Origin of the sequence: Neptunitalea chrysea, from assembly GCF_027924145.1 — a bacterium.
Lineage (GTDB): Bacteria > Bacteroidota > Bacteroidia > Flavobacteriales > Flavobacteriaceae > Neptunitalea > Neptunitalea chrysea.
On record NZ_BRVP01000008.1, the window covers coordinates 1 to 57671 of the forward strand.

Consider the following 57671-nt stretch of genomic DNA (forward strand, 5'->3'; position numbering starts at 1 on the left):
CTATAGAATGGTTTGTTTTGATACAAAGGAAAGGGTTATTATACATATATTATCATATTAAACTCCAAGATTCTTGACAGCTTTTAAATTGTAACCTTAAGAATTGTACTTTTATATCAGGATTCACAGGTCTTTACGCCAATCTTCTAACTTGTACATGATTCGGTTATCTATGGTTTCTCTATGATTTTTGATGACTATAAAATGTGCTAACTAAAAAGAAATAGTTTTTCCGATAAACATATACAAATGAAAATGTAATTATAGCATTAGGCTACATTCTTTTATAATTCAAAAGTTTCCAATACGTCTTAATTATTTTTTATACTCTTTTTGCATTTCAACAGTATAAATTGGCTATTTAAACAATCTAGAAAACATTACATAACCTACTTCACAAAAGAAAGAAAATTAGAAATTAACTAGATTCAAAATAAAAAGTCTGCTTCAAGCTTAATTTTAAATCTATATATAAAAAAGTTCTTTTTTATTATTTAAACGTTAATAAACCTTTAATAATAAAAAAACAATAATTTCATACTTAAAAAAATTAATAAATAACGAGATAAAAATCTAACTTTCATTATTATAAACCGTAAAATATACTTATAAATAAGTATTTTAGCTTCCATATACTTAACATATTTTTAAGCCCCTTTATAATAAACTAAGTGTACGTTTATAAATAAAACTAAAAAAGTATGAGAAAACCCCATAACCTGATAGTCTTATCAGCTGCTATTCTATGTTGTATTGTTATTAGTTGGTGCTACAATTTTATTAAAATAACAGATACCCCCCCTATAACTGCAAATAATAACTATAATATTAAAGAAAAACTACTTTTAACTGAATACGAGCTTAAAACCATTTTATTTGATTCACTTGTTGTTGTTTCTGTAAACTCTCCAATTCAGGATCAATGTTCAGGTACAAGTATTAGTTTTAATGCAACAGTTACTGGGGGAACTGGAACCTACTCATATCTTTGGGATTTTGGAGACGGAGATACTTCTACCCAAACAAGTCCCGCACATTCTTTTTCTCCAACTAACGGATGTGGAAGTCAAACATATACGGTTCAACTTACGGTTACGGACGGTATTGGTACTGTTGGATCTGGTACTACTACTATATCAGTACTAAAAAGACCTCATGTAGATATTGAAGACGCCGATGTGCCTTGGGATCCTTTTAGAAATTGTGATAACAATCCAACACCTAGTAACCCTAACTATACCATAAATGTTAATAATATATCTAATAGTAGTAGTTGTACTAGCAGCTACACTTTAAATTGGGGAGATGGCACTTCTAGCGTAACCAATTTATCCTATACAGATTTTCCATTAACACATACCTATACGCAACTTGGAGCCTTTGATCTTACCATTACAGCTTATGGAAGTAATGGATGTAATAGTTCTAAAACCTATGTAGTTGCTAACCAAACAAACCCAGCAGGAAGTTTAGGAACTTTAGGAAATACCACAGGGCTGTGTGCTCCCGAAACAGTTCCGTTTACCATAAGTAATTGGGAATACAACTCACCTGGAACAGAATATACTATCGATTTTGGTGATGGTGAGTCTATAACGCTACAACATCCCTTAAATACTACAGGAGATGTAGAAACCATTAATCACCTTTACACTACCTCCTCTTGTCCTGATCCAACGTTTACAGCTACTTTAACAGTAACTAATGCCTGTGACGGAACGCCTTACACCGCGGGTAATATTCAAATTAGAATTCAGCCAGAAGCAGAGTTTACAGCTCCTGCCTCCGCATGTGTAGGTACAACAGTTACATTTACGAATACTACAGAACAGGGCTTTGTGGGAAGTACTTGTTCTACCCATATGAGTGCCGAATGGGATTTTGGTGATCCCTCATCAGGGAGTAATAATACCTTTAGTTCCTCTGGTACCTCTGCCACCAATGCAACTCACGTTTTTTCGTCTCCCGGCACCTATACAGTATCATTAAGTACTACTAATTCCTGTGGCACAAGTACTTTTACCAAAGACATTTGTATTGAAGACAGTGCCCCAACCACCTCTTTCACATTAAGTTCTACTGAAGGATGTAATTCTCTAGATACCCAAGTAAGTAATACCACCTCAAGTGCAAACTCGTGTAGCGTATCTTATAATTGGTCGGTTTCCTTTAATAACACAGCTTGTGGTAATTCACCAGGAAGTAGTTATAACTATTTTTCTAACGGAAGCACCCATACAGACGAAAATCCATCATTTCATTTTCCAAACCCAGGAGAATACGAGGTTACATTAACAGCTTCTAGCTCTTGCGGAAATGCATCATATACCGAAATCGTAACGGTAAGTACTACACCCGAAGTGGTTATAAATAATATTCCGGATGTTTGTGGGGGATCATCCGCTACATTAGACCCTGCCGCTACCGTTACCAATTGCGGATTACAAACACCTACCTATTTATGGAGTTTCCCCGGAGGCTCTCCAAGTACTTCAACAGATGAAACTCCGACCAATATACTTTATAGTACGCCCGGGAATTATACCGTAACACTTGAAGTTACTAATGAATGTGGTACCACAACAGCAACCAAAGATTTTACAGTAACTCCAGAAGTTCTAGCAGATGCAGGTAGTGATGTTACTTTATGTAACTCAGAAACTGTACAACTTACCGGATCAGGATCAGGGGGTACTGATTCCAATTTTTCTTATTCATGGTCTCCTACAACCGGACTATCAAATCCTAATACAGCTACACCTATTGCAAACCCAAGTACTACCACTACCTATAACCTCATGGTTTCTAACGGAAACTGCTCTGGCTCTAGTGATGTTACTATTTATCGTAATGGTCTGGACGCAGGAAATCTGAGTTCAGATCAGACAATTTGTAGTGGAGAAACTCCAAGTACCCTAGTAGAAACCCTATCAGCTACAGGAGAAGGTACATTAACATACCAATGGCTAAATTCTGCCGATAATAGTAATTTTACAAACATTTCTGGGGCTACATCAGCAACGTATGCTCCACCTTCCCTAACAGAAACAACCTATTATAAAAGAATTGTAACCAGCAGTTTAAATGGTGTAGATTGTACCGAAGAAAATAGTGTTATTACCATATATGTAAACAGTGTTCAACCCGGACAAATAGAAGCAGATCAAACCATTTGTAGCGGCGGTACACCAAATACACTACAAACAATTACTTCAGCTATAGCCACAGGTACTGTAAGTTATCAATGGCAAAGCTCTTATGATAATGTGAACTTTACAGATATTATAGGGGCTACCTCTGAAACGTACTCCCCCCCTGCTCTTACTCAAAACACATGGTATCAACGAATCGACACTAGTACACTAAATGGTGTTACCTGTAGTGATATAACAAATGTAGTATCTGTTTCATTAACTACGCCTCCATCTATTACTGCACAACCAGAACTTTCACAAACATTGTGTGAAGGGGGTACTCCAATAGATCTTAGTATTACCACTGATGGTAGTACCTATACATACCAATGGTACAGCAATTCTTCAAATAACACCACAAGTGGAACCGCTATTTCTGGAGCAACATTAGCTACTTACACTCCAGAAACTAATGCAGTGGGAACGTTATATTATTATTGTATTGTATCGGCAAATGGTGCAGGATGTTATGATGTAAGTGATATTGCTGTAATTGAAATAATTGCAGCACCAACAATTATTCAACAACCTACATCACAAGTTATTTGTGAAGGAGATACTCCAAATACTTTTTCGGTAAACTACCAAAACGGAACAGGTACCCCTACCTATCAATGGTATAGCAACACTTCTAATGCTACCAGCGGAGGTACAGCAGTTAATGGTGCAACAGCAAGTTCTTATACTCCTCCTGCCACACTTGGTACGTTATATTATTATGTAATTCTCACCTTCCCTTCAGGTGGATGTAATACTTTAGTTTCAGATGTAGCTGAAATTACTATTTATCAAACTCCAGTAATTATATCAAGTGAAGTACAAACCATTTGTAGTGAAGATACCTTTTCAATTTCTCCTCAAAATGGTAGTGGAAATACCATTCCTACCGACACACAATACACTTGGACCACTCCAAGTGGTACTGGATTTACAGGAGGTAGCCAACAAAATACTCCTGTTGATGTAATTAGTCAACAACTTGTTAACACAACAGATGCTCCAGTAGTTTCTACATACACCGTTACTCCTGTGAATAACGGATGTACAGGAGCTACATTTACGGTTTCAATAACTGTCAATCCCAAACCTCAACTTAATAATATTCAAATCACTGAATGCTCTGAAATTGCATTTGATTATAATCCGGTATCGGGTGGTGGAAATAGTATACCAACAGGAACTACCTATACTTGGGATGCGCCTACCGTTACCGGAGGCATTACGGGAGGTACCACAGGCACAAATGCTACCTCTATAAACGGTACCTTAGAAAACCCTACGAATACTGAACAAACGGCGACTTATTTAGTTACTCCTACATTGACAAATGGAACAGAAACCTGTACAGGAACTCCTTTTAATTTTGAAGTAACCATAACTCCGGTTCCAGAAATTTCTAACTTAAGTACAGGTATTTGTAGTGGAGATACATTTATAGTTCAACCAGTAGATGTAATAGATGGTAGTGTTCCCGTAAATACAACGTATAGTTGGACTGCCCCTACTCCTATTACAGGTATTTCAGGATTAAGTGATGGATCAGGAGACACTATTACAGGCACCTTATCAAATACTACCTCAAACTCTATTACTATTACATATACCGTTACTCCTATGTATAACAACTGTATAGGAAATGATTTTACATTAGATGTTGTAGTAAGTCCAATGCCAACTGTTGATCCTATTACGGATATAACGGTATGTAATGGAGATTTGATTTCCGCAACCACATTTACTGGTACTGTTCCCGGAACAACGTATAACTGGACTAATAATATGCCTTCTATTGGTTTATCAGATAGTGGCACAAACATGACACCCGATTTTACAGCAACTAATAATGGCACAACAGCAGCCACGGCAACTATTACCGTAACACCAGAATTAAATGGATGTATAGGCTCTCCAATATCCTTCACTATCACCATCAATCCGGCTCCTTTGGCAGAATTTTCAATTCCAGATCAAACCATATGTTCAGGTACTACCAGTAATTCCGTAACCTTATCAAGCACCACGCCAAATACAACGATTAGCTGGACAGCAACAATACCATTAGGTATTACCGGTGCAACCACAAGTGGAACTACTACAATCCCCACTCAAACTTTAGTAAATAGTACAAATGCTCCAATTACCGTTACTTATATAGCAACTGCCATCACCAATGATGCAACAGCTTGTCCCGGGGCTTCATCAACCTATTCAATTATTGTAACGCCGGTTCCTTATGTAAACGATCCGCAAACCATAACAACCTGTAGTGCTTCTCCTTTAGATTTTATACCTGCAAATGGAGGAAATAACAATATCCCTACAGGAACAACTTTTACATGGAGTGCTCCCACAGGAATTGGTTTTACAGGAGGAACTGCTACTACTAGCCCACAAACATCATTAAACGAAACGCTTATTAACACAACCAATAGTACAGTAACTGCAACGTATACAATTACTCCTGAATATGGCGGATGTACAGGAGTTCCTTTTGATGTTACAGTAACCATTTATCCTGAAGCCGAAATCCCAAATACAACAATAGACCTATGTAGTGGGGAGAGCTTTTCTTTCGATCCTGCTACAGTAGCTACCATCTTACCAACAGGTACTGTTTATAGTTGGGATGCTCCTACTGGATTTGTTTCAGGAGGAACCTCAGGAACGAATGCTACTATCATTACAGGAACTTTATCAAACTCTTTAAGTACGCAACAAACAGCAACATACATTATTACTCCTATTTCTCCTGATGGAAATTGTGAGGGTGATACCTTTGAACTCTCAGTAAATGTAAATCCCGTATTTGATGTTTCATCTGTAGTTTCAGATTACAATGGTTTTGCTATAAGTTCTTCCGGCGCAAATGACGGGACTATTACCCTTACACCTACAGGAGGTACAGGTAACTATACATTCTCCTGGACGGGACCCGGAGGATATACTGCTACAGCACAAAACATTAGTAATTTAGGTCCTGGGGATTATACAGTTACTATAAGTGATGGATTGTGTACAGATATTGTACTTACATTTACACTTACAGAACCATTACCTTTAGTTATTGAAGAAATTATAGCAAATCATATAAATGTTAATTGCTATGGTGCTAATACCGGAAGTATTGAAGTTACTATTACCCAAGTTTCAATTGGCCCATTTGATTATGCACTTTATGACTCAAATGGAAATATTGTAGAAAGCGTAACCGATACCATGGTAGAAAATTATGTTTTTGACAATTTATTTGCAAACACCTATTCAGTAAGCGTAACAGATGCTAACGGTACCATAAAATATATTACTGCAATTGATGTTACACAGCCGTCGGCTCCTTTGGCTATAACTGAAACCATTACAGACTTTAACGGATTTAGTACCAGTTGTAACGGAGCACAAGATGCTGCTATTGATATTACCGTTACAGGAGGATATTCAGGATACAATTATACATGGTCAGGACCAAATGGTTTTACTTCTACACAGGAAGATATTACCAACCTTTCCCCTGGTTCTTACACTATTGACGTGATTGATAGTACAGGGGATTGTACTATAAGCGCTACCTATACAATTACAGAACCTGATGTAGTAACTTTTACAGGCATTGTTTCAAATTATAATGGATATGAAGTTGCTTGTAATGATGGTACTAGTGGAACCATTGATATTACTCCAACCGGAGGTACCGGAGTTTACACGTACACTTGGACAGGATCTGGTGGTTTTACAGCTACTACTGAAGACTTAACTAATCTTCCTGTTGGAACTTACGAAGTATTTATTACAGATAGCAACGGATGTGCTACAGCATCACAAAATTTTGTACTCACTGAGCCTACTCCTCTAAGCATTACAGAAAGCCATATAGATGTTATTTGCTACGGAGATGCTACAGGCTCTATAGATGTAACGCTTATTGGGGGTACTCCTGATACAAATGGATTATATACTTACAACTGGACTGGCCCTAATGGATTTACTTCCTCTAATGAGGATTTAACAAATATTGTAGCAGGAACGTATGATTTAATTGGCTATGACGCCAATGGTTGTCAGATAAATTTAAGTGTTACTCTTACGCAACAACCGGAAATTATTATAACTCCTAGCACAACGCCTATTAGCTGCTACGGAGCAGATGATGCCACCATATCTTTAGATATTACAGGAGGTAACCCTCCTTATGTGGTTACTTGGGCCAACTTTGCTTCAGGTACCTACCAAGATAATCTGGGCGCAGACGATTACCTTATTACTGTTACAGACGCCAGCAATTGTGTGCAAACCATTACAGTTACCATACCGCAAGCACCTATTTTTGATATTACTCCGGTAGTAGAACAAATTTCTTGTTATGGGGCTAATGATGGAAGTATTGCCTTAAATCTAGTAGGCGGGCAAGCTCCTGTAACCTTGGTTTGGAGTGATGGTTCTACCTCTGGTACTACCAGAAATAACCTTCCTCCAGGAACCTATACCGTAACCATTACAGATGCTAAACCTTGTGTAATTAACCAAACTTTTACCATAACCGAACCTGATCCATTAGTAATTACCGCTAATGTTACAGATGCTTTAGATTGTACAAATTCATTTAGTGGTATGGTAGATTTAATTGTTAGTGGTGGTATGCCTCCTTATACTTATGACTGGTCAAACGGTACAACAAATGAAGATTTAATAAATATTACCAACGGAAACTATAGTGTAGTGGTTACCGATGCAAATGGTTGTTCTGCCAATGGAGCTTACACTGTTAGCAGGCCTTCTCCATTAGTAATAGATATAACCGATGATGAAATTGTAGATTGTGATACAAAGCACGTATATCATCAATATACGGCAAGTGCCGTAGGCGGCGTTCCTCCTTATACATTCTCATGGAGCAGCGGACAAGTGTCAGGCGCTAACAACGAATATATGAGTACTTCTTTAAACAATGGTACCGTATTGGTTACTGTTACCGACGGATACGGATGTAGTGTAACAAACACTTTTACCACTACTACTTATGATATTGGCGAGGCATATTTTTTTCCAACATCATATACATACCTAACAAATGAAGTTTTTAGTATTGAAGATCCAATAACTTTTGAAAATTATTCGACTGGAGATTTTGTAAGTGTTGCATGGAACTACGGAGATGGAACCTACGCTACTTCCATCACTGGGCAACACACATATAGTACTCCTGGCACCTATGTAGTTACACTTACTATTAATTATAACTATGGTTGTCAATCTATTTATACGTACACCATTGTTGTTACAGAAGGTTACCGAGTGATGATTCCAACCGGTTTTACCCCAAATGGAGATGGAGTGAATGATTACTTTGTTCCTGCTTATATGGGAGTAACTTATCTTGAATTAAAAATATTTGATACTTGGGGAAGCCTCATTTACTATGAAAAAGGAGAAACTATTAAAGGATGGGATGGCACTTTAACCAATACCAATGCTGAAAACGGTAACTACTACTATCATATTACCGGAGAAACCTTTACTGGTAAGTCTATTAACTATGAAGGAGCCTTTACCTTATTTAAATAAACAACCTCAACCTCGTATTTATGAAAAATTATAGTCTCATTATAACCCTTTTTACCTGTCTCATAACCTACGCACAAGACCCCATATTCACAGAATATTATATGGTACCTCAAACACTAAACCCTGGAGCTACCGCATTACAAGAGTCTTCTAGTGTAGGACTTTTACACAGGTATCAATGGCCAAACTCAAAAATACCTATTAATAGTGACTATGCCTTTTACAATACCTTTTCTGAAGCTATGAATAGCGGAATTGGAGTAAATGTTTTAAGCCAAATAGAATCATTCTCACATTATCGTTTATTACAAGTAAATCTTGCCTATTCGTATAGAGTACAATTATCAAGAAATTGGTACTTTCATCCTGGTTTAGAGGTAGGATATGGCACTAAAAACTATGGTTTTCAAAATCATGTTTTAGGAGATCAATTTAATATTGATACGGGTACAATAAATGATTTTTCTATTGATCCTTTGCTACTAAATGAAAATGTTGGGTATTTTGATATTAGCGCAGGAGCCATTATCAATAATGAACAATTTTGGTTTGGACTTTCTGTAAAGCACCTCAACCGACCTCAAATTTCTTTTACAAATTACGGAAATACCTATTTAGATATGTTCTTTTCGGTAATGGCAAGTTACACCTTTGAATTTCAGGACCAACCTCGATTTATTCCCTACGATACAAAACTATTACTCTCGGCTAATTTTATGCAACAAGGAGAATATAACCGATTAGATTTGGGAATGGGTTTGAGATTTGACCCCGTTTATGCCGGTTTGGTGCTGGCTACAAACCCTAATAGCAATACAGAAAATGCTCCTATTGTCACCTCTTTAAATCCTTATTTAGGGTTTGAATATGACCATTTTAAGGTAGGCTATAGCTACGATGTTATTGTAAACGGTATGGGACAAAGTGGTGGCATTCATGAATTATCGTTAATTTACATGTTTAACCTTACAAAAGATTGTGATGGTTGCCCTGATTATTACAAAGGCCCAAAAACAAAAACGTATTTATATTAATATTCATAGTAGTTGTTTGTATTATTATAAATTACGTATTTACAAGTAATAATCTGTATTTGAAGAGTCATTAAATTAGTTTACAGTAAATTAATTCTTATTAAGAATGAAATTTAAAAAAAGGATTCAACTTTATTGTACTTTTATATCAGGATTCACAGGCTTGATGATGATAAATGGCATAACATACCAGTTGTGAATTGCTTTCAAAATTGTACTTTTATATCAGGATTCACAGGAACTTGCAGTTACGCAAGTTTATAAGTGTAGTTGTGAATTGCTTTCAAAATTGTACTTTTATATCAGGATTCACAGGGTCTGACTCATTTAAATCCCATAAGAGATTGTTGTGAATTGCTTTCAAAATTGTACTTTTATATCAGGATTCACAGGTTACTTTTAAATGTAGGTAAATGCAGCACAGTTGTGAATTGCTTTCAAAATTGTACTTTTATATCAGGATTCACAGGAGGCTAATGATGAGCTTGATGAAATACAGAGTTGTGAATTGCTTTCAAAATTGTACTTTTATATCAGGATTCACAGGGCTCAATGAGAAGTTCTACTTTACGGTTTTGTTGTGAATTGCTTTCAAAATTGTACTTTTATATCAGGATTCACAGGCCCCACCGGAATATTCTGCCTCTACATTGGGTTGTGAATTGCTTTCAAAATTGTACTTTTATATCAGGATTCACAGGTCGTTAGACAGTCTGCTAGACGAGATTGAGGTTGTGAATTGCTTTCAAAATTGTACTTTTATATCAGGATTAACAGGTTTATAAAGAGTACTTATATAAGTACTCGGTTGTGAATTGCTTTCAAAATTGTACTTTTATATCAGGATTCACAGGTTTCACCGCATCGCCATTAGTGGGGTTGGTTGTGAATTGCTTTCAAAATTGTACTTTTATATCAGGATTCACAGGGACATAGCTTATGAAGAAGAGATAAAGGATGTTGTGAATTGCTTTCAAAATTGTACTTTTATATCAGGATTCACAGGAAAAAAATAAAAAAAGAGTACCAAATAAAGGTTGTGAATTGCTTTCAAAATTGTACTTTTATATCAGGATTCACAGGAACAATATTATTGTACAATTGCATGGGCGTGTTGTGAATTGCTTTCAAAATTGTACTTTTATATCAGGATTCACAGGCAACGCTAGCTTATTGCAACAAGCTAAATTGTTGTGAATTGCTTTCAAAATTGTACTTTTATATCAGGATTCACAGGATACCACCCATAACACACTGGTATTCTGATGAATACCCTGATAATTAGGATTGAAAAATGAAGTACTTTTTAGCAATCTCTACTTACAAATTAAAGATTTTTCAATTCCTATTGCCCTTAAAAAAGTTCTAATTGTTGATTAGGAGTTTCCTTTTCTACTTCTTTTTGACAATGAAATAACTCCATCATTCCAAATTGTTTATCGGTTATTTGCATTACTCCTACTTTACCATGTTTTGGCAATGCCCTTTTTACACGTTTTGTATGTACCTCTGCATTTGCTCTACTGGCACAAAAACGTATATAAATAGAAAACTGAAACATATTAAAACCATCGTCTAATAAGTCTTTTCTAAATCGGGTAGCACGCTTTCTATCTGTGCTTGTTTCCGTTGGTAAATCAAAAAATACAAGTACCCACATACACCGGTATTGGTTTAACCTTGATAAAAAACTTTCATTCATAATTAAATTAAACCATGCTTACTTTGTTAATCTAATTTAAAACAGCATGCCTTATGTTTAAGAATATTCTGAATAAGTAGGATATAAAATTTTCCTACTACTTCCTAAAAAGCATTCGTATAACGAATTGGTAGTTCTGCTCATAGCTACCATTAAGGGGCTTTTTTTACCGTCAATTACTACATCTATAGCTGGTATACTTAATAAATCTGTTTTTATTGTTTTAGATAATTCTTCAACCTCTTCTCCACTCTTTTCTATTTCATATACCAACGCATCTACATAAATTCTATAAGGTTCCATAATATCGTCTGCTAAAGCAAACGCATTGTATTTGTTTTTATGAAAAATACCCACCGAGGGTAATAAGCCGGTACTTACTAAAGCTCTTGCAGTAACAGCTCGCAAAATGGCATATCCGTAATTTAATAAATTATTAGGAGCTACTCCTTTTTGGTTTCTACTAAACTCCGGTAAATGTGAAAATAAGTGCTGAAAATAATAAGCAGCTGCTATTGCCTCATGGTTTTCAGCATCACCACTTCTTACTTCGTTTGCCCAACGCTGCAATTTTTTAGCGTTATAACCACGCTCAATTAAATGAGCCGCCTGATTACTTATTTTAGCCGCTATGGTTTGTTGCCATAAATTCTTTTTTAATGGTATACTTGCGTTTAATTGGTACCGAAACCGCTCGGTTTGCTCACTATGGCCTGTTAATGGTTGTAAGAAACTGCAAGGCAAATGTTGTCTATCGCAACCTATTACCGCTGTTTTATTTTGAACCAACTTAGCCATTAAACCATTAGTAATGGTAATTTGCGGGTGTTCTAATACAACAAATCCTAAATCTTCTATAGGAACAGTAGCGGGAAGCTTTTCTTCCTCTGGAAAATTGACTACCAGTTGTTCGTTTTTAGTACTTAGGTAGGCAGGATTACCAAAAAAGAGAGTTCGTTTTATCATAATCAGGTTTTTGAAGTGTTACCCAATCTATCGACACTAAGTTTGACTACAAACTCTTTTTCTTTTGTAAGCTCAATTTTATTTAACTGAGTAAATTCAATCTTATTTACAATTACATCTGAAACATAATAAGGAATACAATATAGCCTACTACCTGTAAAACTTACTACCTTAAAAATCTCTTTTATTTGTTTTTTTTTTAAGTCATTAAAATCAATCTCGATATTATTTATCTGTTCATCTTTTGTAGGTACATATACCAAATCATTAGGTGAAAGGTGAAATAATAATTTGCTACCTTTTTCATCTATTTCTGGTACTGAGCTTAGCCCTTGTTTCTGTCTTTCTATAACTATGTTTAAAGGTATTGTATTGTAAACTCGTTTTTGTTTTTTTTCATCCCAATACAATCCAAAAAATAAGTTAGTTCCTTTAGCAGCTTCAACATATTTATCTTTTTTATTACCCTTATAGCCAACCTTGAATTTGCTACCTGCCTCAAAAACTCTAACTTTTAGTATTGGTTCGTGTAATTTTCCATCATTATACTGAATAATATTTTTATTCATATCTTCAATACCCTCTGCTGAGAATGCCAATTCTGGATGTTCTGCCAGTACCTTCTTTTTAATCAGTTCTTTTCTTTTTGAAATTACTTCAGAAATACTATCTTCTTTTAGTTCAATACTAGGTTCATCATAATTTTTCAGATGATTAATTAATATTTTTTGTATCCCTGTATCAGTTATATTTCCTATACTATTAGTGGTAAAAGTAGCGTCTATATTTTTCCTGGTAGCAGTAAGAATTTTTCCTTTAGGTACTTTTATTCTCGGTAAATTAACCAACCCTGATACTGTTTCTTTGTGCATTGGTTTTCTTATAGCCCAGTTAGTACCTTTCTGCTTAACCATTATTTTTTTTCCGTTTTCAATTTTTTCATAATAATTGGTAGCCTTATTAATTACCCGAAGATTCTGCTTAAAACTTACTACAATTTCCTCTAGCTCATTTTTTGCATCAACAGTAAAATGACTCCAAGGCTTTTTAAAAGTTTTAAACCTATCTCTAAAGTTCCCTGTATTATCCTGCCATTTTTCTTTGTTCATTAGCTTGTGTTTTAAATCATACCTTTGATTGGTTGATTTTGCATATTCATTGTTTAATAAATTAACATGGTCTTTGGTAGCACAGGCAATAACCAAGGCATCTAAAGCATGGTGACGGTGGTCTATTCGTTTTTTATTAAAACCTTTTGATAGCTCTAAAGGCACAGTAGGTAAAAATTTCTGATGATTTTTATTCCAAGAAGTAAAATCATTACTATTTGTTAATTCATTCATTCTCTCAAACCGAGGTAAAATCAATTCATTCCATTTATCATTTAATCCCCAATCTTGTTTTAATCTAGTTGTTATTTTACCGTTAACCGGAACAACTTTTTTAGAGTTTATGCCTTCGTCATCTTTTTCAGTTCTAACAATATTAGACAATAAGCCAGATATAAATTTGCTAATGTAACGAGTGTCATTCAATTGCCGTTCAATCATCTTTTCAGGAATTTCTTCTAGCAACAGCTTATTTTTCTTAGCTCTATTTTTAGAATAATTTTCTTTAACAAATGTTATATATGCTTCTTCCAATAAAATTTCTCTTTCACCCAAACTCGTAGTAACTTTTTGCCCGTAATGGTTTTTAATAAACTCTAAACCAAGTTGTTTATCTTTCAAACTATTCACCTCTGCTTCACATATCACTTTGTTACTAAAACTATCATCAAAATACCTACTTTGAGGAATGATATGTTCTATTTGATAAGCAGCAGTAAATAATTTACCCAATGGAATAATCTCTCCTGTATAGGGTGATCTATATTTCTGCTCTAACCAAAGTTTATAGCGTTGAATTTCTGACTTTGTAGGTTGTGGACTTCTACTAATCTTTTCAATTTCAGCAGGAATTTCTATACCAGAATTAAGCACTCCGTCTTCATATATCTTTAATGCCTCTTGCTGCATGGGCGAATATGGCCTTACACTTTCTACTGATTTGTCATTTATCAATTCGGCAAGCATCGTTTTAATGCGCAAATTAGTATTCTCATTTTCTGTAATTTTACTAGATAAACTTTTACGTTTATCTGCCGGATTTTTCATATCTCTGCCTAGTTCAATATGAATTTCATCAAAATAATCCTTTACACCGTTACCGTATTGCTTCCATATATCTTTTACAACTCTAAGTGTTTCCGTTACAACTTGCTCTACAATAGGATTTCTTAAAGAGTGCTGTTTAAAATATGCTAAGTAGTTCTCCAAATCTGCAACAGAATTCCATTTTTCTGCTAGATTGGCTTCTGAATGGCGGTCATAAACAATGTATTGAGCTAGCCATAATTGTAATCCCTGAAAATGATTTTCTTTTGTTAAACCAATTGCCTTTTCTCTTACTCTATTTTTAATTTCTTCATCAAACTCTCCACTAATAATTTTATCAATCCGCTTTTTTGTTTCCTTGTCAATAATATCCCAATTCCAGTATTTCCCAATTCTCATTAACGGCAATAGTTTTTTTATTGCTTTCTCAGAATACCTACCATAATCACTATCAAAAGGTTTAAACTTTATAAAATTTTCTGTAAAGGAAACTTCGTCTAAATTATATTTATTAGCAAAAGATTTCAATGCTTTTTCAAATTCAATTTTATCGGTAACCGAATAAATGATATGCCATAAATGCTGTTCTACTTCACGTATAAGGAAATGTTCTGAAACATTTTCTACTTTACTTAATCTTCTCCTAATCTCATACCCAGTCTCATTCATCGGGTATTTTTTAGATTCATCTTTTTCAGCATCATATATGTAGTTCCAACGATATTTTCCTATTTCTTTTAGTATTTCTGTTTTTAAAGCTCTGGCTTTTGCATTAGGAAACTTTTCTCTTACTATTGGTTCAATAAAATAAGTAAGAACATCTATATGACCAACCTCTTTTTGGTTCATCAAAAACTCAAAAACATTTTCTAAATCTTCAGCCCCTTTAATAAATTGAATTGTTACATCTTTATCGTCTTCTTTGGCATAAATTTTCAAGTTATACAACCACTGCCAAACCCTAAATTCCTGATAATAAGGATTCGATTTTGGAATAGCTTTTAGGTATAATACTTGTTCGCTTCCATCTTTATCTGTATAAGTTCTAAATTCTAATGAACAGTTTCCAATAGATGATTTTTGACTTTTTAATGGGCGTTGATAGAAGATAATATCATTTAAAAACAAATGAATAAAATCGCGTTTACTTAATTGTAATTGATGTGCTTCATTGCTTCTATACAATTCACGTATACAATCACTGTATAAGTCATTAGTAAATAATTCGGGTTGTAGTTCTATTTGCTTTTGTAGAATTCGATTTAATTCATATTTATAAAACTTACGCTCAATAGTTCTTACTAACTGTCCCTTTATTTTTTGTTTAGGGTTGTTTAATAAATTCTTGTAAATATATACTCCAACAGTGGTATCAGATTGATGTATATCCTGTTCAGTTTTCTTTTTAATTAAAGTCCAATCATCTTCTTTTGGTGCTCTAAAACTTCTTTTTTCTTCACCTTCTTTATTAATTTTTACAGATCCATCATCATTTATATCAGTTGTTACAATAAAATCTTTAATCTTATCTTTCCAATCAGATAAATCGGTTTTACTAGATCTTCTATAGACCCAACCATTTTCTAAAGTTAATGAATACCATATTTCTCCTTTTCTATTTGGTTCTTCATCTGCTCTTACATCAATAACTTTTAGAGAATAAAATTCTACTAGTTTATTAGGATTCTCTTCTTCCTCTTCGCCACGTAATTGATAATACCCTCGCTTCTGATTAAAATTAAGGATAATCCAAGCTAATTCTTCTTTATCAATTTTATGCGACAATGCTTTTTTACGTAAATAGTAAATAGTCCAGTCGTAAGGAATTTTAACACCATGTCCGTTTGCCTTAAAATCGGCTACCATTTCGGCAAAAGAATTCCGAAACAAAAATACAAGCTTACCTTCATCATTTTCTTTCCATGCTAATTTAGGCTCAGTTCCTTTTAAAAATTGTCCGAAACGTTTTTCAAAATCAATTTGTGTAGCATAATGTTTAGGAAGAAAGTCTAGACTATTAAGAACTCGGTGCAATCGTTCTCTACGAAGAAGTTGCCTTTCTCGTAACCTCCTTACGCCTCTATAACCCGTTCTTTCAGCAGTTTGAGAAATGGAATTTCCTTTCCCAAAGTCTCCTAAAATATCTTGACTCATTGGGATAATTCTACTTCCCATACCCAAAATATTTCCTTGCTTATTTTCAAAATCTTGTTCAATCAAAGACCAACCTATAGAATTAGTACCAAGGTCTAAACCTAATATCTTTTTTACCTCCATTTTTTAATCAAATTTATCTAACGATTTTAAATATAATAATTAATATATATTCATATTTATGGGAAACCGTAATGATAGTTAACTAATTTTTTATATCTTTACTATACAATTTTGAAAGCAATTCACAATAAGGATTATTCCGTTGTGAAAACATTTAGCGCCTCGACTATCTTCGGGGCTTTTTATTTTCTGTTAAATTCTCCATTGTAGCCTCCGCCTCAACAAATTAAAGTAGACCAATCACTATAGTGTTCAATATTTTTAAGCTCAACTAACACAGTAGCTTTAAGAATTATGTTTTTTTATACCTATAAATATTAACTATAAAAATAACAATTTCATGTTAAAAAAGAACTACTCAATTATGAGTAATATAAATAAGATGGGGTGTTACAATGATTTCATACAGCATCATTAATCTTTCTCCTCACAACCTAATATTTCACAATACCCATAAAAATACTCTCGAAAACAATTCAACCTTTCTTACAAAGCATTCATTACACAATCATTAGCCTCTCCATCGGGTAAAAGCAGTTGTAGTGGTTTAAACAAACAATGAATTTGTATTACATCTGAAGAAATAAATAGCCATGATACCATTTTTATAAATAGTACTTATATCAATTTTAAACACTATCACATATTAGCTTTATGTTATAAAGTATCGTTACATAACCCCAAAAATGGCCACTCCGTACACTAAAAAACGTACAAAACGTAACAATCCAAAAGCCAAGTAACTTTTAAAAGGAAACTTAATTATACCCGCTGCCATACTAGACAAGGCAAAAGGCAATGGTAGCGTTGCTCCTACTATAATCAAGAGACCTCCCCATTTACGCATATTTTTAATGTGTTTTGACATAGAACCTTCCAGATAATTAAATACGCTTGGAATATTAGCAATACTACGTCCCATAGCATACGAGATAATACCTCCTGTATAGGATAAGGTAGCTAAAGCTGCTAAGTACAAATATGGGTGCGCTAACTTACTAGACCATGCAATAAATATTTCAGGAGGAATAAGTCCTAAGATACTCTCTGAAGCAAAAAACATACCCAACACCCCTAATGGTGGAAAATGCTCTGTGGCATAGGCCAGGGCATCGTTAATGTCTATCACAAAAAAATGCACACACACTAATGCAATAATAAAAATAACTATAGGTATAATTGCCTTGTAGATACTTTTACCAACAAAAGAGTAAAAGCCTGTATAGGAGTAATATTGATGTAAAAGCCTTAATCGGCTTTTTCTAGTGGTATTCGATTTGGTATTCATAGCAGCATTTTTTACAAAAATAGCAGCTATATGTACGTACCACAACTCTAAAATGGTAAGAATACGTTAATGTTTTTTCATTTTTAATAATTTGAAACCTACCCTTACTCTGTAATATGATACCTTTAGAAAACTCTTTAATTACAACGTAAAAGAATAAAAAAACGTATATATATTTAAATATGAAAAAATATACAGAAACAAACATTTGGCAAAACATCTTGCGTATACTATTAGGTGCTTTTATGATATTAGCCGCCATAGGACATATGACGGTACAACGGGAAGAATTTCAGGCGCAGGTACCTAATTGGGTACCGCTTTCTAAAGATTTTGTTGTAATAGCCTCAGGAGTTATTGAACTTCTATTAGGATTAGTAATGGTATTCTTATATCAATACAAAGTATACGTAGGCTTAGCACTGGCTATCTTCTATGTACTCATTTTTCCTGGTAATATTGCTCAGTATCTAAAACATACCAATGCCTTTGGGTTAAATACAGACAAGGCTCGGCTAATTCGATTATTCTTTCAACCAGTTTTAATACTTTGGGCACTTTGGTCTACAGGAGCTTTAAAAGTGCTTATACAAAAAAAGCCGAATCAATAATTCGGCTTTTCAATATATTTTATAGGTAAGCTTATTTAGCGCTCCAGAACATAGCGTATAAGAAAGCTAAAATAATCATTACAGCAAATGCTCCAATATTAAATACGCTTCCTGTTTTAAACAGTCCGCCACCTAAACTAATTCCTTTAGGACTATCTTCTCCTTTACCTTCAGATAAACTTACTATAACAATAATTAACATCGTTAAAACTGCCGTTAATCCCATTTGGTTCATAAATGGCAAGTCTAATAATAACGGATTAGAAATATTGGCCATATTTGGTATTTTAAAGTAAAACGCAATCGGAATAGAAGCTAATACCCCAACAATAGCACCTTTGTTAGTTGCTTTCTTCCAGAATAATCCTAATAAGAATACCGCTAAAATACCTGGGCTTACAATACCCGTATACTCTTGTATAAACTGGAATGCCTGATCGATACCCCCTAATAACGGAGCCATAAAACAACCAATAACCAAAGCAGCAGCAGCAGAAATTCTACCCACATTTACGGTAGTTCTGTCATTTGCATTTGGGTTAATATATTGCTTATAAATATCCATTGTAAATATGGTAGATGTAGAGTTAAGCATAGATGCTAAAGAAGATACAACCGCAGCAGCTAATGCAGCAAAAGCCACCCCTTTAAGTCCTACTGGTAAAAACTGTAGTAACCATGGGTATGCTTTATCAGCATGTTGCATATCAGGCAAATTACTCGTTCCTAAATGCCCTAGTTTTGCTAACATTTCTGGGTCGTTGGCAATTACATAAGCAGCAATACCAGGAATAACTACTACAAAAGGAATTAATAACTTTAAGAACGCCGCCATTAAAATACCTCTTTGAGATTCTTGTAATGATTTAGCCGCTAAAGTTCTTTGAATAATATATTGGTTAAAGCCCCAATAGTATAAGTTGGCAACCCACATACCTCCTACTAATACCCAAATACCCGGTAAATCACTGTATCCTTTATGGGTTTCATCAAGTATCATGGCAAAATGATCTGGAGCCCTTTCGGTAATAATCTCAAATCCTTTTACTATTCCTTCACCATCAGCAACCGTATTTAACGCCAAATAAGTGGTTATAATACCCCCTAAGACTAAGAATACTACCTGTATAACATCTGTCCATGCTACAGCAGATAAACCTCCGTATAAAGAGTAAGCAGCAGCAAATAATGCCAAACCTATTACTCCATACATTAAAGGAACTCCCATAATTGTTTGTATAGCTAATGCTCCTAAGTATAATACAGAAGCAAGGTTTACAAACACATATAACCCAATCCAGAAAACGGCCAAAATGGTTTTTAAGTTTGTAGAATATCTTTTCTCTATAAACTCAGGAATGGTATATAATCCTTTCTGAATGAAAATTGGCAAAAAGTATTTCCCAACAATAATTAACGTTAGGGCTGCCATCCACTCATAAGAGGCTATGGCTAATCCGGTTGCAAAACCAGATCCCGACATTCCAATAAATTGTTCTGCAGAAATATTCGCCGCGATTAGTGAAGCTCCAATTGCCCACCATGGTAATGATTTACTTGCTAAGAAATAATCTTCGGCATTACGCTCCTTATCTTTCTTTCCTCTAGATACAAACAAACCAACTCCAAGAATTAATATTGCGTATCCTATAAACACAACATAATCCCAAAAATCAAAAGATGAACTCATAAATATAATTTAGTTAGTATAGTTAGATAATTTATTTGAATTGTAAATGTAATTATTTTGACAAAATTAACCCTCTAAATTTGTCATATTCTGAAACTGAATACTGAAAAATTAACGAACTTAAAACAAACACTTATTAAGCATGTGTATAATGACTTAAATTTCAATAGGTTGATTACATTTTTAGAATATTAAATTCAATTGTTGACATATTATAGACTCTATGTGTCTGCTTTTTAAAATCTTCTGGTTTTGCCTTGTAGATATTCTTAACAAAAGTTTGCGGATTCATATCAATTAACGGAAACCATGAACTTTGTATTTGTACTTGAATCTTATGTCCTTTTTTAAAAGTATGTAGTACATCTTGTAGTTTTATGTTAACCTCCTCTACCTTGTTTGGTTGAAAGGGCTCAGGAGTTTCAAAACTATTTCTAAAACGACCTCTCATTACCTCACTTCTCACCATCATATGATAATTACTCATTTTTAAATAATCTTGTGTTTCTTCGAAGTCTTCTGCATATTCCGGAAATACATCAATAACCTTCACAATCCAATCAGCATCGGTTCCGGTGGTAGACACTTTTAATTTTGCCATAATATCTCCGGCTAGGGTAACATCTTCCCCCAATACTTCTGTTTCAAAAACCAACACATCTGGTCTTCTTGCAGCAAAGCGCTGATCATCGGTCATATATTTTCTTGGGGTAAACACAAACTTAATATCTTCAGAATAGGGTACCGGCTTTTTAGGATCGCTCACAAACTCAGCAAACGAAAATTCGCGTGTCATTACTTTTGACAAACGCTCATTAGCCTCTAAACCTAAAACTTCTTTATTCGTATTTACAGGTGGCCATGTATCAAATTGTTTCCATTCATTTAATCCTGTATCATACATATACGCTTCTGGTAACTCTGACTTTCCTTTACCATTATCTTTTAAAAAATGGCGGAAAAACTTACTCTGGATATTTCCTTGAAAAAATGCCGAAATACTATCTCCAAAGTATACATTACCAATAGCCTGCCTTCCATGTTTTCTTGCCCAGTCACCATGGCTCCATGGTCCCAATACTATCGTATTGTATATCTTCTTATTTTTTTCAACCTGAGCATAGGAGTTCAATGGTCCGTATAAATCTTCTGCATCAAACCACCCTCCTACAAACATTACTGCGGGCTTTTCAGGTAGTTTATCTAAATACTGTACCAATCCTCTCGATTTCCAAAAGGTATCGTAATTAGGATGATCTTTTATTTGCTCATAAAATACATTCTCTTTAGAATCATACGCATCTAAGGTTGATAGTGGCATATGATCTAAAAAAAACTGATATTGATCCTTTGCCTTTACATCAGGAAATTTATACCAAGATTTTGTTGTAGGTTGGTCTTTCATATACCCAAACAATCCGGTAATTCTCCAATAACTCAATAAGAAAGCTCCATTATGGTGAAAATCATCAAAAAAGAAATCGCCAATACATGCTTGTGGAGAAACTGCTTTTAAAGCCGGATGCCCCGATAGCAAGGAATAAGAAGCATAAAATCCGGGATAAGAAATTCCCCATGTACCTACATTGCCATTATTGTTAGCAACATTTTTTACCAGCCAGTCTATGGTATCATACGTATCGGAAGCTTCATCTACTTCTTTCCCTTTCTTGTTAGGGATATAAGCTCGCATGTTATCATAAACGCCTTCACTATTCCAACGCCCACGTACATCCTGATATACTACAATATACCCCTCTTTCATCATTCCTTCATCCGGACCAATTGATTTTTTAAATTTATCTGGTCCATAAGGCCTGCAACTGTACGGAGTACGCTGCATTATTATCGGATATTTTTTGCTGGTATCTTTTGGACTGTAAATTGTGGTATGTAAGTGTATACCATCTCTCATTTTAATAGAGACCTCCTGCTTTGTGTAATGTTCTTTTACCACATACTCTTGTGCCTGAGATACATAGACACAAAAAAGCAGTAAAACCAAGTATCTTAGCTTCATCATATTTGTTTGTTTGCTAGCCTAAATATATTTCTAATTATCAAAAACACCTTCACTTAAACTAAAATTAACATTTACCATATTCAAAAAGACAAAAAAACTATATAAAAAGTAAAATAAACTTTACTTTTAGATAAAAATACATTACTTTTGAACATCATTAATTAAAAAACATCATATTTATGAAAACACGTTATTTATTTCCACACCGATACAAAAACTTCGGTTGGATTTTGTTTGGGGTATCTATTGTGCTAGGCATCATGATGCACATTACAAATGATTTATTTGACGGAGATTCTTTAATCGTTCCTTTTTTAGCTATTTACAATGATCCGTTTTTAGGAAGTGACGGAGGACAATTCTTTCAAATTATTAAAACTGGTATTTTTGATGAGCTATTAATTACCGGAATTATTTTTGGAGGGGTTTTGGTAGGCTTTTCTAAACTTAAGATTGAAGATGAATTTACCAGTAAATTACGTTCCGAATCACTTATATGGGCATTTTACGTTACCTCTATTCTTAATGTATTAATTTCGTTATTTATTTACGGAGGTATCTACCTTACCTTTCTGGTATACAATTTATTCTTTCAATTAATCTTCTTTATCATAAGATTCCATTATGTACTGTACAAATCCAATAAAGAAATGAGTTATGAAGAATAATATAAAAGTACAAAGAGCCATAAAGGATGTTACTCAGGCGCAGTTAGCTGAAATTATTAATGTTAGTCGTCAAACCATTAATGCCATGGAAAAAGGTAAGTATGTACCCTCTACGGTGTTAGCTTTAAAACTAGCTCAGTTTTTTGAAGTATCTGTAGAGACTATTTTTCAACTAGAAGAAACCGATTAATCGTTATATTCAGTTCATTCATCAATCAAAAAACGTCCTATTCCAAACCCAGAATAGGACGTTTTCAATATATAAGCTATTGTTATTCTTTATCTTTCAGAGTTCGTTACCCCTTCTTTTAACCATTCCAAATAAGCTTCTAAAGGCTCATATTGCATTGGCTTGTTTAGATACTCAAAATCAGTAGTCATTAACATATAATATGGTTGAGACGTAGTTTTAAAGTTAATATAACGCATTGTAGACCATTTATCTCCTACCGTTTCTATTTCCTTTACACTACCATTATCATACTCATACTTAAATTGTTCGTTCTCTGGTAATTTCATTCTATCGTCGGTATACAAAGAGATAATTACAATTCTATCTTTTAATATTTTATTTACCTCTGGGTCTGTCCAAATTAACTCTTCTACCTTTCTACAGTTTACACAAGCCCATCCTGTAAAGTCAAGCATTACTAATTTATCATGTTCTTTAGCATATGCTAAACCTTCATCTAAATCTTGGAAAACAGTTAAATCACTTTCTTCGCCTTTATCTTTAAAAATTGAATAGAACGATGGTGGTGGAAAACCACTTAACATCTGTAATTTATTAACTCCAAATAAACCTAATGCCAAATAAACAGCAAAAACTCCTGTAACAATCCCCAACCCTATTCTTCCTTTAGAAATCTTTCCTTTTCCATCATGCGGAAATCTATATACACCAAATATATAAAGTGTTAGCAGTACAAATATCACTACCCAGATACCTACAAATATTTCACGTTTTAAAATACCCCAGTGCATTACTAAATCTGCATTAGATAAAAACTTAAGTGCAAACGCCAATTCTAAGAATCCTAATACCACCTTCGTTGTGGTCATCCAACCACCCGATTTTGGTAACGATTTTAGCATATTAGGGAACAATGCGAAAAATGCAAACGGTAACGCCAAGGCTAAACCAAAGGCTCCCATACCAACTGTTAGCAACATAGCACCTCCGTCAGATGCTAAAGAACCTGCTAGCAATGATCCTAAAATAGGTCCAGTACACGAAAAAGAAACAATGGCTAAAGTTACTGCCATAAAGAAAATACCAACTATTCCTCCGACACTTGAGGCATTGTCCATTTTATTAGACCATGATGTTGGCAACGTAATTTCATAATACCCGAAAAATGAAAATGCAAAAAATAAGAAGATGACAAAAAATGCCGTATTCAAAATTGCATTCGTAGAGATATTCCCAAGCACATCCGGATTCATACTATCTATAACATGAAAAGGAACACTTAACAATAAATAGATTAATACAATAAAAAAGCCATATAGAAAAGCATTAGCTTTTCCCTTACTCGATTTCTCGTTACGCTTTGTAAAAAATGATACTGTTAAAGGTATAATAGGAAAAACACATGGGGTTAATAAAGCTATAAATCCACCTATGAAGCCCAATACAAAAACTTCCCAATAACTTTTTTCTTTTTGTGCTCCTTCTAAATAATGTGTATTTTTAGCCACAAACTCAAGTTTATCCGCTTCCTCTATATCATGTTGTGTCAATTCCTTTTTCTTTACCTCAGCCTTTTGTCCTGTTAGTGAAAAAGCAAAATCCTCAGACCCATTAATACATACCAATTTACATACTTGGTAATCAAGCTTACCGTAAATAGCTTTAATATCTCCCTTTAATAAATGTACGCGTTGTTTAACGAATAGTTCATCTTTAAAAAAGGTTTCATCAACCTCAAAAATATCGTTGTATTCCGTATACGTATCTCCTTCTTCTGCAATACCTACCAACTCATAATCCGTTCCTAAATTTTCAAATTTAATAGTCATTGGAAGCGACCCACCCTCTTTTGTAAACTGAGAATATACGTGCCAATCACGCTCTATGGTTGCTTTAAAAATTAAATTGAAATCGGTATCTGAAATCTTTTCTACCTTATAGAACCACTTTACCGGTTCGTTCATTTCCTGGTTCCCTAGCTGTGCAAATCCGGATATTCCGGTTAATAGAAGTAGTACTACTAATAATTTTCTCATTACGATTGCAGTTGTATTTTTAAAATTGATGTTGTTATGTTGGTTACACTAAAACGCTGATCGGCTCGCTTTCCTATAATCCAAATGATATCTGTTCCTGAACATAAAAGCCATTGAGTATCTTTGTCGATTACAGAATATTTTTCGTCTTTGTAAAACTTGCTCACCTTCTTCTTTCCACGCATTCCAAATGGATAAAAATAGTCTCCGTTTTCTCGTTTCCTTACAATAAGCGGCAAATTTAACTTTTCTCTATCAACATATATAATAGATTCCCCTCTTTCTTGCATTTCATTTACCATTTCTATAGTTAAATTTAAGGGTTCATTAATTATAGATGGTAATTTATTGAAGCTATATACGACTTCCGATTCATAACTTAAAGGTCGTAATAACAAATTGTTTTGATGTTTGCTTAATTCGTGTGAATCCGATACAATCTTTTTACCCGTTTCACCCTTCAGTAAATTTTCTAAATCTTTCCAAGCTGTAAATCCATACCCTTTAAACAGCTCGTACAAATAAGCTGATAATGGTGTCAAATCTTGTAAAAAAGCAATTGATATTTTAAACACATCCTCCTCTTCTTTCACAAATAATCTAGCCTTCACCTCCGCTATCTGTGTTTCTAAAATTTCTTTGGTTCCTGTTAAAAACGTTTGTGTTTTTATAAAATTGTTCAAAAAGTTAGGATGTAACTCTTCTAAAAGCGGCACTATATGATGTCGTATGTTATTCCTTAAGTACTTATCAGATGCATTACTACTATCATCTCTCCATTTTATACTCTGCTCTTTTGCATAAGTTAAAATGGTCTCTCTTGAAAATGGCAATAATGGACGAATCACTTTATTATTCACTTCAGGTATTCCCGAAAGTCCTTCAATACCCGTACCCCTTGAAAGATTTATTAAAAAAGTTTCTAACCTATCATTAGCATGATGGGCAATTACAATAGTATCTAAGTAATGTGCTTCGCATAATTCATAAAACCAATTATATCGTAATTCTCTAGCAGCTAATTGCGTATTCAGTCCTTTTTCATTCGCATATTGTAGCGTATCAAAACGAACTGTAAAAAATGGGAAGTCATAAAATTCAGCTACTTCTTTTACCTGTTTTTCATCCCCATCACTCTCCTCTCCACGTAGTTGAAAATTACAATGAGCCACATAAACTTTTACATGAAGTTGCTTGAAAAGATGTAACAACACCATACTATCTACTCCTCCACTTACCGCAAGCAGTAGTTTTTTCTGAAATACATCAGGAAACGTTTTTAAAATGTGATGTTTAAATTCGCTGAACATACGTCAAAGATACTAAGTTCTTTGTTAGAAATTCTTAAGTTCTAATTAACCTTTTCACAAAGCACTCGTTTCATGGCATTTGCCTTGAGAAGGCATTCTTCATATTCCTTTTCGGGGTCTGATAAGGAGGTTATAGCACTTCCAACCGAAAATGAAGCATATTGTTTGGTTGAATTGTAAAGAATACTTCTGATTACCACATTAAAATCAAAATCTCCATTGGGTTCAAAATATCCTACAGAGCCACTATACAAACCTCTTTTGGTTTCTTCCAATTCCTCTATAATATTCATAGCTGAAATCTTTGGTGCTCCAGTCATACTCCCCATCGGAAATGTACTTTTTATTAAGTCTACAGAATTTACATCCATCGGCACCTCTGCAACAACGGTTGAAATTAACTGATGTACTTGTTCAAAAGTATAGACTTCACATAACTCCGCTACCTTAACACTTCCTTTGGTTGCAAAATGCGATAGATCATTTCTTACTAAATCAACGATCATAATATTCTCTGCCCGCTCTTTGGTGTCATTTTTTAGGGTATGAATCAAAGCCTTATCTTCCCCTTCATCGGTAGATCGTTTTGCTGTACCTTTAATGGGTTGTGAAATAACCTCTGTCTCTTTTCTTTTTATGTATCGCTCTGGTGAAGCTGAAAGTAAATAATTTCCTTCTAATTTTAAAAAAGTAGCAAATGGTGGTGTAGATATTGCATTGAGTTTTTTATAAATACTTAACGGATTAATCGTTGCATTTTCAGCATAAAACTCCATACATAAATTAGCCTCATAAATATCTCCTCTATGCATATATTCTTGCATTGTTTCCACCTTTTTTAAATAATCAGGCCTTGAAATTCTATCGCAAACTTGTAGAACATCATTCATATGCTCCTCAAAAATCATTGTGTCTTGAATTTCTTGTAAGTCACTTTCTATTTCTTCATCAACCATTCCCAAATAAGAAAAAATTAACTCATTCCCCTTTAAGTAAATAATTTTTTTAGGTTGAAAAAAATAAAGCAAATCAAATGCTAACGCATCGATATTATTAGATATTAAAGCTTCAGTTTCATTTTTTAAATCATAACTTAAATATCCAAAAATGTAATCGTTGGTCGTTTTTTGATACTCTTTCAATGCTTCAAAGCCATCGTTGGTGTCTTTCTTTTTTAAAACGGTAAGCGCATCTACTGCTAAAACAGCATCAAATTCACTGTATTGATCAAAATATTCATTGGAATCTAACCAAATAACTTCCTCAAAACCAGAAGACCATTGTAGTAACTTTTCTTTAAGTAAGCTATTTGTGGGGATCGAAAAAATTTGGGTCTTTCTCTTCATTGATATAAAAAAGTGTGGCAAATTTAACAAACTATTAAAAAAAAGATTGTTTTTATTTAAAAATATATTTGTAACATTGTTATATGAAAAATAGTTTTTTAAACATAACACCTAGATTCCCTTATAGTTCTCCCGAACGCCGCCGCTGTAATAACTAATTAGTAGTTGGTTAAAGAAGTTATTGATTTATTTTTCATTTTTATTCCATGTTTTTAAACTCATTTTACATATATCTTAGAAATCAATTTCAGCATACTGAAATTAGCTTTCACTTACCCCGTACTGTACGTCGCCGCCCGTAAGGGTGATACTTTTTTATAGAACTTAGGTGAGTCCGGTTCTTTTCTCCAGAAAGAATATCCTTTTTATTATAATTAATTCTTAAATTGTTGAAATGAAGATTGTTGTTGCCAATAAATCTCATAGTAAATATGCTACTATCATTTGCGAAACTATGGCAGAATCAGCCAAGGTTCGTGGAACTGGTATTGCCAAAAGAACTCCAGAATATGTTATCACAAAAATGGAAAATAGCAATGCTGTTATAGCGTTAGAGGGCGATAAATTCGCTGGGTTTTGCTATATCGAAGTGTGGAGTCATGAAAAATTTGTGGCCAACTCTGGATTAATTGTGCACCCCGATTACAGAAATATGGGACTGGCAAAACGCATAAAAAAAGAGATTTTTAATTTATCAAGGGAAAAATTTCCCAAGGCCAAAATATTTGGTATTACCACCGGATTGGCTGTTATGAAAATTAACTACGAATTAGGTTATAAACCTGTAACCTTTTCAGAGTTAACCGATGATCCTACCTTCTGGAAAGGTTGCCAAACATGTAAAAACTACGATATTTTACAGCGTACAGAACAAAAAATGTGTTTGTGTACTGGTATGCTTTATGATTCTGAGATAAAAAAAACAAAAAAAAATAAGCAAGCATCACACGATCATAGCTACGACAAAAAAGTATTACAACGATTAAAAAATATCAAACAACATTTATTCTTACCTAAAGAAAAAGAACACAAAAAATGAAAAAACTAATTTTAGCCTACAGTGGTGGTTTAGACACCTCATATTGCGCAAAATATTTATCTAAAGAAAAGGGTTTTGAAGTACATGCAGTTAGCGTAAATACTGGTGGTTTTTCTGAAACTGAAATTAAAATAATGGAAGAAAAAGCATATGCCATTGGTGTTGCTTCTTATGTAAGTATTAATGCTTTAACCTCTTTTTACCAAAAAGTAGTAAGATATTTAATTTACGGAAACATTCTTAAAAATAACACATATCCACTTTCTGTTAGTGCAGAACGTATAGTGCAAGCAATTGAAATTATTAACCACGCTAAAAAAATTGGGGCTCAATATATTGCTCACGGTAGTACCGGTGCCGGTAATGACCAAGTAAGATTTGATATGATTTTTCAAATATTAGCTCCTGAAATTGAAATCATTACTCCAATTAGAGATTTACAATTATCTAGAGAGTCTGAAATAGCGTACCTAGAAGAAAACGGAATTGAATACAGCTGGGAAAAAGCAAAATATTCTATTAACAAAGGATTGTGGGGTACCAGTGTTGGAGGTAGTGAAACATTAACTTCTCACGGTACTTTACCAGAAGAAGCCTACCCTAGTCAATTAGAGGAAACTACTCCTAAGAAAGTTGTATTAACCTTTACAAAAGGAGAACTTACGGCTATTGATGGAAATAAAAATGCACCTCAGATAAACATTCAGTTGTTAAGTGAAATGGCATCTAAATATGCTATTGGAAGAGATATACATGTAGGTGATACTATTATTGGTATTAAAGGTAGAGTTGGTTTTGAAGCCGCTGCTCCTATCATTATTATTAAAGCACACCATTTGTTAGAAAAACATGTACTTACTAAATGGCAACAACACCATAAAGAGTATTTAGCTAACTGGTACGGTATGTTATTACATGAAGGTCAATACCTTGATGAAGTAATGAGAAATATTGAGTCTTTTTTAGCCGACTCTCAGAAAAATGTATCAGGTGATGTATTTGCAACCTTATTACCATACAGATTCCAATTAGACGGTATTGCTTCTGAGCACGACTTAATGAATGCATCCTTTGGAAGTTATGGTGAAATGAATAAAGGATGGACAGCTGAAGATGCTAAAGGCTTTATTAAGCTTACTTCAAATCAGAACAAAATTTATTATCACGTAAACGGAGAGTTATGATACAAGTTGGTATTGCAGGAAGTGCGGGATACACCGCAGGAGAACTTATAAGAATACTTTTAAATCATCCTAAAGCGGAAATTAATTTTGCTTATAGTACTTCTAACGCTGGTAATTTGGTAAGCAGTATTCATCAAGATTTAGAAGGTGAAACAAACCTTACATTTACAGACAAAGTAAACCCGAACGTGAATATAGTTTTCTTATGCTTAGGTCATGGAAATTCTAAGAAATTCTTAGAGGCGAATACCTTTGCAGCGCATACTAAAGTACTTGATTTAAGTAACGATTTCCGTTTAGAAAAAGATGCTTCGTTTAACGGAAGAGATTTTGTATACGGGCTCCCTGAGTTTCAGAAACAAGAAATTATAAATGCTCATAACATTGCCAATCCGGGGTGTTTTGCTACCGCTATTCAGTTAGCGCTATTACCATTAGCTAATGAGAAGTTATTGCAGAATGATGTACATATACATGCGGTAACTGGTAGTACTGGTGCCGGACAATCGTTATCAGAAACGAGTCATTTTACATGGCGTAACAATAATTTCTCGTATTACAAGCCTTTTACACATCAGCATTTAGGTGAAATTTCAGAAACGTTGGTCTCATTACAAGGAGCCTTTTCTGAGGAATTAAACTTTATGCCTTACAGAGGCGATTTTACTAGAGGTATTTTTGTTACGGCATATACAAAATATGAAGGAAGTTTGGAAGAAGCTAAAGAGCTGTTTAAAACTTTCTATAAAGATGCTGTATTCACTACGGTTTCAGATACGCCATTACATTTAAAACAAGTAGTGAACACCAATAAATGTTTGCTACATGTACACAAACACGAGAATAAAATTTTAATTACCAGTTGTATAGATAACTTATTAAAAGGTGCTAGCGGACAAGCAGTTCATAACATGAATCTAATGTTTGGACTAGAAGAAACTACAGGATTGCATTTAAAAGCAAGTTATTTTTAATCATTGATTTCTAATTAAAGGAAGCTAAACTTTTACTACCATGAAAATAGCCATATTAGGAGCCGGAAATTTAGGATTGGCGATTGCCAAAGGACTCATTGTTAATAATGCCATTACTTCGCTATACCTTACCAAACGGTCTGTTTCTTCTATAGAAAATTATGCCGACTATGGCAATGTTTTCACTACTACAAGCAACAAAGAGGCGGTTGAAAAATCTGATATTATTTTATTAGCTGTTCAGCCAAGACATTTAGAAGGTGTCTTACATGAAATTAAAGACATACTTACTGAAAAGCATGTACTGATCTCAACTGTAACCGGATTTAAAATACCGAAAATTGAAGCTATTGTTGGTAGCGATCAATTTATTGTAAGAGCCATGCCAAATACCGCTATTTCAGTAGGTAAGTCTATGACATGTATTTGCTCTAATGAAAAAGGTAAAAAACGTGTAAATGTTGCTATGGCTATTTTTAAACGTCTAGGAAATGCAATAGAGATTCCCGAAGAGCAAATGCAGGCAGCAACGGTAATATGCGCCAGCGGTATTGCTTTTTGGATGCGTTTGATACGAGCTACGACACAAGGGGCTATTCAGTTAGGATTTGAATCTAATGAAGCGCTGGAAATGTCTATGCACACCTGTTTAGGTGCAGCTAGCTTATTGGTAGAGTCAGGACATCATCCCGAACAAGAAATTGACCGTGTAACCACTCCAGGAGGTTGTACCATAGAAGGCCTTAACGAAATGGAACACGAAGGGTTAAGCTCCTCGTTAATTAAAGGTCTAATTGCTTCTTTTGATAAAATCAATCAAATTTCTAAATCGTAAGTATGAAACTATTTAATGTTTACCCATTATATGATATCACCCCTGTAAAAGGTAACGATGTATTTGTTTATGACAACAAAGGTGTTGAATATTTAGACCTGTACGGAGGGCATGCTGTAATTTCTATTGGGCATGCGCATCCTAAATATGTTTCTAATATTCAGGAACAAGTTGCTAAACTAGGGTTTTACTCTAACGCTATACACAATCCGTTACAGAAGGAATTAGCGGAAAAACTCGGAGAATTGTCTGGTTGTGATTCGTATAACCTATTCTTATGTAATTCAGGTGCAGAAGCAAATGAGAATGCGCTCAAAGTAGCCTCGTTTGTTACCGGTAAATCTAGAGTGATTTCGTTTAGAAATTCTTTTCACGGAAGAACCTCAGCAACCGTTGCCGCAACTGATAATCCAAAAATTGTTGCCCCAATCAATGCCCAACAAAAAGTTACCTTTTTAGAACTTGGAGATATTGACAGTGTTAAAACAGAACTTGAAAAAGGAGATGTTTGTGCTGTTATTTTAGAGTTTATTCAAGGGGTTGGTGGTTTAGATGAAACCACTGCTGAATTTTATGAAAACGTAGATACGCTTTGTAAAGCAAACAACACCTTTTTAATAGCAGACGAAGTACAAGCAGGATACGGTAGAACCGGAAACTTTTTCGCCTTTCAGGCATACAATGTAACGCCTGATGTGATCTCCATGGCAAAAGGAATGGGGAACGGATTCCCTATTGGTGGGATTTTATTACATCCTTCTATTGAGGCATGGTTTGGAATGTTAGGTACTACTTTTGGTGGTAACCACCTGGCCTGCGCTGCCGGAATTGCTGTATTAGATGTAATGAAGGATGAAAGCCTTATGGAACATGTAAAAGTGCTTTCTGAATATTTTAAGAAAAAAGCAACTGAAATTCCAGGGGTTAAAACCATCAAAGGACGTGGATTGATGCTTGGTTTAGAATTTGATTTTGAAGTAGCTGAACTACGTAAAAAGCTTATCTACGATTATCATATTTTCACTGGTAGTGCTAAAAACAAAAAGTTATTACGTATTCTACCTCCGTTAACTGTTCAGAAAGAACATATTGATACTTTTTTAACTGCCTTAAAATCGATTTTGCAGCCCGTATAATATGAAATTGACAACGTAAAAATGAAAGAATATTTAGATATATCAGATATTAACAACCTCCACGAAATAATAGATGAAGCTATTTCATTAAAAAAAGCCCCGTATTCTTTTGAGGAATTGGGCAAACATAAAACTATTGGACTATTGTTTTTTAACTCTAGTCTACGTACCAGACTAAGCACACAAAAAGCAGCCCAACAATTGGGGATGCATTGTATTGTAATAAATTTTGGTGCAGATGCCTGGGGATTAGAATTTGAAGATGGTACTGTTATGAATGGTAGCACCACTGAACACATCAAAGAAGCCGCTGCCGTTATATCTCAATATTGTGATATTATAGCTATTAGAGCCTTCCCTACATTAACTGATAAGGAAAAAGATTTATCGGAGCATGTGCTAAACAACTTTAAGAAATACGGTAGTGTACCTATTGTGAATATGGAAAGTGCTACGGCACATCCTTTACAGGCTTTAGCAGATGCTATTACCATAACCGAACTTAAAAAAACAGCTAAACCTAAGGTGGTTTTAAGTTGGGCTCCGCATCCTAAAGCACTACCCCATGCCGTAGCTAATTCGTTTACAAAAATGATGCAACGTATGGATGTTGATTTTGTGATTACCCACCCTGAAGGATATGAATTAAATCCGGAAGTGACCAAGGATACGCCTATTGTGTACGATCAGGAAGAAGCTTTTAAAGATGCCGATTTTATCTATGTGAAAAACTGGAGTAATTACAAGGAGTATGGTAAAGTAGTAAATAACGATCCAAGCTGGACCATCTCTAACAAACAAATGGCTGTTACCAATAACGCTAAGTTTATGCACTGTCTTCCGGTACGTAGAAATGTAATTGTAGCCGATGAAGTGATAGACAGTGATGCTTCTGTAGTTATTGAACAAGCTAACAACCGTACTTATTCAGCGCAAGTAGTTTTAAAAAGAATTTTAGAGCATTTAAAATAAACCCATGGAACTAAAAATCATTAAAATAGGTGGAAACGTAATAGAAAATGAAACGGCTCTAGAAGCCTTCATTACCGATTTTGCAGCTGTTAAAGGACCCAAAATTTTGGTTCATGGTGGTGGTAAATTAGCCACACAATTAGCTGAAAAAATAGGAATTGAAACTACTATGGTAGAAGGTCGCCGTATTACAGATGCTGAAACTCTAAAGGTTATTACCATGGTATATGGTGGTTTTGCTAATAAAAACATTGTTGCCAAATTACAAGGGAATGGCTGTAACGCTATTGGTTTGTCAGGTGCAGATGGTAATGCCATACAGGCTATAAAACGCCCTGTTAAAACTATTGATTACGGTTATGTAGGCGATGTTACAGGGATTAGCGAACAAACCATTGATGCCTTATTAAAAAGTGGATTAACACCTGTATTCTGTGCTATCACCCATGATGGTAACGGTCAGCTTTTTAATACCAATGCCGATACCATAGCTGCTACCATTGCGGTAGGGATGAGCAATATTTATAACACTGCTCTTTACTATTGTTTTGAGAAAAATGGGGTGATGAAAGATATTAATAATGAAGATTCAGTTATTGAACATATTAACACTGAAAATTACCCAACACTATTAGCGGAAAAGATTGTTACTGAAGGAATGATTCCTAAATTGTACAATGCTTTTGAAGCCTTAAAACAAAATGTAAAAAAGGTTTGTATTGGCAATACAAAAATGATTGTAGAAAACAGCCAACAAAAACACACAACAATTACGTTATGATTATTCAGGAACATTTAACCGAACAAGCCACCGAGCTACTGAGACAACTAATAGAGACTCCTTCATTTTCATCTGAAGAGGAAGGTACTGCTGCTCTTATTGAAAAATGGCTTACCAAATTCGATATTCCTTTTCAACGCAAGCAACATAATATTTATGCATTTAATAAACATTATAAAGAGGGTAAACCTTTATTATTATTAAACTCCCACCATGATACCGTAAAGCCAAATACGGGCTATACCAAAGATCCGTTTAAAGTTATTGAAGAAGACGGTAAATTATACGGTTTGGGAAGTAACGATGCTGGAGGATGTTTAGTAAGCTTGCTTGCAACCTTTGTTCATTTCTATGAAAAAGAAAATCTATCGCATAACATCGTAATTGTAGCGTCCGCTGAAGAAGAAAGTTCTGGTCCTAATGGTTTAAACAGTATGTTAACACATTTACCAAAAATTGATGTAGCCATTGTTGGAGAACCTACCCTAATGAATCTAGCAATAGCTGAAAAAGGATTGTTGGTATTTGATGCCGTGGTAAAAGGAACTCCTAGTCATGCGGCACATCCTAACAACAATAATGCTATCTACAATTGTATAGACGTTTTAAAATGGTTTGAACAGAAGAAATTTGAGAACGTATCTGAGGTATTAGGAGAAGTAAAACTCACTGTTACTCAAATTAAAGCAGGTAAACAACATAATGTAGTACCGGCAGAAGTAGAATTGGTAATAGATGTAAGAGTAAACGATAAATATACCAATGCAGAAATAGCAGAAATTTTAGCTAGAGAAGCACCATGTGAAGTAAAAGCACGATCGTTACGCTTAAACTCGTCTTCTATAAATAAAAAGCACGATTTGGTAAAAGCTGGTATTGCTTTAGGTAGAGTAACCTATGGCTCTCCTACCCTTTCAGATCAATCGGTATTATCATGCCAGTCTTTAAAGTTAGGCCCTGGAGATTCTACCCGATCGCACTCAGCAGATGAATTCATCTATCTTCATGAAATTGAAGAAGGAATTGATCTTTACATTAAAATTTTAAGCACCTTTTTACAATAATTATTATGAAACTTTGGGATAAAGGTTTTAGTACCGATAAAAAAATAGACCATTTTACCGTTGGTAATGACAGACAACTAGACTTATTACTAGGCAAATACGATGTGCAAGCATCTAAAGCACATGCTAAGATGTTAGGCAACATTGGCATTTTAACCACTAAGGAAACACTGGATGTTATTTTAGCCTTAGATGAAATAGCTATTACTATTGACAATGATGAGTTTACTATTGAGGATACGTTTGAAGATATGCATTCTAAGATAGAATTTCTATTAGTTCAAAAATTAGGAGATACCGGAAAAAAAATACATACAGCTCGCTCAAGAAACGATCAGGTTTTAGTGGCGGTTCATTTGTACCTAAAAGAGGAAATAAACGAAATAAAGGTGCAAGTTAAAGAGCTATTTAATCTACTTATGAGTAATGCTGAAGCCTATAAAGACATTCTTATACCTGGCTATACCCATTTACAGGTAGCTATGCCTTCTTCGTTTGGGTTATGGTTTTCGGCGTATGCAGAAAGCTTAATAGACGATGTATACTTTTTAAATGCAGCCTTTAAAGTTGTAGATCAAAACCCTTTAGGAAGTGCAGCCGGGTATGGTAGTTCTTTCAATATCAACAGAACCTTCACTACTAAAGAACTTGACTTTACGACGATGAAATACAATGTAGTGGCTGCACAAATGAGTAGAGGTAAATCTGAGAAAAGCACAGCCTTTGCGGTGAGTAGTATTGCTGCTACCCTGGCTAAAATGAGTATGGACATTTGTTTGTATATGAGTCAGAACTTTAACTTTATAAGCTTCCCAGATGAGCTTACCACCGGAAGTAGTATTATGCCTCATAAGAAAAATCCAGATGTATTTGAATTGATTAGAGGGAAATGCAATGTATTACAAGGACTACCTCAACAACTAGCCTTATTAACAACCAATTTACCAAGTGGCTATCATAGAGATTTACAGCTATCTAAAGAGCTATTGGTACCAGCTTTACAAGAGTTAAAATCGTGTTTAGAAATGGCGGTATTTACACTTCGGGATATTAAAATAAATACCAATATCTTAAACGATTCTAAATACAATTATTTATTTAGCGTAGATACCTTAAACAAGTTGGTTCAAGACGGTATGCCGTTTAGAGATGCCTATAAAAAAATAGGTATGGAAATTCAAAAAGGACATTTTGTTCCTGATAAAAATGTACATCATACCCACGAAGGTAGTATTGGAAATCTTTGTTTAGAAGATATTCAACACAAAATGGAATTGGCTCTAAAATTATGATTTTCAAAATTTTAATAACCCTATTTTACTAGAATCATATTTATAATTAAATTCTATAAAATTAGGGTGGTTGCTTTATAAAGCTATTATTTTTTTATATAGTTTTGTGCAAAACTGGAGTCCGTATGAAACAATCTTCTTTTAGATTATATTTTATAGATCTTATTCGTGCTTTTGCTATTTGTATGATGCTTCAAGGGCATTTTACCGATAGTCTTTTAGGACATGAATATAGAGATCCTAATAATATTTTCTATTCGGTTTGGTTGTATTTTAGAGGTATTACAGCTCCTACTTTTTTTACTGTTTCCGGTTTTATTTTCACGTATCTTTTAATTAAAGATTCTGTACATACCGGTTGGGATAATATTCGTGTTAGAAAAGGAATCAGACGTGGTTTTTATTTAATTGGTATTGGGTATGCATTACGTACCAATATTGCCGGACTATTAATAGGACAAATCTACGATGGGTTTTATATGATAGATGTATTACAATGTATAGGTTTATCTCTAATATTAATAGTTACTATTTACTTATTAACGCAAAATACACCTAAGTGGTTGATGCCATTATTATTGCTTTCAGCTACACTATTCTTATTTACTTTTGAACCCGTATATTCGCAACTAACGTTTGATTATATGCCTAAAATGTTTGCTAATTACTTTACCAAAGCAAACGGATCTGTTTTCACTATTTTTCCATGGTTTGGTTATACCGCATTCGGTTCGTTTTTAGCATATGTTTTTAATCATTATAAAGGACATAAACATATTTATATATACGCTATAAGTACAGCGCTAATTTTGGGTGTAGCATTATTATTTGGTAGTTCTCCTTTCTTTTATAAAATGTATGAAGTAACCGGAATTGAAATATTTAACATGATATTTGATAACAACTACCTATACGCTAGACTAGGAAATGTTATGTTTTCATTTGCATTTTTCATGTTACTACAAAATGTACTTACCTACCGCAAGTTTATAGAAATAGGACAAAATACCTTATCAATATATATAATACACTTCATGTTATTATATGGTAGCTTTACAGGCTTAGGGTTGTATAAATTCTTTAATCATTCGTTATCTCCGTATGTCATTGTACCAGGAGCTATTATTTTTGTACTTACTAATGTATTTATTTCATTTAAATACAACCTATACAAACCAGAAATAGACAAGAAAACAGCTTTAGTCAAGCAAGAAGTTATGCTGTTAACTATAGAAGCATATTATATTATTATAAATACAGCAATACGTATTAAGAATAAAATAGTAGCTATGCTTTCTGGTTACCGAAACTCATGATAACATAGAACGGTATTGCTTAGGGGTAATTTTTTCTATTTTTTTAAACTGTCTGTTAAAATAGCTTACATTGTTAAAACCTGATTGAAAAGCTACATCCCTAAGTTTGAATTTAGAATTCTTAATTAATTTCTTAGCAAACTTAATACGTTCTGCATTTAAATAATCAATCGGTGTTTCTCCTAGCGTATTCTTAAAGGTCTTAAAGAAACTAGATTTACTCATACAGGCCTTATCGGCCAGTTTATCCACATTTATTTCCTCTGTTAAATGCTCTCGTATATATTTTACCACAAAGGCTATTCTGTTATCATCTAAGAGTGGTGTTGTATCATTTAAAAGTAGCACCCTAGCTTTGGTTTGTAATAACCTAACAATTAACTCCTTTATCATTAAATCTAACAATACATCTTTCGCTTTACTACCTTCTACAAAAGTTATAATTAAACGGTCTACCAATGCCTGTAGATTTGTGTTATTATTTAAATGAATAGCTAAGTCATCTAAGTTGTAACTATCATTCTCAAATTCAATTCGAGTTTGATCATTAAAAAAGGCAACAGTTTCTTTTATTTTGTCCGATGCAATCCCTAAGGCTAAACATTCTGTTGGCTTCTCCAACGTTGCCGTAGGAAAGTCAATAATCATTTTTTCGTTAGCAGGTAACACCACAGACTCTCCTGGTAAAAACTCAAAATTCTTCATTTGGTTAAGGTGCATCACCTTCTTTCCAGATATCATACTAGCTATAACAGGATAACTAAATTCTAAATAAACATTCTCGGCTTTTAGTCTTGTTTCGTAGATATTCAATTCAGCAAAATCGGCCGTATAAACAGTGCGGTTTTCCACCAGCGTGTCAATCTTTCTCAGACTTTTATAATTTATCAAATTAGCATTCAAAACCTCAATATTTATTGATATCATACTAATGTACTACAAAAAAATACAAATGTTCAATTATTTAAATAAAATTTTGATCAATTTTAACATCAGTAATCAAAATCAAATAATTTTTATGGATACTATGACACAATCTTTCCCATTTGTAGGTAAAGAAGTTTCCTTTAAGGAACACTACGATAATTTCATTGGAGGCCAGTGGGTTGCCCCTGTAAAAGGTGAATATTTTGATAATACTTCCCCTATAAACGGACAGTTAATTGCTAAAGCAGCTAGATCTACTAAAGAAGATATTGAACTAGCTTTAGATGCAGCTCATGAAGCTTATAAAACTTGGAGTCGTACCTCTCCAACTGAGAGAAGTGCTGTTTTATTAAAAATAGCAGACGTCATGGAACAAAATTTAGAGTACTTAGCAACTGTTGAAACCATTGACAATGGTAAAGCTATTAGAGAAACTTTAAATGCCGACCTTCCTTTATGTATTGACCATTTTAGATATTTTGCAGGTGTTATTAGAGGAGAAGAAAGTACTATAGCCGAATTAGACGAGAACACCGTGAGTATTGCTCTGCATGAACCACTTGGGGTTGTTGGGCAAATTATCCCATGGAATTTCCCATTATTAATGGCGGTTTGGAAAATAGCACCGGCAATTGCTGCTGGTAATACTACAGTTGTAAAAGCAGCTGAACAAACCCCCACTTCTATTTTAGTTTTAATGGAACTTATTCAGGATATCATTCCGGCTGGTGTTATTAATATAGTAAACGGCTTTGGTGTTGAAGCTGGTAAACCATTAGCACAATCTCCAAGAATTTCTAAAGTTGCCTTTACAGGTGAAACTACCACTGGTAGATTAATTTTACAATATGCTTCTGAAAACATTATTCGTACTACAATGGAATTAGGTGGTAAATCACCTAACATCTTCTTTAAATCTGTTGGAGATGCCGATGATGATTTCTTTGATAAAGCCATAGAAGGTGCTGTTATGTTTGCCTTAAATCAAGGCGAAGTTTGTACTTGTCCTTCAAGAATGTTGGTACACGAAGACATTTACGACAAATTTATGGAGCGTGTAGTAGCCAGAACAAAAGCTATTGTATGTGGTAATCCGTTAGACCCAGCAACTATGATGGGAGCTCAGGCTAGTAATGATCAGAAAGAGAAAATTATGTCGTACCTGAAAATAGGTAAAGAAGAAGGTGCTGAAGTATTATGTGGTGGTGACGAAAACCATTTAGGTGGAGAATTTGAAAACGGACACTACATTCAGCCTACCATCTTTAAAGGACACAATAAAATGAGAGTATTCCAAGAAGAAATCTTTGGTCCTGTTGTAGCTGTTACTACTTTTAAAACAACAGAAGAAGCCTTAGAAATTGCAAACGATACCTTATACGGACTAGGTGCCGGTGTATGGACGCGTGATGCACATGAAATGTATCAAGTACCCCGACAAATTTTAGCTGGTAGAGTTTGGGTAAATAATTATCATGCATACCCCGCTCATGCCCCATTTGGTGGTTACAAAAAATCTGGATTTGGGCGTGAGAACCATAAAATGATGTTAGAACACTACAGACAAACCAAAAACATGCTTATTTCTTATAGTAAGCAAAAACTTGGTTTCTTTTAAATTATGTATTGGGCAAATAATAAGGGCAGTTTTGTACTGCCCTTGTTTGTTCAAAGCCAATTACTTAAGGGTATACCAAAAATAACATTTAACCTTAATTACCAAGTAACCTATTTCATGGAAAGCCCGCGAAACAGTATAATTGAATATGGGGTTTAATTACGAGACAAGTCTCGTAGCATTAAATATCGATCATCGAGAAAAAGTTATGATTACGAATATAGAAAAGATTAGTGCCACAGATAAAGCAAGAGAACTAATAGCCAAGCTGCAGGATAGAAACGGAGCTATTATGTTTCACCAAAGTGGCGGATGCTGCGATGGGTCGCAACCTATGTGCTTTACCACAGATGATTTTAAAATAGGAGAATCTGATATTAAATTGGGAACTATATACGGTGCCGATTTTTGGATGAGTAAAGACCAATACGAATATTGGAAACATACACACCTAACCTTAGATGTGGTGCCAGGTAGAGGATCAAGTTTCTCTTTGGAAATACCAATGGGCGTCCGATTTATTATTCATTCAAGATTATTAACCTCTGAAGAACGCAAAGTGTTAAATATCTAATTTAAAAAAAGCTACCTTTGCATAAATTTATATGTAATGGGTACTTTTGAAGATTTAAAACTTACCAAGTTTTTAGATAATGTTATAGAAGATTTAGGGTATACTACTCCTACTCCAATTCAGGAGCAGGCATTTCCTGTAATTCTTTCAGGTAAAGATGTTGTAGGTATTGCCCAAACCGGTACCGGAAAAACATTTGCATACCTATTACCTATTTTAAGAGAATTAAAATTCTCTAAGCAGCAAACTCCTCGTGTTTTAATATTAGTACCTACAAGAGAGTTAGTAGTACAAGTTGTTGAAGCTGTAGAACAGTTAACCGCCTACATGAATGTACGCGTTGCAGGTGTTTATGGTGGAGTTAATATGAATACTCATATTGCACTAGTGCAAGAAGGGCAAGATATTATTGTAGCTACCCCTGGTAGATTGTACGACTTGGCTATTAGCCGTATGCTAAGCCTTAAAGCGATTCAAAAGTTGGTTATTGATGAAGTAGATGTAATGCTAGACCTTGGGTTTAGATTTCAGTTAATGAACATTTTTGACCTGCTACCCGAAAAACGTCAGAATATTATGTTCTCTGCTACTATGACCACAGAAGTAGATGACCTTATTACAGACTTTTTCTTATTTCCTGAAAAAATCTCAGTAGCCGAATCAGGTACACCTTTAGACAATATTCAGCAAACTCGTTATGAAGTACCTAACTTCTATACCAAAATTAATTTGGTAAGTAGTTTGTTAAAAGATAAAGAGACCTTTAAAAAGGTAGTTATATTCTCTCCTGATAAAAAGAAAGCAGATATTCTATTTGAAAATTTAGAAGAAATGTTTTTGGGACAATGTGCTATTATCCACTCCAATAAAACACAGAATTATCGTTTACGAGCTATCGAAAATTTTGATAATGGTAAGAAACGCGTATTGGTAGCCAGTGATATTATTGCTCGTGGATTAGATTTTGATCAACTATCGCATGTTATCAGTATTGATGTACCGGAGTATCCAGAAAACTATATTCACCGTATTGGTAGAACAGGTAGGGCTGAAAAAGAAGGAAAATCAATTTTATTTTCTACGCCTAAAGAAGCAGAATACCTTATTGCTATACAAGAATTAATGCAAAAGCAAATTACTTTATTAGAAAATCCAGATGATTTAGAATTTAATGAGCAGTTGCTACCTGAAGAACGTGATAAGGTAAGAGAGCGCAATAACCCTACTAAAGTAGTAGAAGATGAACGTGGAGCTGCCTTCCATGATAAAAAGGAGAAAAACAGAAAGATTAATATGGGAGGTTCTTATCGTAGAGAACTTGCTAAAAAATATAAAAAGCCTAAAACACGTGGTGATAAAAATGCTAACAAGAAAAAAAGGAGATGAAACATCATCTCCCCTGAACTATGCTTCTAAAAATTGGTTGAGCTTATCCTGATGCTCTTTTGAAAGAGCTTCATCTGTAATTTTTAAATCGGATGCAGAAAAATGTTTACTGTATGAAGGCAAAGAAAACGTTGTAATAACTTCCCCTCCAAAACGTGGTAATAATAACGAAGTCGCTTCTAACGATTTTGAAGCTCCAAACTTACCTTCAGAGGTGCTCATTAAAAAGATTTTCTTTCCTTCAAGAAAATTACGGTTAAAACGAGACATCCAATCAATCAAGTTTTTAAAATAAGCAGACATATTTCCATTATGTTCATTTACAGAAATAACAAGTCCGTCTGAATCTTGTATATCATTTACCAATTCAACCAAGGCATTTTTAAAACCTTCCTTGCGTTCTTCATCCTCACTGTAAATAGGAAATGGCATTTCGCTCATATCAAGTGTATCAACACTTAGCCCCTCTATTAAACTTACAGTATACTTTACTAATTGAAAATTGATAGATTTTGAAGAATTACTTCCTGCAAAAGCAATTATTTTTTCCATTTTTTACTAATTTTATTTAAAGATATAGCATTAATAGCTTGTAATTGCAATAACTATAGTAAATTACCGGTTTTATACATCAATATTATATGAAAATTCCTAAGAAGCTTTCTATTTCTAACGATCAGTTAGAGGTAACTATTAAAAAAGAAGGTGCCGAAATTTGCAGCATTAAAGACACTAGTGGAACTGAATATATCTGGGATGCAAATCCTGAAATTTGGGGTAGTCACGCCCCTGTACTCTTCCCTATTATAGGGAGTTTAAAGGAGAGTCATTTCACTTACAATGGCAAAAGATATTGTACTCCAAAACACGGGTTTATACGTTACAATGAAAATTTAAAAGTAGCTAATCAAACCACCAGTTCAATTACACTAAACTATACGTATACAGAGGACTCTCTGGTAATCTATCCGTTTAAATTCGATTTTTCAATTACCTTTTCCCTTGAAGGAAAACAATTGAAAGTACAGCATTCAATAAAAAATTTAGGAGACGAAACAATGTTTTTCTCCATTGGAGGGCATCCGGCTTTTAAATGCCCTTTAAAAGATGGTGAAAACTATGATGACTACCTACTGGTATTTGAAACAGAGGAAACCTGTGAAACCCACCTATTAGATAGCCAAGGTTTACAATCGGGTACCACTGCACCTCTATTAAAAGGTGATAAAATTTTGCGTCTGCAACATGAACTTTTTAAAGATGATGCACTTATTCTAAAAGATTTAACCTCTCGTAAAGTGAGTCTTTGTCATGAAACAAAGGGCGAAATATTATCAGTATCTTTTCCTGAGTTCAATTATTTGGGTATTTGGGCAAAACCATCAGGGGATTTTGTATGTATTGAGCCATGGTTAGGAGTAACCGATAATGCTGATACCAATGGAGATTTCACCAAAAAAGAAGGTAATTTACAACTCGCATCAAGTGCTCAGTTTGATGTTTCTTTTTACATTGATATACATTAAAATAAAAAATCCGAAGTGTTTAAAACACTTCGGATTTTCAATTACTACTTTACTATTGCTCTAAATAACTTTCGCCTTTCTATCGGCTTTAATAAAAGAAAGATCATATCCGGCAAACTTCTTCATGTAAAACTTTATAGAAGTACCATTAGCATCTCTAAAAACATGACTTCCTGAGGTACGCAAAAACTTTTTCACGTTACCGGCACCACCTAAATGAGCCGCTGCCAGAATGCCAGATTCTGTTACATAAACACCATTAATCCTTTTACCGACATATTTTTTTATCTCCTTTCGTAAAATGGCTTTATTTCTTGCCATATACGCTATTAAGACTTTTTCCTGAAGTTCAGGATCATTTAAAAACTTCTTGGTATCATGAATACCAAAAGCTCTTAACGTTTTTTTACCAAACTGGTATTTTCCTAAATACCCTAATTGATTGGTAACAAAGTAATTCCCTCTTGACTCTTTATAACCTAACGCCTCTTTAAAACCTGTAAACGATTTCCCTGTAAAAGGAGGAGTTATTAACTCTGCCTTACTAATGGTTTTAAAAGATGGTTCAGTAATAGAAAATTTAGCAATTAAAGAATCTGGAATTGTTTTTTTTATTTTTTCTTTTTCTAAAGGTTTCTTATATTCGGTTTTAGTTTTGTTTTTACTATATCCGAAATAAATAAAACCTAAACATAATAATGATAGAACAATTTTAACTGCATTCTTTTTCATTTATTTTATTTTCTCTAAAAGTGTTGTTAAACAACTGAAAAAGAACAATATAAACTGTTATTCTTCCTCTCAGAAATTAGGGCGACAAATGTACAAACTTTTTATCTACCTAAAAAACAAATAGTTAAAATTATATTAATATTAAAAAAGAATCAAAACTTAAACAAATAGTTCGTTTTATTTATAAAATCAGTAAAAAATTTCCAAAAAAAAGCTTACAAGATTAACATATTCATAATACATATCACTTTTTAAAGCTCTAAAACACCGTTTTTTTTCAAAATTAGCCTAAAAGTTTAACCTTCATTAACATTTAGACTTATAGATTTATCAATTTTTGTTACAAATAAAACAGCTTAATAAGACTGTTTACTAACCCATTTATGATATTGAGATGCGTTTCTAAGATGCTGAGAAAGAGTTTTTGAAAACTTATGATAACCAAAATTTGTAACATCGGCTACAAAGAAATAATAGTCATGATGTTCGTAATTTAACACGGCATCTATAGATGATATATCGGGCATTGCTATAGGCCCTGGAGGTACACCAGACGCATAATAAGTATTATATGGTGAAGTTGATGTGGCATCTTTATGCTTATTTAAAACACGCTTAATAACAAAATCATCGTCCCCTATTTTCTTTCTATAAGCAAATATAACTGTAGGGTCTGCTCCTAATAACCAATTCGATTTTATACGGTTAATATATACCCCTGCTACACGTTTGCGTTCACTTACCTTCGCTGTTTCTTTTTGAACAATAGATGCAACGGTTACCACCTGAACTGGTGTTAAGTTTAATGCCTTTGCCTTGTTTAATCGGTCTTCATTCCAAAATAAATTGTACTCCTTAAGCATTCTATTCCTAAACTCACTACCGGAAGTATTCCAAAAAAACTCATAGGTATTAGGGATATAAATAGCCAAAGCAGTAGCTTTTGTAAAACCATTTTCTTTTAAAAATTCAGCATCATACATTGCTTCTAATAACTCTGTACTATCAGCTTCTATCTGAGTACTAATTCTACCAGCCAATTTCTCTAATGTATCCTGATTATTAAAAGTTATTTGAATAGGAATATTATTAACTCTAAGTGTATTTACAATATCATTATTATTCATACCCTTTTTAATAATGTAATATCCAGGCTTTACATTGGATGCATACCCTTTTTTTTCAGCTAATTGTACAAATGCATCAATATCCTTCAAAAGAGGTGTCAATTGTTCTTTTACATCATCAAATGTATCAATACTACCTATGTAAAGATGTGCCTCTTCATTATTGAAACTTGTATTGGGTTCAAACAATATATTATAAATACGATATACAAAAATACCACCTGCTACTACTCCAAGTAGCGCAATAATAACTACTAACTTTTTTATATTCATGCTTTTATTTTCTGAAAAAGAAGTTCATTTTTATAGGCACCATCAACTAAAACCCAATCCGCTTTAAGTCCGGTTAGTTTAAAGCCTAGCTTTTCAAACAGACGAATACTGGCTTCATTATCCTCTGATATATTGGCATAAACCTGATGCAAATTCAATTTTTTAAAACAATACTTTAACACCAAGGAAAGAGACTCTGCCCCGATTCCTTTTTTTCTATAGGTGTCTACTACAATAATCCCCACTCCTGCTCGCTTATTTTTTGCATCAAAATCAAAAATATCAATAAAACCACATAATAGATTTTCTTCTGTTGTTACAATTGACAATCGAAGTTGTTTTACATCAAAAATATCTCTGTGACTATTTTCTAAATATTGCTTTAAAATAAATTTGGAGTAAGGTGTAATTGTTTCGCTTACCTCCCAAACATTCTCATCATTTTCTATTTGATATAGAAAATCAAGATCTTCTGGCTCTAAGGCTCTTAAATAACAATATGTACCTTTAAGTGTTAACATATAATTGTACCTTCGAATACAAAGGTGGCTTTTCCTTTTAAGAATATGTTTTTAAACAATTTATCACTCTCCTCCGTAAAACTTACCTGAAGGGTCCCTCCAAGCGTTTCTAAGGTAATCTGTGTACTTTCTGTTTTACCATTAGCATACATAGCTAATGCTACAGCAGTAACTCCTGTACCACAAGAAAGTGTTTCATCTTCTACACCGCGCTCATATGTACGAACTGCAAAAGTGTCAGCTGACATTTTTTCAACGAAATTGACATTACTACCAGCTTCATTATAAGGTGTACCATAACGTATTGCTTTTCCATTCGAAAATACATCATAGTTCTTTATATCTTCTACTTCTTGTACGTGATGCGGAGATCCAGTGTTTAAAAAACTATAAACATCAAAAATTTCAAGGGTATCAACATCTATCATTTGTAAGCTTACAACATCTCCATCTATCTCTGCATAGTGCTTCCCATCAATGGCGTTAAAAGTAGCCTCGTCTTTAATAACTCCAAGTTGTTTTGCAAAAGCTACTAAACATCTACCCCCATTACCGCACATGGTACTCTCATTTCCATCTGCATTATAATACACCATTTTAAAATCATGTTCTTCATCATTCTCTAAAAGAATCAACCCATCGGCACCAACACCAAATTTCCTGTCGCACAACTTATTAATTAACGTAATATCGTGTTTAGGAAAGGTATCTTCTCTGTTATCAACCATTATAAAATCGTTTCCAGCACCTTGATATTTATAAAAATTAAGCCTCATTACCTCTTATTAATTCTGCAAATATACATTATTTAGACAGGTTTTTCCTTTGTTAAAATGTGGTTAAAGTTAAACAGAATAAATATTTATGGAATAATTTTAGAGTATTAAAAAGAAAATATTAAAATTTTAAGAATTGTATAAACCAAAAGAAAAGCAAAATGAAAAAGTACTTTAGTTTGTTGTTTGTTGCTATCTTAGGAGGTGTAATTACTTTAGCCTCTTATAAATTATTTTTAGAGAAACCTTATTACGTAACCGAAGGTGCAAACGAAAATGCAGCACAGACCTTTACAACCAATTTTAACCATGCCCCGACCCCGGCATTAGATGAAGAAGGATTTACCAATGCGGCCGATAAAACAGTTCATGCCGTAGTACACGTTAAGAACACTTCTATTGCCACAGATCAATCTGTTTATAGTTTTATGTTTGGATCTGGAGGACAACAACGTGCTCAGGTAGGTACTGGTTCTGGTGTTATTATTTCTCCTGACGGATATATAGTTACAAACAACCATGTTATTGAAAACGCTACTAAGCTAGAAATTACCTTAAATAATAATAAAATATATGAAGCAACTTTAGTGGGCACCGATCCTTCTACTGATATCGCTTTATTAAAAATTGATGCCGACGAAAGATTACCTTATCTAGCGTTTGGAAATTCTGATAACACCAAAATTGGTGAGTGGGTATTGGCAGTAGGTAATCCGTTTAACTTAACCTCTACGGTAACTGCAGGTATTATTAGTGCCAAAGCAAGAGATTTAAATCCGTATGACGATAAGATTCAGTCTTTTATTCAAACAGATGCTGCTGTAAATCCGGGTAATAGTGGTGGTGCATTAGTGAATACTGCCGGAGACCTTATTGGCATTAACACAGCTATTACATCGCAAACAGGTAATTATGTAGGATATTCATTTGCAGTGCCAAGCAATATTGCTAAGAAAGTAGTAGATGACTTATTAGAATATGGAAATGTACAAAAAGGTATTCTAGGTGTTTCTGGTAGAAGTTTAAATTCAACTATTGCAAATGAAATAGGTGTTAAATACACAGAAGGTTTTTATGTAGCAGGTGTTGAAGGAGATTCTGGTGCAGACAAAGCGGGGCTTCAGGAAGGAGATATTATTAAAAAAATAGATAATATTAAGATTAAACAATTTTCTGATCTAACGGGTTATTTAACTTCCAAAAGACCTGGAGATAATGTACAGGTATCATTCGAAAGAGATGGAGATTATAAAAGCGTTAAAGTTACTCTTACTAAAAAAGAGACCTATTCTATTACTGGATTAGGATTAACGGTTAAAAATCTATCTACAAAAGACAAAAAGAGCTTTGGAGTGAGCAATGGTGTTAAAATTACCAAAGAAGCTACCTTCTATAGCAACCGAAACTTAGAACTTGAAGGTAAAGTTCTTATTAGTATTAATAATGAGCCAATTTCTTCTATAGACGATGTAAAAGAGGTAATGAGTAGTGTATCGAACGGTTATAACAACCGTAATGTACTTGTTGTTATTAACAAGAATGGTGAAAAAGAAAGATACTTCTTTTAAAATGTAGCTATAAAAAATTAGCAAGAAAGCTCCTTAAGGGGCTTTTTTTATACCCCAAAACTTTTACGAAAACGTTTGAAATATGTAGTTTTGTATTAAATTAGTATTTATTATACACAAATAAACTAAAAATGACAAGTAACTCCACTTACGAAAAAGAACTTGCCTTTCAGGCTGATAGAAGGCGGGCTACAGTAGAATTCATAAAAGTTATTAGTGATCTATGGTATGAGAAATCAATTGAACTTGTATTTTTTAGAAACCAGCTTATTGATAACAATGTTAGTCAAATTTTAAACTTACACGAATATGCTGCCGAATTTGTGGGGAAACCCATTTCTGTATTTGATACTACCGAAATTGCGAAAGCCATATATTCATCGGGCCTTCCTCCTGCCAAATTAGATATAGGCAAACTTACTTATGAATACCAATTGGAAGATGATAAACATGGTAATGCACGTGCCTTTGTACTAAATAAGTTAAAAGCCGCCAGTAAAACCAACAAAATAAAACCTAGAGATGTAGTATTGTATGGGTTTGGTAGAATTGGTAGATTGCTAGCAAGAGAACTTATGACCAAAGTGGGTAAAGGAGGTCAATTACGTTTAAGAGCAATTGTTACTCGTGATGCAAATACGGCAGAATCATTAGAAAAAAGAGCTGCTTTGTTAAGGAGTGATTCGGTACACGGACATTTTCCGGGGGTAGTTACCGTAGATTTAGATAATGAAGCTCTTACCATTAATGGTACAACAGTTCACATGATATCTGCTCATGCACCCGAAAATATAGATTATACCGAATATGGCATAGACAACGCTCTTATTATAGACAACACAGGTGCATTTAGAGATAAGGACGCTTTAGGGAGACACCTTATGGCAAAGGGAACAAGTCACGTTTTACTAACTGCTCCTGGTAAAGAAATACCCAATGTTGTACACGGTGTAAATCATTTACATTACAGCCCTAAAGAACATTCTATATTTTCTGCAGCATCATGTACCACAAATGCTATTACCCCTATTTTAAAAGTTATTGAAGATTCTTTGGGTGTTGTAAAAGGACATCTAGAAACTATACATGCATATACCAACGACCAGAATTTGGTAGATAACATGCACAAAAAATACAGACGTGGTAGAGCCGCGGCACTTAATATGGTTATTACAGAAACCGGTGCAGGAAAAGCTGTTGCTAAAGCGTTACCCGAATTAAGTGGCAAACTAACTTCAAATGCAATAAGGGTTCCTGTACCAAATGGTTCCTTAGCTGTATTAAACTTAGAGGTAGAAAAAACAACATCTGTTGAAGATGTACAAAACATTCTTAAAAAGTCCGCTTTAGAAGGTAGTCTTGTAGAGCAAATTCAATATTCGTTAAGTAATGAGCTAGTTTCTTCTGATATTATTGGAAGTTCAGCTCCTTCTATTTATGATAGTAAAGCCACAATAGTTGATAAAGAAGGTAAAAATGTTATACTATACATATGGTATGATAACGAATATGGCTACTCTCATCAAGTTATACGCTTGGCTAAATACATAGCTCAGGTAAGAAGATTTACTTATTATTAAGTATTTATATTGTTAGTATCGTTTGTAAAAACCCGAGTGTATACACTCGGGTTTTTTTATATAATATTTATAACCTATACAACAGACCTGATTTGATTTTTATGTACTCTCGTTTACCTCATTTATTACCATGTCCAGAAAAATAATTGTAAGAAATTAAGAATGGGAGAAATTACCAAAAATTGATGTGCCCTATTAAAAGAGAAACATTACCGAATGAATTTAGAAAAAACATACAACTAGGAAACTCTACTTCTGTAAGGCTACTTTAGACTAAAAAAGATAGCTATTAAAGCTGCTAAAGCAATGGGATTAAAATTGACAGGTGTTGACATTACCAGATTGTAAAAAGGATCACTGTTACTTTAGGTGAATTCATCTCCCCGATTAGAAGCTATTGAATAGGCTTAAAAATTTATAAGAAAAATTTCAATTGGTATAAGGATTTATAAGATTTTTTTGTAAGTTTAGACGCCCAAGTTTTACTAATTAATCACATATGTTATCAACTATATCTAACCTACAGGTAAAAGCAAAGTATACCTTAGAGTTTGGTACTCTATACATTTACGACTATTTTGTAGTAGCTATACTAAATGAAGGTATAATGCTAAATAAAGATGTATGCTTAAAAGAAATGCTACATTTTAAAAAACATTTTGGAGATGATATTCCATTTGCTTACATCACTATACGAAAAAACTCTTACTCTGTAGACCCTACTGCTTATTTCACATTAAGAAAAGCAAAAAACTTAAAAGCCTTTGCGATTGTTTCTAAAAAAGAAATAGATTTCTACAATTATAAAATTGAGAAATCCTTTTTTAAACAAGGTAATATGAAAATCTTTTACGAGACAAAGAGTGCTCTTAAATGGGTAAATAAAATAATGAGAATAGAAATGTAGTCTCCATTAGTTCAGATAGACTTCTGAAATATCTACCAAATAAGCCTCGATAAAATCAATTGATTTTTCAATGTCTATATGTAAAATACGGTCCTGTTCAACAAACGGGATCTCTTTTATATAGGCCGCTAAAAATTCTTCAATGATTCCAGAACTTTTTAAAGGTCTTCTAAATTCAATCGCTTGCGAGGCATTTAGCAATTCTATTGCTAAAATACGTTCTACGTTATCTAAAATACGTAAACATTTAGTAGCGGCATTTGCCCCCATACTTACATGATCTTCTTGTCCGTTTGAAGAAACAATACTATCTATGCTACTAGGAGAAGCCAATTGTTTATTCTGACTAACAATACTCGCCGCGGTATATTGAGGAATCATAAAACCAGAATTAATACCGGGATCATTTACCAGAAAAACAGGTAATTCACGTAAACCTGAAACTAATTGAAATATTCTACGTTCTGATATATTTCCTAACTCCGCTAGGGCTATCCCTAAATAATCTAAACCAAGTGCAAGTGGTTGTCCGTGGAAATTACCTCCAGAAATAATTCTATCTTCTTTTACAAAAATATTTGGATTATCAGTAACGGAATTTATTTCTGTCTTAAAAGTTTTTCTAACAAAGGTAAGCGTGTCTTTTGTAGCCCCATGAACCTGTGGTATGCATCTAAAAGAATACGGATCTTGTACATGTTTCTTTTCTCTTGAAATAAGCTCACTGCCCTCTAAGAAACTTAACATACGTTCGGCAGTCTTTATTTGTCCTCTATGTGGTCTTATCAAATGAATAAGCTCAGAGAAAGGTTCAATTCTTCCATCAAAAGCCTCTAAAGATATAGCCCCAATTAAGTCGGCTAAATACGAAAGTTTATACGATTTAAGCAAACAATGAACACCATAAGCACTCATAAATTGAGTTCCGTTTAAAAGCGCCAGTCCCTCTTTTGATTTTAACACTATTGGTTCCCAACCAAATTTTTCTTTTAAAACTGAAGCATCTACAATGTCGTTATTTAAATACACATCCCCGATTCCTAATAGTGGTAAAGACAAATGAGCCAACGGAGCTAAATCACCTGATGCTCCAAGTGAACCCTGTGTATATACAACCGGAATAACATCGTTATTAAAAAAATCAATCAGTCTTTTTACTGTAGCTAGTTGCACCCCACTATGACCATAACTAAGTGACTGAACCTTTAATAACAACATCAATTTTACAATTTCTTTAGGTACTCTCTCTCCTATTCCACAGGCATGAGATTTCACTAAATTCTCTTGTAGTTTGGTAAGGTTATTAGTAGAAATTTTTACATTATATAAAGCCCCAAACCCAGTATTTATACCATAAATAGGTTCTTTATGTGCCTGTAATTTCTCATCTAAATAGGTTCTGCTTTTCTCAATCAAATATTTAGATTCGTCTGATAACTTGATTTTTTTATTTTCAGAAATAATTTTATTTATTTCCGATAAATCAAGTATATTGCTGCTTATATAATGTGTATTCGTCATTTAGTTGATTTCTAATAAGGCATCAAAAATCCGTATAAACATTATAAATTCCAAATGAAAGGGATTACTACTTAATAATTATTTAATTTTTTTGTTTTAAAATACTAATATGAAAAGACTTTCTTTATTACTAGCTGCATTAGTTATATTTAGCTGTACCAAAGCACCTAAAACTTATATGATTTTTAGTGGCAAAGTAACGAATATGAACTCTGAAACAGTACGTGTTTCTGGGCACGGACTTAAAGAAGAACTTCCAATAGATAACAACGGAAATTTTTCTGATACTTTAAAAATTGAAGAACCGGGTTACTATACTTTTAAAATAGGGAATGAGACCTCTACCTTCTATTTAGCTAATGGTGAAGACATTAACCTTACCATAGATACCAAATTATTTGACGAAAGTATCGCTTACACAGGTGAAGGTGCTCCTGAAAATAATTATTTAGCACAAAAATATTTAAGTGATGAAGCGATTACTGCAGATGCTGTTAGCTTCTACTCATTACCTGAAGATCAATATATAGCTAAAATAGATAGTCTTGAAGCAGCACACAAAGATGCGCTAAGTAAAGCAGGCGTATCTGATGAATTTGAAGATTTAGAAGATAAAAACTTAATGTATGAATCATATGTTGCTTTAAACAGATATCCAAGTTATCATGCATATTACGGCAAAGCGCCCAACTATGAGCCTTCTGATGCGATCATGGAATTTAAATCAAAATTAGATTACGACAACGAAGCAGATGCTAAAAACTACAATAACTATATAAGCTTGGTGCTATCAGATTTCGGAACTAAATTAAAAGAAGTTAGTAAAGACTCAACAATGTATAAAGCTGTTGCCTTAATAGAAGAAAAGAAGAGTCCTACTATTCAAGAAAGTATTATGAGTAACCTTGCTTATGAAATTAGACCAGGAAATGAAGAAACAGCAAGATACTATTTTCATGAATTCAATAAAATTTCAAATGATGACGAGTTCAAAGAAGCTATATTAAAAAAATATACACTTGTAAAGACTCTTGTAAAAGGAGCTCCGTCTTCTAATTTTATCTATGAAGGGATTGATGGTAAAGAACATAGCCTTGATGAATATAAAGGAAAATATGTTTATATTGATATTTGGGCTACATGGTGTGGACCATGTAAAAGAGAAATTCCTTTCCTAAAAAAGGTGGAGGAAGAATTTAAAGATAAGAATATCGAATTCATTGGTATATCTGTAGATGTTAAAGCGGATAAACAAAAATGGATAACTTTTATAGAAGAGAATCAACTTGTAGGTACGCAATTATTTGCTGACAAGGATTGGAATTCTGAGTTTATGAAAGCTTATGGGGTGAATTCTATTCCAAGATTTATTTTATTAGATACAGAAGGAAAAATTTTAAGTGCAGATGCATTGAGACCATCTCAAACTGAAGAATTAACAGACCTATTAAACTCATTAGAAAGTATAAATATCTAATGGTATAAGTGATATTTTAAAAAAGGTGGAATAATTTCATTATTCCACCTTTTTTATTTTTAAGTTCTCTCGAATAAATTTAAATAGGCATCCCCTATATAATCAATAATTTCGGTAGCGGTTAAAGCCTGATAACTATTTTTCTCTACAGACAAATCACCTGCCTTTCCATGTAAATAGACACCAAAAATAGTAGCATTTAAAGGTGGATACCCCTGAGCCACTAAACCTGCAATTATACCCGTTAATACATCTCCACTACCCGCGGTAGCCATACCTGGATTTCCGGTAGTATTTATATACATTTCGTTATGATAAACCGTTATGGTATACGCTCCTTTTACAACCACTATCAGATCATTAGCTTTAGAAAACGCTTTAACCTTATCTATTTTTTCAAAATCATCTTTCCACTCTCCTATTAAACGTTTTAACTCACCCGGATGTGGCGTTAAAATGGTTTTAGGTGCTAGTTTTCCAATCAAATCCTTTTCCTTTGCTAAAATATTAAGTCCGTCTGCATCAATAACTAAAGGTGTTTCAATGTTTTCTAAAAAACTTCTAAACGCCTTTACCGTTACCGGTTTTATATTTAGCCCCATGCCTAATGCTACCACAGAAGGTTTTATATCGTATTTTATTTCAGATATATATTCTTCGTGCATACAGGTAAGCACCATAATTTCAGGTAAAGCAGTTTGAAATATTTGATACCCACACTTGGGTACATAAGAAGTAACAAGCCCTGCACCTGAGTTTAATGCTGCTTCCGATGACAACATTGCTGCTCCTATTTTACCGTAACTACCACCTACAACCAAAACATGCCCGTACGTATTTTTATGAGAAAACTTCTCTCTAGGTTTATACATATTAATAACTTCTGCCTTCCCTATTAAATAAATATCAGAACTAATCTCTTGTATAAATGTTTCGTCTAAACCAATATCTAAAATTTCCCAATCATTAGTAAATACTCCCGTATCTGGTAAAAAAAAGGGTAATTTGGGGAGTTGTAGACTTAGTGTATAATTTGTATTTATAACAGCATTTTTATCTTCAGGAACTGCTTCCATATATAAACCAGAAGGTATATCTACAGCAACTACAAAAGCATTACTATTATTAATACCTTTAATTATAGTAGCTACCCAATTTACAGGAGGTCTATTAAGACCTTGTCCAAAAATGGCATCAATAACAATATCCTCTTTTAAAATGGCAGGAAGCTCATCTTCTTTATTTAAGACTTGCGGCCACACATTCATCTTCTTTAATCGGTCATAGTTAACCAGAAAATCAGTGGATCTTTTAGTACTAAAATTTATAATATAAACATGAACCGAATAATTTTCCTTCAGCAACAAACGGGCTAAAGCCAAACCATCCCCACCATTATTTCCTACCCCACAAAATATATGAATCGTAACTGGTGCATTCTGAAGCCTCGAATGAATCCATTCAAAAATTTGACTAGCCGCACGCTCCATTAATTCAACACTGGTAATATTCTGTTTTTTTATTGTAAAATCATCAGCTTCTTTTAACTGTTTAGCATTTAAAATTTTCATTTATTAATGATTACTTAAATTATTTGTTAATTTAATAAAAACATATATAAAGCTTGTCCTTTTATTTAATTATGCTACATTTGAAAAAACAAGTTATTTAAACTTAAATGTACACAAAAACTAACACATATAATGTTTTTAACACCACGCTTTCTTCTTGGCGTAGTGCTTTAGTTTTTGGTATTACCACTACAACCATTATTATTACCCCTTTTGGGGTCTAATTTATTACATATCATTCGGTCGGCTCGTATTTTTTATTCATATAAAAAATAAGATTAACTATAATTAATTCATACATTTATTGATCTCTGTTATCAGAAAAAAAGAAACTCATGAAAGTTTTAAAATTTGGCGGTACTTCTGTTGCTAATGCCGAGAATATTCAGAAAGTGAAAGCAATAGTTGCTTCAGAAAAGGTAGAAAAAAATATGGTTATAGTAGTATCTGCGCTAGGTGGCGTTACAGATTTACTTTTAAAGACAGCTAGTTTAGCTGTTAACCATGACGAAACGTATAAAGAAACACTTCAATACATTGAAGATCGTCATTTAGAAACCATTCAAAACTTAATTCCAATAACGTCTCAAAGCCCTATTATAAGTAAGGTCAAGCAAGATTTAAATCAGTTAGAAACTTTGTTTGAGGGATTATTCTTATTAGGTGAAATGACACCAAGAACTTCTGATAAAATTGTAAGTTATGGTGAGTTATTGTCTTCTTATATCATTTCAGAATATTTTAAAGCATCACAGCTAGACGCAGCTTTAAAAGATTCAAGAGACCTAATAAAAACTAATAATCAATTTGGGAAAGCACTAGTTGATTTTAAATTAACGAATACCAATTGTTACTTTTATTTTAAAAGTGCTAAACAATTAATTACTGTTGTACCAGGGTTTGTTTCGAGCACGTTAGAAGGTGAAACTACTACCTTAGGA

Annotated in this window: 41 protein-coding genes and 1 CRISPR repeat array (1 of these 42 running past the window's edge); of the genes, 24 read left to right on the forward strand and 17 right to left on the reverse strand. The window is 33.7% G+C overall.

The features are described 5' to 3' along the window. The first annotated feature begins 701 nt into the window (after positions 1 to 701). Both NBRC110019_RS06980 and NBRC110019_RS06985 read left to right on the forward strand, forming a co-directional pair. Positions 702 to 8753 (forward strand): DUF8696 domain-containing protein, encoded by an 8052-nt coding sequence (locus NBRC110019_RS06980; protein ID WP_281753563.1) that lies wholly within the window; start codon positions 702 to 704, stop codon positions 8751 to 8753. Positions 8754 to 8773: 20 nt separating this feature from the next. Beyond that, positions 8774 to 9787, forward strand: coding sequence for a PorP/SprF family type IX secretion system membrane protein (locus NBRC110019_RS06985; RefSeq protein ID WP_281753564.1), 1014 nt, complete (start codon positions 8774 to 8776; stop codon positions 9785 to 9787). A 192-nt stretch (positions 9788 to 9979) separates the two neighbouring features. After that, positions 9980 to 11024: a CRISPR direct-repeat array (repeat unit 47 nt; unit sequence GTTGTGAATTGCTTTCAAAATTGTACTTTTATATCAGGATTCACAGG). 117 nt (positions 11025 to 11141) lie between these two features. Here NBRC110019_RS06985 and cas2 read toward each other — a convergent pair. The 4 genes from cas2 to NBRC110019_RS07005 all read right to left on the reverse strand — a co-directional run bounded on the left by cas2 (position 11142) and on the right by NBRC110019_RS07005 (position 18176). After that, complete coding sequence (gene cas2, locus NBRC110019_RS06990) at positions 11142 to 11447, reverse strand: CRISPR-associated endonuclease Cas2 (protein ID WP_281753565.1); 306 nt, start codon at positions 11445 to 11447, stop codon at positions 11142 to 11144. A gap of 99 nt (positions 11448 to 11546) precedes the next feature. Then, positions 11547 to 12455 (reverse strand): type II CRISPR-associated endonuclease Cas1, encoded by a 909-nt coding sequence (cas1, locus tag NBRC110019_RS06995; RefSeq protein WP_281753567.1) that lies wholly within the window; start codon positions 12453 to 12455, stop codon positions 11547 to 11549. 2 nt (positions 12456 to 12457) lie between these two features. Beyond that, on the reverse strand, positions 12458 to 16888 hold the full coding sequence (gene cas9 / locus NBRC110019_RS07000; protein WP_281753568.1) for a type II CRISPR RNA-guided endonuclease Cas9: 4431 nt from the start codon (positions 16886 to 16888) through the stop codon (positions 12458 to 12460). A 670-nt stretch (positions 16889 to 17558) separates the two neighbouring features. Next, a complete protein-coding gene (locus NBRC110019_RS07005) occupies positions 17559 to 18176 on the reverse strand; it encodes a YqaA family protein (protein WP_281753569.1) in 618 nt (205 codons plus the stop codon). Between the two features lie 182 nt (positions 18177 to 18358). Here NBRC110019_RS07005 and NBRC110019_RS07010 point away from each other — a divergent pair, with 182 nt between their 5' ends. Beyond that, the gene (locus tag NBRC110019_RS07010) at positions 18359 to 18787 is read left to right on the forward strand and encodes a DoxX family protein (RefSeq protein WP_281753571.1); all 429 of its coding nucleotides are present in this window, start codon (positions 18359 to 18361) and stop codon (positions 18785 to 18787) included. A 31-nt stretch (positions 18788 to 18818) separates the two neighbouring features. Here the strand turns inward: NBRC110019_RS07010 and NBRC110019_RS07015 are convergent, their stop codons facing one another. Together NBRC110019_RS07015 and NBRC110019_RS07020 are read right to left on the reverse strand one after the other, a co-directional pair. Continuing rightward, positions 18819 to 20477 carry a sodium/sugar symporter gene (locus tag NBRC110019_RS07015; protein WP_281753572.1) on the reverse strand — a complete coding sequence of 553 codons (1659 nt, stop codon included), beginning with the start codon at positions 20475 to 20477 and terminating at the stop codon, positions 18819 to 18821. Between the two features lie 175 nt (positions 20478 to 20652). Continuing rightward, on the reverse strand, positions 20653 to 22500 hold the full coding sequence (locus NBRC110019_RS07020) for a CocE/NonD family hydrolase (RefSeq protein ID WP_281753573.1): 1848 nt from the start codon (positions 22498 to 22500) through the stop codon (positions 20653 to 20655). A 179-nt stretch (positions 22501 to 22679) separates the two neighbouring features. On the opposite strand from NBRC110019_RS07020, the gene NBRC110019_RS07025 reads away from it, so the two are divergent. Next, positions 22680 to 23168: a hypothetical protein gene (locus tag NBRC110019_RS07025; RefSeq protein WP_281753574.1), complete on the forward strand. Its 489-nt coding sequence runs from the start codon at positions 22680 to 22682 to the stop codon at positions 23166 to 23168. Beyond that, complete coding sequence (locus tag NBRC110019_RS07030; RefSeq protein WP_281753575.1) at positions 23158 to 23358, forward strand: helix-turn-helix transcriptional regulator; 201 nt, start codon at positions 23158 to 23160, stop codon at positions 23356 to 23358. Before NBRC110019_RS07025 ends, NBRC110019_RS07030 begins: the two co-directional genes overlap by 11 nt. Positions 23359 to 23447: 89 nt before the next feature. Here the strand turns inward: NBRC110019_RS07030 and NBRC110019_RS07035 are convergent, their stop codons facing one another. The 3 genes from NBRC110019_RS07035 to NBRC110019_RS07045 are packed head-to-tail and all read right to left on the reverse strand — an operon-like array spanning position 23448 to position 28053. Continuing rightward, the gene (locus tag NBRC110019_RS07035) at positions 23448 to 25397 is read right to left on the reverse strand and encodes a protein-disulfide reductase DsbD family protein (RefSeq protein WP_281753576.1); all 1950 of its coding nucleotides are present in this window, start codon (positions 25395 to 25397) and stop codon (positions 23448 to 23450) included. Further along, positions 25397 to 26707 (reverse strand): tRNA lysidine(34) synthetase TilS, encoded by a 1311-nt coding sequence (gene tilS / locus NBRC110019_RS07040; RefSeq protein ID WP_281753577.1) that lies wholly within the window; start codon positions 26705 to 26707, stop codon positions 25397 to 25399. Before tilS ends, NBRC110019_RS07035 begins: the two co-directional genes overlap by 1 nt. A 41-nt stretch (positions 26708 to 26748) precedes the next feature. Continuing rightward, a complete protein-coding gene (locus NBRC110019_RS07045; RefSeq protein ID WP_281753578.1) occupies positions 26749 to 28053 on the reverse strand; it encodes an anthranilate synthase component I family protein in 1305 nt (434 codons plus the stop codon). Between the two features lie 394 nt (positions 28054 to 28447). On the opposite strand from NBRC110019_RS07045, the gene NBRC110019_RS07050 reads away from it, so the two are divergent. From NBRC110019_RS07050 to NBRC110019_RS07095, 10 genes are all read left to right on the forward strand, one after another. Next, positions 28448 to 29092: a GNAT family N-acetyltransferase gene (locus tag NBRC110019_RS07050; RefSeq protein ID WP_281753579.1), complete on the forward strand. Its 645-nt coding sequence runs from the start codon at positions 28448 to 28450 to the stop codon at positions 29090 to 29092. Then, positions 29089 to 30276, forward strand: coding sequence for an argininosuccinate synthase domain-containing protein (locus NBRC110019_RS07055; protein WP_281753580.1), 1188 nt, complete (start codon positions 29089 to 29091; stop codon positions 30274 to 30276). Before NBRC110019_RS07050 ends, NBRC110019_RS07055 begins: the two co-directional genes overlap by 4 nt. Beyond that, on the forward strand, positions 30273 to 31250 hold the full coding sequence (gene argC / locus NBRC110019_RS07060; protein ID WP_281753582.1) for an N-acetyl-gamma-glutamyl-phosphate reductase: 978 nt from the start codon (positions 30273 to 30275) through the stop codon (positions 31248 to 31250). The genes NBRC110019_RS07055 and argC overlap by 4 nt, the downstream gene beginning before the upstream one ends. A gap of 40 nt (positions 31251 to 31290) precedes the next feature. Next, positions 31291 to 32085 carry a pyrroline-5-carboxylate reductase gene (proC, locus tag NBRC110019_RS07065; protein ID WP_281753583.1) on the forward strand — a complete coding sequence of 265 codons (795 nt, stop codon included), beginning with the start codon at positions 31291 to 31293 and terminating at the stop codon, positions 32083 to 32085. 2 nt (positions 32086 to 32087) lie between these two features. After that, positions 32088 to 33221, forward strand: coding sequence for an aspartate aminotransferase family protein (locus tag NBRC110019_RS07070; protein ID WP_281753584.1), 1134 nt, complete (start codon positions 32088 to 32090; stop codon positions 33219 to 33221). Positions 33222 to 33242: 21 nt separating this feature from the next. Next, positions 33243 to 34193, forward strand: a complete 951-nt coding sequence (locus tag NBRC110019_RS07075) for an N-acetylornithine carbamoyltransferase (RefSeq protein WP_281753586.1) — start codon at positions 33243 to 33245, stop codon at positions 34191 to 34193. Positions 34194 to 34197: 4 nt separating this feature from the next. Then, positions 34198 to 34974: an acetylglutamate kinase gene (gene argB / locus NBRC110019_RS07080; protein ID WP_281753587.1), complete on the forward strand. Its 777-nt coding sequence runs from the start codon at positions 34198 to 34200 to the stop codon at positions 34972 to 34974. Further along, positions 34971 to 36038 (forward strand): M20 family metallo-hydrolase, encoded by a 1068-nt coding sequence (locus tag NBRC110019_RS07085; protein WP_281753589.1) that lies wholly within the window; start codon positions 34971 to 34973, stop codon positions 36036 to 36038. The genes argB and NBRC110019_RS07085 overlap by 4 nt, the downstream gene beginning before the upstream one ends. Before the next feature lie 5 nt (positions 36039 to 36043). Further along, a complete protein-coding gene (argH, locus tag NBRC110019_RS07090) occupies positions 36044 to 37330 on the forward strand; it encodes an argininosuccinate lyase (RefSeq protein ID WP_281753591.1) in 1287 nt (428 codons plus the stop codon). A gap of 125 nt (positions 37331 to 37455) precedes the next feature. Continuing rightward, positions 37456 to 38646, forward strand: coding sequence for a heparan-alpha-glucosaminide N-acetyltransferase domain-containing protein (locus NBRC110019_RS07095; protein ID WP_281753593.1), 1191 nt, complete (start codon positions 37456 to 37458; stop codon positions 38644 to 38646). Here the strand turns inward: NBRC110019_RS07095 and NBRC110019_RS07100 are convergent. After that, positions 38641 to 39573: an AraC family transcriptional regulator gene (locus NBRC110019_RS07100; protein ID WP_281753595.1), complete on the reverse strand. Its 933-nt coding sequence runs from the start codon at positions 39571 to 39573 to the stop codon at positions 38641 to 38643. The two genes, NBRC110019_RS07095 and NBRC110019_RS07100, sit on opposite strands and share 6 nt — an antisense overlap. A 91-nt stretch (positions 39574 to 39664) precedes the next feature. Between NBRC110019_RS07100 and NBRC110019_RS07105 the strand changes: the two genes are divergently transcribed. The 3 genes from NBRC110019_RS07105 to NBRC110019_RS07115 all read left to right on the forward strand — a co-directional run bounded on the left by NBRC110019_RS07105 (position 39665) and on the right by NBRC110019_RS07115 (position 43151). Beyond that, positions 39665 to 41191, forward strand: coding sequence for an aldehyde dehydrogenase family protein (locus tag NBRC110019_RS07105; RefSeq protein ID WP_281753597.1), 1527 nt, complete (start codon positions 39665 to 39667; stop codon positions 41189 to 41191). A 208-nt stretch (positions 41192 to 41399) separates the two neighbouring features. Continuing rightward, a complete protein-coding gene (locus NBRC110019_RS07110; protein WP_281753599.1) occupies positions 41400 to 41765 on the forward strand; it encodes a DUF779 domain-containing protein in 366 nt (121 codons plus the stop codon). 36 nt (positions 41766 to 41801) lie between these two features. Then, a complete protein-coding gene (locus NBRC110019_RS07115) occupies positions 41802 to 43151 on the forward strand; it encodes a DEAD/DEAH box helicase (RefSeq protein ID WP_281753601.1) in 1350 nt (449 codons plus the stop codon). Positions 43152 to 43169: 18 nt separating this feature from the next. Here NBRC110019_RS07115 and NBRC110019_RS07120 read toward each other — a convergent pair whose 3' ends face one another. After that, positions 43170 to 43703 (reverse strand): NADPH-dependent FMN reductase, encoded by a 534-nt coding sequence (locus NBRC110019_RS07120; RefSeq protein ID WP_281753603.1) that lies wholly within the window; start codon positions 43701 to 43703, stop codon positions 43170 to 43172. An 89-nt stretch (positions 43704 to 43792) separates the two neighbouring features. Between NBRC110019_RS07120 and NBRC110019_RS07125 the strand changes: the two genes are divergently transcribed. Then, positions 43793 to 44677, forward strand: coding sequence for an aldose 1-epimerase family protein (locus NBRC110019_RS07125; protein ID WP_281753605.1), 885 nt, complete (start codon positions 43793 to 43795; stop codon positions 44675 to 44677). Between the two features lie 60 nt (positions 44678 to 44737). Here NBRC110019_RS07125 and NBRC110019_RS07130 read toward each other — a convergent pair whose 3' ends face one another. The 4 genes from NBRC110019_RS07130 to dapF all read right to left on the reverse strand — a co-directional run bounded on the left by NBRC110019_RS07130 (position 44738) and on the right by dapF (position 48106). After that, positions 44738 to 45409, reverse strand: a complete 672-nt coding sequence (locus NBRC110019_RS07130; RefSeq protein WP_281753606.1) for a peptidoglycan-binding protein LysM — start codon at positions 45407 to 45409, stop codon at positions 44738 to 44740. Between the two features lie 356 nt (positions 45410 to 45765). Then, positions 45766 to 46809 (reverse strand): endolytic transglycosylase MltG, encoded by a 1044-nt coding sequence (gene mltG, locus NBRC110019_RS07135; RefSeq protein ID WP_281753607.1) that lies wholly within the window; start codon positions 46807 to 46809, stop codon positions 45766 to 45768. Next, positions 46806 to 47330: a GNAT family N-acetyltransferase gene (locus NBRC110019_RS07140; RefSeq protein WP_281753608.1), complete on the reverse strand. Its 525-nt coding sequence runs from the start codon at positions 47328 to 47330 to the stop codon at positions 46806 to 46808. Before NBRC110019_RS07140 ends, mltG begins: the two co-directional genes overlap by 4 nt. Beyond that, positions 47324 to 48106, reverse strand: a complete 783-nt coding sequence (gene dapF / locus NBRC110019_RS07145) for a diaminopimelate epimerase (protein ID WP_281753609.1) — start codon at positions 48104 to 48106, stop codon at positions 47324 to 47326. Before dapF ends, NBRC110019_RS07140 begins: the two co-directional genes overlap by 7 nt. A gap of 161 nt (positions 48107 to 48267) precedes the next feature. Here dapF and NBRC110019_RS07150 point away from each other — a divergent pair, with 161 nt between their 5' ends. The 3 genes from NBRC110019_RS07150 to NBRC110019_RS07165 all read left to right on the forward strand — a co-directional run bounded on the left by NBRC110019_RS07150 (position 48268) and on the right by NBRC110019_RS07165 (position 52161). Continuing rightward, the gene (locus tag NBRC110019_RS07150) at positions 48268 to 49674 is read left to right on the forward strand and encodes a trypsin-like peptidase domain-containing protein (RefSeq protein ID WP_281753610.1); all 1407 of its coding nucleotides are present in this window, start codon (positions 48268 to 48270) and stop codon (positions 49672 to 49674) included. Between the two features lie 131 nt (positions 49675 to 49805). Continuing rightward, positions 49806 to 51254 (forward strand): glyceraldehyde-3-phosphate dehydrogenase, encoded by a 1449-nt coding sequence (locus NBRC110019_RS07155; RefSeq protein WP_281753611.1) that lies wholly within the window; start codon positions 49806 to 49808, stop codon positions 51252 to 51254. 499 nt (positions 51255 to 51753) lie between these two features. After that, on the forward strand, positions 51754 to 52161 hold the full coding sequence (locus NBRC110019_RS07165) for an STAS/SEC14 domain-containing protein (RefSeq protein ID WP_281753612.1): 408 nt from the start codon (positions 51754 to 51756) through the stop codon (positions 52159 to 52161). A 6-nt stretch (positions 52162 to 52167) separates the two neighbouring features. On the opposite strand, the gene hutH is transcribed toward NBRC110019_RS07165, so the two are convergent. Further along, complete coding sequence (gene hutH / locus NBRC110019_RS07170; protein ID WP_281753614.1) at positions 52168 to 53682, reverse strand: histidine ammonia-lyase; 1515 nt, start codon at positions 53680 to 53682, stop codon at positions 52168 to 52170. 109 nt (positions 53683 to 53791) lie between these two features. On the opposite strand from hutH, the gene NBRC110019_RS07175 reads away from it, so the two are divergent. Next, positions 53792 to 55159, forward strand: coding sequence for a TlpA family protein disulfide reductase (locus NBRC110019_RS07175; RefSeq protein WP_281753615.1), 1368 nt, complete (start codon positions 53792 to 53794; stop codon positions 55157 to 55159). Between the two features lie 59 nt (positions 55160 to 55218). Here NBRC110019_RS07175 and NBRC110019_RS07180 read toward each other — a convergent pair whose 3' ends face one another. After that, on the reverse strand, positions 55219 to 56730 hold the full coding sequence (locus NBRC110019_RS07180; RefSeq protein ID WP_281753616.1) for an NAD(P)H-hydrate dehydratase: 1512 nt from the start codon (positions 56728 to 56730) through the stop codon (positions 55219 to 55221). A 335-nt stretch (positions 56731 to 57065) separates the two neighbouring features. On the opposite strand from NBRC110019_RS07180, the gene thrA reads away from it, so the two are divergent. After that, positions 57066 to 57671, forward strand: partial view of a bifunctional aspartate kinase/homoserine dehydrogenase I gene (gene thrA / locus NBRC110019_RS07185; protein WP_281753617.1) — the 5' end (the start) only. It continues 1842 nt past the right edge of the window; the window shows 606 of its 2448 coding nt (coding positions 1–606); it begins with the start codon at positions 57066 to 57068; its stop codon lies off the right edge, out of view.

Excerpts from the sequence above, each read along its gene's own strand:
- NBRC110019_RS06980 (WP_281753563.1), top strand. The coding sequence starts at position 702 with ATGAGAAAACCCCATAACCTGATAGTCTTATCAGCTGCTATTCTATGT.
- NBRC110019_RS06985 (WP_281753564.1), top strand. The coding sequence starts at position 8,774 with ATGAAAAATTATAGTCTCATTATAACCCTTTTTACCTGTCTCATAACC.
- cas2 (WP_281753565.1), bottom strand. The coding sequence starts at position 11,447 with ATGTGGGTACTTGTATTTTTTGATTTACCAACGGAAACAAGCACAGAT.
- cas1 (WP_281753567.1), bottom strand. The coding sequence starts at position 12,455 with ATGATAAAACGAACTCTCTTTTTTGGTAATCCTGCCTACCTAAGTACT.
- cas9 (WP_281753568.1), bottom strand. The coding sequence starts at position 16,888 with ATGGAGGTAAAAAAGATATTAGGTTTAGACCTTGGTACTAATTCTATA.
- NBRC110019_RS07005 (WP_281753569.1), bottom strand. The coding sequence starts at position 18,176 with ATGAATACCAAATCGAATACCACTAGAAAAAGCCGATTAAGGCTTTTA.
- NBRC110019_RS07010 (WP_281753571.1), top strand. The coding sequence starts at position 18,359 with ATGAAAAAATATACAGAAACAAACATTTGGCAAAACATCTTGCGTATA.
- NBRC110019_RS07015 (WP_281753572.1), bottom strand. The coding sequence starts at position 20,477 with ATGAGTTCATCTTTTGATTTTTGGGATTATGTTGTGTTTATAGGATAC.
- NBRC110019_RS07020 (WP_281753573.1), bottom strand. The coding sequence starts at position 22,500 with ATGATGAAGCTAAGATACTTGGTTTTACTGCTTTTTTGTGTCTATGTA.
- NBRC110019_RS07025 (WP_281753574.1), top strand. The coding sequence starts at position 22,680 with ATGAAAACACGTTATTTATTTCCACACCGATACAAAAACTTCGGTTGG.
- NBRC110019_RS07030 (WP_281753575.1), top strand. The coding sequence starts at position 23,158 with ATGAAGAATAATATAAAAGTACAAAGAGCCATAAAGGATGTTACTCAG.
- NBRC110019_RS07035 (WP_281753576.1), bottom strand. The coding sequence starts at position 25,397 with ATGAGAAAATTATTAGTAGTACTACTTCTATTAACCGGAATATCCGGA.
- tilS (WP_281753577.1), bottom strand. The coding sequence starts at position 26,707 with ATGTTCAGCGAATTTAAACATCACATTTTAAAAACGTTTCCTGATGTA.
- NBRC110019_RS07045 (WP_281753578.1), bottom strand. The coding sequence starts at position 28,053 with ATGAAGAGAAAGACCCAAATTTTTTCGATCCCCACAAATAGCTTACTT.
- NBRC110019_RS07050 (WP_281753579.1), top strand. The coding sequence starts at position 28,448 with ATGAAGATTGTTGTTGCCAATAAATCTCATAGTAAATATGCTACTATC.
- NBRC110019_RS07055 (WP_281753580.1), top strand. The coding sequence starts at position 29,089 with ATGAAAAAACTAATTTTAGCCTACAGTGGTGGTTTAGACACCTCATAT.
- argC (WP_281753582.1), top strand. The coding sequence starts at position 30,273 with ATGATACAAGTTGGTATTGCAGGAAGTGCGGGATACACCGCAGGAGAA.
- proC (WP_281753583.1), top strand. The coding sequence starts at position 31,291 with ATGAAAATAGCCATATTAGGAGCCGGAAATTTAGGATTGGCGATTGCC.
- NBRC110019_RS07070 (WP_281753584.1), top strand. The coding sequence starts at position 32,088 with ATGAAACTATTTAATGTTTACCCATTATATGATATCACCCCTGTAAAA.
- NBRC110019_RS07075 (WP_281753586.1), top strand. The coding sequence starts at position 33,243 with ATGAAAGAATATTTAGATATATCAGATATTAACAACCTCCACGAAATA.
- argB (WP_281753587.1), top strand. The coding sequence starts at position 34,198 with ATGGAACTAAAAATCATTAAAATAGGTGGAAACGTAATAGAAAATGAA.
- NBRC110019_RS07085 (WP_281753589.1), top strand. The coding sequence starts at position 34,971 with ATGATTATTCAGGAACATTTAACCGAACAAGCCACCGAGCTACTGAGA.
- argH (WP_281753591.1), top strand. The coding sequence starts at position 36,044 with ATGAAACTTTGGGATAAAGGTTTTAGTACCGATAAAAAAATAGACCAT.
- NBRC110019_RS07095 (WP_281753593.1), top strand. The coding sequence starts at position 37,456 with ATGAAACAATCTTCTTTTAGATTATATTTTATAGATCTTATTCGTGCT.
- NBRC110019_RS07100 (WP_281753595.1), bottom strand. The coding sequence starts at position 39,573 with ATGATATCAATAAATATTGAGGTTTTGAATGCTAATTTGATAAATTAT.
- NBRC110019_RS07105 (WP_281753597.1), top strand. The coding sequence starts at position 39,665 with ATGGATACTATGACACAATCTTTCCCATTTGTAGGTAAAGAAGTTTCC.
- NBRC110019_RS07110 (WP_281753599.1), top strand. The coding sequence starts at position 41,400 with ATGATTACGAATATAGAAAAGATTAGTGCCACAGATAAAGCAAGAGAA.
- NBRC110019_RS07115 (WP_281753601.1), top strand. The coding sequence starts at position 41,802 with ATGGGTACTTTTGAAGATTTAAAACTTACCAAGTTTTTAGATAATGTT.
- NBRC110019_RS07120 (WP_281753603.1), bottom strand. The coding sequence starts at position 43,703 with ATGGAAAAAATAATTGCTTTTGCAGGAAGTAATTCTTCAAAATCTATC.
- NBRC110019_RS07125 (WP_281753605.1), top strand. The coding sequence starts at position 43,793 with ATGAAAATTCCTAAGAAGCTTTCTATTTCTAACGATCAGTTAGAGGTA.
- NBRC110019_RS07130 (WP_281753606.1), bottom strand. The coding sequence starts at position 45,409 with ATGAAAAAGAATGCAGTTAAAATTGTTCTATCATTATTATGTTTAGGT.
- mltG (WP_281753607.1), bottom strand. The coding sequence starts at position 46,809 with ATGAATATAAAAAAGTTAGTAGTTATTATTGCGCTACTTGGAGTAGTA.
- NBRC110019_RS07140 (WP_281753608.1), bottom strand. The coding sequence starts at position 47,330 with ATGTTAACACTTAAAGGTACATATTGTTATTTAAGAGCCTTAGAGCCA.
- dapF (WP_281753609.1), bottom strand. The coding sequence starts at position 48,106 with ATGAGGCTTAATTTTTATAAATATCAAGGTGCTGGAAACGATTTTATA.
- NBRC110019_RS07150 (WP_281753610.1), top strand. The coding sequence starts at position 48,268 with ATGAAAAAGTACTTTAGTTTGTTGTTTGTTGCTATCTTAGGAGGTGTA.
- NBRC110019_RS07155 (WP_281753611.1), top strand. The coding sequence starts at position 49,806 with ATGACAAGTAACTCCACTTACGAAAAAGAACTTGCCTTTCAGGCTGAT.
- NBRC110019_RS07165 (WP_281753612.1), top strand. The coding sequence starts at position 51,754 with ATGTTATCAACTATATCTAACCTACAGGTAAAAGCAAAGTATACCTTA.
- hutH (WP_281753614.1), bottom strand. The coding sequence starts at position 53,682 with ATGACGAATACACATTATATAAGCAGCAATATACTTGATTTATCGGAA.
- NBRC110019_RS07175 (WP_281753615.1), top strand. The coding sequence starts at position 53,792 with ATGAAAAGACTTTCTTTATTACTAGCTGCATTAGTTATATTTAGCTGT.
- NBRC110019_RS07180 (WP_281753616.1), bottom strand. The coding sequence starts at position 56,730 with ATGAAAATTTTAAATGCTAAACAGTTAAAAGAAGCTGATGATTTTACA.